Here is a 56,004-nt window from a genome sequence, read left to right on the forward strand (position 1 = left end):
TTTGTTATTCGATTTTTTAGCCCCACTTTGTGAGCACCCAAATTAGTCATGAAAAAATTGTTACGCGTTGTTGTTTTATTGCTGGTTGTGCTGGGCATTGCCACGGGTGTGGGAATGTGGAAAGTTCGCCATCTGGCGGACAGTAAATTATTGATTAAAGATGAAACGATTTTTACGCTGAAAGCGGGCACGGGTCGTCTGGCTCTGGGTGAGCAGCTGTATGCAGATAAGGTGATTAATCGTCCACGCGTATTCCAGTGGTTACTGCGTATTGAACCCGACCTTTCGCATTTTAAAGCCGGGACCTACCGGTTGACGCCTGATATGACTGTACGGGAAATGTTGCAACTGCTGGAAAGCGGAAAAGAAGCACAGTTCCCATTACGTCTGGTTGAGGGCATGCGCCTGAGTGATTACCTTAAACAGCTGCGCGATGCGCCCTATATCAAGCACACATTGAGCGACGACAACTACGCTACCGTTGCCGAGGCGCTGAAGCTGGAGAACCCGGAATGGGTGGAAGGCTGGTTCTGGCCGGATACCTGGATGTATACCGCCAACACCTCGGATGTGGCGCTGCTGAAGCGTGCACACCAGAAAATGGTCAAAGCTGTTGATACTGCCTGGGAAGGGCGTGCCGAAGGTCTACCGTATACCGACAAAAATCAGCTGGTGACCATGGCCTCTATTATTGAAAAAGAAACCGCTGTCGCCAGCGAGCGCGATCAGGTGGCCTCGGTGTTTATAAACCGTTTACGTATTGGCATGCGCTTACAGACCGATCCGACCGTGATTTACGGGATGGGCACACGGTATAATGGTAAATTGTCGCGCGCCGACCTGGAAACGCCGACTGCGTATAACACCTACACCATTACCGGGCTGCCGCCAGGCCCGATTGCTATGCCGGGCGAAGCCTCATTGCAGGCCGCCGCGCATCCGGCAAAAACACCGTATCTCTATTTCGTGGCTGACGGTAAAGGTGGTCACACGTTTAATACCAATCTTGCCAGCCACAACCGATCTGTGCAGGATTATCTGAAAGTGCTTAAGGAAAAAAATGGGCAGTAATTATATCGTCATCGAGGGCCTGGAAGGCGCCGGAAAAACTACCGCGCGGGATGTAGTGGTGGAGACACTTGAGCAACTCGGTATCCGCGACATGGTGTTTACCCGCGAGCCAGGTGGGACCCAGCTGGCAGAGAAATTAAGAAGCCTGGTGCTGGACATCAAGTCGGTCGGTGACGAAGTGATTACCGATAAAGCGGAAGTGCTGATGTTCTACGCCGCACGTGTTCAGCTGGTCGAAACCGTCATTAAGCCTGCGTTGGCAAAAGGTGCCTGGGTGATTGGCGACCGTCACGATCTGTCGACCCAGGCCTATCAGGGCGGTGGCCGTGGCATCGACCAAACGATGCTGGCCACTCTGCGTGATGCGGTACTCGGTGATTTTCGCCCGGACCTGACGCTCTATCTGGATGTGACGCCTGAAGTGGGTTTAAAGCGTGCCCGTGCTCGTGGTGAGCTGGACCGCATTGAACAGGAGTCTTTTGACTTCTTTAATCGCACCCGTGCCCGCTATCTGGAACTGGCGGCGATAGATCCCAGTATCCGTACCATAGATGCCACGCAGCCGCTTGAAGCTGTCATGAATGATATCCGTAGCACCATTACCCACTGGGTACAGGAGCAGGGCGCATGAAATGGTATCCATGGTTACGACCCGATTTTGAAAAACTTGTCGCCAGTTACCAGGCGGGTCGCGGTCACCATGCGTTACTGATTCAGGCGTTACCCGGTATGGGTGACGACGCGCTGATTTACGCCCTTAGCCGCTATCTGATGTGCCAGCAGCCGGAAGGGCATAAAAGCTGCGGACATTGCCGTGGTTGCCAGTTGATGCAGGCAGGAACGCATCCTGACTATTATTCTCTGCTGCCGGAAAAAGGAAAGAGCACGCTGGGTGTTGACGCGGTACGTGAAGTCACTGAAAAGCTGTACGAACATTCGCGTCTGGGCGGTGCCAAAGTGGTGTGGATCCCCGATGCTGCCCAGTTAACGGATGCGGCAGCCAATGCTCTGCTAAAGACGTTAGAAGAGCCGCCGGCGCAAACGTGGTTTTTCCTGGCTACTACCGAGCCGGCACGCTTACTTGCCACATTACGTAGCCGTTGTCGATTGCATCACCTTGCTCCCCCGGAGGAATCGTATGCGGTTTCCTGGTTGGCCCGCGAAGTGACTGCCCCGCAGGATGCACTTCTTAGCGCACTACGCCTGAGCGCCGGGTCTCCTGGGGCGGCACTCATGTTGCTTCAGGCAGAAAGCTGGGCGCACCGTAGCGATTTTTGCGCGGCACTGGCGAACACCTTGCATTCCGGCGACTGGTATCAGCTGCTGGCGGCGCTCAACCATGAACAAGCTGCAGCTCGCTTACACTGGCTGGCAACGCTGTTTACGGATGCGCTCAAACGTCCGTATGGTGCTGCCCATTTAACTAACCCTGATGTACTGGCGTTGATTTCATCCATTGCTGAACGGTTCTCCGTGGCGCAGATTCAGGCGATGCTGGGTGATGTGTGCCACTGCCGTCAGCAACTGCTCAACGTGACGGGCGTAAATCGTGAACTGGTATTAACCGATCTTATCCTGCGTATTGAGCATTACCTGCAACCAGGCACTGTACTGCCTGTTCCCCATCTTTGAGAGAGACATTATGTTTTTAGTCGACTCACACTGCCATCTTGATGGCCTGGATTATCAATCTCTGCATAAGGACGTGGATGACGTGCTGGCGAAAGCGGCAGCGCGTGATGTGAAGTTTTGTCTTGCCGTAGCGACCACCTTACCCGGATACCGCAATATGCGCGACCTGGTCGGCGAGCGCGATAATGTGGTGTTCTCCTGCGGTGTACATCCGTTAAATCAGGATGAAACCTATGATGTAGAAGACCTGCGTCGCTTTGCCGCGGAAGACGGCGTGGTGGCGATGGGGGAAACCGGGCTGGACTATTTCTACACCCCGGAAACCAAAGTGCGTCAGCAGGAGTCGTTCATTCATCACATTCAGATTGGCCGCGAACTGCAAAAACCAGTGATCGTCCATACCCGTGATGCGCGAGCCGATACGCTATCGATTCTGCGAGAAGAAAACGTGACGGATTGTGGCGGCGTACTACACTGTTTTACAGAGGACAGGGAAACTGCGGGCAAATTGCTGGATCTCGGATTCTATATCTCTTTTTCCGGCATCGTCACGTTCCGTAACGCCGAACAGTTACGCGACGCCGCGCGCTATGTTCCTTTGGATCGCTTGTTAGTTGAGACTGACTCTCCGTACCTTGCGCCGGTACCGCATCGTGGTAAAGAGAACCAGCCCGCCATGGTTCGTGATGTCGCAGAGTATATGGCCGTATTGAAAGGTGTTGCCGTTGAAGAACTGGCGCAAATCACCACTGATAACTTTGCCCGCCTGTTTCACATCAACGCTTCTCGCCTGCAATCTATCCGTTAATTGAGTTTTTTTAAAGCTCGTAATTAATAAGTAAACCGAGTAAAGTTCACCGCCATAAAATGGGCGGTGAATAACCAGTTAGACACATTCAGATACTCATTTTATCGGATTGTGCGAATTTTACGGCTATCCACAGCTGAATTGTGATAGCCGTCAAACAAAAATAAGCTGAATTATTTTACTCTGTGTAATAAATAAAGGGTACTTAGATGCCCTGTTCACGGCGAGGTTCTCCCCCCTCGCCAATGCGTGAGAACGTAGAATACGCAAAATCATTCAAGCAGCATCAAGGCGGCAAGTGAGTGAATTGCAGGAGCTTACTTAAGTAAGTGACTGGGATGAACGAGCGCAGCCAACACTGAGGCGGTTTGAAGGATGAAGTGTATAAGCACAAATACTCAGGAGCACTCCTAATTATGTTTAAGAATGCATTTGCTAACCTGCAAAAGGTCGGTAAATCGCTGATGCTGCCGGTATCCGTACTCCCGATCGCAGGTATCCTGCTGGGCGTCGGTTCCGCTAACTTCAGCTGGCTGCCAGCCGTTGTATCGCACGTTATGGCAGAAGCAGGCGGTTCTGTTTTTGCAAACATGCCGTTGATTTTTGCCATCGGTGTCGCGTTAGGCTTCACCAACAATGACGGTGTTTCCGCACTGGCTTCAGTGGTTGCCTACGGCATCATGGTCAAGACCATGGCTGTGGTTGCGCCGCTGGTTCTGCATTTACCTGCTGAAGAGATCGCAGCTAAACACCTTGCTGATACGGGTGTTCTCGGGGGGATTATCTCCGGTGCGATAGCAGCGTATATGTTCAACCGTTTCTACCGTATCAAACTGCCTGAGTATCTTGGCTTCTTTGCCGGTAAGCGCTTCGTTCCAATTATTTCTGGTCTGGCTGCCATCTTTACGGGTGTGGTCCTGTCCTTTATTTGGCCGCCGATCGGTACTGCTATCCAGACATTCTCCCAATGGGCTGCATACCAGAACCCGGTTGTGGCGTTCGGTATCTACGGCTTCATTGAACGCTGCCTGGTACCGTTTGGTCTGCACCATATCTGGAACGTTCCATTCCAGATGCAGATTGGCGAATACACCAACGCTGCGGGCCAGGTGTTCCACGGCGATATCCCTCGCTATATGGCGGGTGACCCGACTGCGGGCATGCTGTCTGGTGGCTTCCTGTTCAAAATGTACGGTCTGCCGGCTGCCGCTATTGCTATCTGGCATTCTGCAAAACCAGAAAACCGCGCGAAAGTGGGCGGTATCATGATCTCCGCGGCGCTGACCTCGTTCCTGACCGGTATTACCGAGCCGATCGAGTTCTCCTTCATGTTCGTGGCGCCGATCCTGTACATCATCCACGCGATTCTGGCAGGCCTGGCATTCCCGATCTGTATCCTGCTGGGTATGCGTGACGGTACGTCGTTCTCTCATGGTCTGATCGACTTTATCGTTCTGTCCGGTAACAGCAGTAAACTGTGGCTGTTCCCAATTGTCGGTGCTGGCTATGCTATCGCCTACTACACCATCTTCCGTGTGCTGATCAAAGCGCTGGACCTGAAAACCCCGGGTCGTGAAGACGCGACTGAAGACAGCAAAGCGGGCGCAACGGGTGAAATGGCTCCGGCCTTGGTTGCTGCTTTCGGCGGAAAAGAAAACATCACTAACCTCGATGCGTGCATTACGCGTCTGCGTGTCAGCGTGGCTGACGTCGCCAAAGTGGATCAGGCTGGCCTGAAGAAACTGGGTGCAGCAGGCGTGGTGGTTGCGGGTTCTGGTGTTCAGGCTATTTTCGGCACCAAGTCCGATAACCTGAAAACTGAAATGGATGAATACATCCGTAACAGTTAAGCCGTAAGATGTTGGGGAGAACTAAGGCAGCCTGCGGGCTGCCTTTTTTAATGCATTAATTGGCCTGAACACGATTCGGCGCGGTGGCAGCAAATAGCCATGGACGAGCATCACTGTTTACGCGCGGTGACAAGGTTTCTCTGACTTGCTGATGGTAATCATCAATCCACTGCTTTTCGCTCTCGCTCAGCAGATGCAACTCAACCAGATTCAAATCAATAGGCACCAGCGTCAACGTGGAGAAGCGGCAAAAGCCAGGGCGACTGTCGATAATTTCCACCTGATTCTCAATGCGGATACCGTATTGTCCGGCCAGATAATATCCTGGTTCGATGGTGATAATGTTGCCCGCAACCAGAGGCCAGGGATTCACTTTCTTCGCAATGCGGTGCGGCTGCTCGTGGATCAACAACTGATGTCCGACACCGTGGCCGGTGCCATGATCGTAATCCAGGCCCAGCGCCCAAAGTGCCCGACGGCTAAACGCATCCAGTTGATGCCCCTGAGTACCGCTCGGGAATTGCAACGTGATCAGCGATAAAAAGCCTTTCAGCACCGCAGTGTAATGCAGTCGACGCTGTGGATCCTGCGGGCCAAAGGCGAGGGTGCGCGTTGTATCCGTAGTGCCGTTCTGATACTGACCACCAGAATCATTTAAATACATCGCCTGAGAGGTGATGGGGGTATTGGTTTTTTCGCTGGAATGATAATGACACATTGCCGCATTGCTGGCTGATGCTGAGATCGTACCAAAACTTTGTTCAATAAACCCAGGCTGCTGCTGGCGAAACGCCAACTGTTTTTCCTGGGCTTCCAGTTCGGTTACCGGATTACCCGCCGCCTCACGTAAGGGGACTTCATGCGCCAGCCAGGCGAGGAAGTTCACCCAAGCGGCACCATCCTGCTCATGACATTCGCGATAACCCGCCAGTTCTGTGTCATTTTTATGTGCTTTGATAAGCGTTATGGGATCGGGTGCCCAGAGGAGTTCGCCGCCGTGCTGTTCAATGGCGAATCGCAGTGCAACTGGTGCATAGTCTTTATCGACCAGGAAGCGTTTCCCGTGGGCAAGTTGCTGGCAGCGAGACAGAAAATCCTCTTGTGGCGAAATCGTTAATGCGTTCAGTAGCGCTTCGGGTAACTGCTGCGTTTTGTTGGCATCCACGAACCACTCCAGTTCACCACTGCGATGCAGCAAGGCAAACGAAAAAGGCACCGGAACCATATTGAGATCTGAACCGCGCACATTGAGCAGCCAGGCGATGTTATCGGGCAGGGTGATTGCCAGAAAGTCAGCCTGATGCTGAGCAAGTTGCTCGACGATCCGTGCGCGTTTCTGCGCACTGCTTTCGCCGCTGATCTCAATGGGCATTTCGCGGATGATGCCGCAGGGGGCAGCCGGACGGTCGAGCCAAACTGTATCGAAGGGGTCGGTTTCCAGCGCGACCAGTTCGCAATGAGTGGCCGAAAGCGCCTCAAACTGGCTGTTGACCATCAGCAGAGGCTCAAAGCCAATGCGGGTACCTGCTGGCACATGCGTCTGCAAATAATCGGCCAGCGGCTCGTCGTGTAAATGATGAATCTCGAAATCGTCCAGGGAGACTTCGTTACGGACCTGGACCTGGTAACGTCCATCGACAAACATCAATGCGCGATCGCGAAGCACCAGTGCCAGACCGGCTGAGCCGCTAAAGCCGGTAAGCCAGGCCAGTTTATTGTCGTGTGGTGTGCAATCCTCACTCTGATGAGCATCGGCGCGTGGAACAATCATACCATCCAGTCCCTGTGCTAACAGGAGATTGCGCAGGGCGGAAAGGGGCGTTGAGTTATGCATAGTTACCTTCAGGCCTTAACGGAACGGCGGTTCGTTGAACGTACGTAGTTTGCGGGAATGCAGGCGATCGCCTTCGGCGCGAAGCCGATCGATTGCCCGAATACCGATTTGCAGATGCTCGGAAATTGCACCTTCATAAAAACGGTTGGCCTGGCCTGGCAGCTTAATCTCTCCGTGCAGCGGTTTATCGGAGACGCAAAGCAGGGTGCCGTAAGGTACGCGGAAACGGTAACCCTGCGCGGCAATCGTGGCGCTCTCCATATCGATAGCGACGGCACGACTGAGGTTAAAACGCAGCGCAGAGGCAGAATAGCGTAGCTCCCAGTTACGGTCGTCAGTGGTGACGACGGTGCCGGTACGCAGTCGCTGTTTGACCTCTTCACCGGGCATGCCGCTGACCTCTTTGGTCGCGTCATACAGCGCGCGCTGGACTTCGGCGATGCTCGGAATCGGAATATCTGGCGGCAGTACGGCATCCAGCACGTGGTCGTCGCGTAGGTAGGCGTGGGCGAGAACGTAATCACCAATGGCCTGGCTCTCACGCAGGCCGCCACAGTGCCCAATCATTAGCCAGACGTCAGGACGCAGGACCGCCAGGTGATCGCAAATGGTTTTGGCGTTTGACGGGCCAACGCCGATATTCACCAGCGTGATCCCCTGACCGTCGGCGGTGATTAAATGCCAGGCGGGCATCTGGTGCTTCTTCCAGGCAAGATCGGAAATAGCCTCTTCCGGTGCCTCAGTTTCTGCGGTAATCCAAATTCCACCTGCGCATGACAGCGCAATATACGGACTGTCCGGGTCGAGGATCTGGCTACAGCCCCAGCGCACAAACTCATCGACATAGCGAGTGTAGTTGGTGAACAGTACGAAGGGCTGAAAATGTTCTACCGGTGTGCCGGTGTAATGGCGCAGGCGTGCAAGTGAAAAATCAACGCGTCGGGCGTCGAAGTGCGACAGGGGAGAAAATTCTGCCGGGTGAAATGTTCCATCCGCGGTTTCATCGCCAATCTGCGACAGTTCGGTAGTGGGGAAATGGCGCGTTAATCCGGCGCTCATGGAGCGGTCGAGCGTCAACTCAGAACCGTCTATCACGTAGGGGTAGGGGATCTCGTGCTGGGACGGTTCGACAGAGATATGCGCATCGTAATCCTGGTACAGCAGGGTGAGCTGTTCTTCAAGATAAGGTCGGAACAGAGACGGGCGAGTAATGGTCGTGGTATAGCAGCCAGCATGGGTAAAACGGCCATAGGCGCGTGTTTTTGGAGGATTCGTTGCGCTGCCATCCCAGGTCACAGAAAGTGAAGGGTAAACAAAAAGACCTTTATCTCGGGCGATGATGTCAGGAAGCGTCCCGGTTTCAATGTACTTGCCAATGGCGCTACGCAGAGCCTTAACCGATTGCTCATACAATGCGTCCAGTTTATCCAGTGCCTGAGCCGGGGTCAGGCTGGAGCCCTTATTGTTCATGTCTGTCTCCTTGTTCCACAGATGTGCTGCTCTCCCGATAGTATGTCACAGGAATGTGAAACAAAAGTCAGACGTTAAGGAAGAATCTGCGAAGGCCGAACGGCCCTCGCAGAACGGCTTAGCCGTGCGGTTTATCTTTCATCAGAATTGCGGTCGCGGCAGAAATAAGACACCCCGCCATCAGGTATATGGCTACGCTGTGCCAGTTTCCGCCCGAGAAGGTCACCAGTGCCGCGGCAATAAACGGGGTAAAGCCGCCGCCAACGACGCTGGCTACCTGATAGCCAACGCCAGCACCGCTGTAACGGTAACTGGCGCCAAACAACCCGGTAAACATTGGCTGTTGCACGCAGACCACCATGTCGTGGGCGATGTTTGCCAGCATAATGGCGAAGAATACAATCCAAAAGATAGACTGTGCCTCAAGGGCCATAAAGAACGGAAAGGCACAGAGCGTGCCGACCAGAGCGCCGGTAATGTAGACCCGTCGGCGGCCGAAGCGGTCAGCAAGCCAGGCGAAACAGGGGATGGTCAGACAGCTCAACCCACCAACTAACAGACCGATATTCAGAAATAGCTCGCGCGGTAGACCCAGATTTTGCGTGGAATAGTTGAGTGCAAACGCGGTGACGATATACATGGTCAGCAGCTCACACAGGCGCAGGGCGATTATCTTTAAAAACGCGCCCGGATGGCGGATTAACGCCTCAACGACCGGCAGCCGCTTTTTCTCGGGCAGAGGTTCCTGTTTTTGCTGCTCGAACTCAGCTGATTCATCCATGCGGTTACGCATCCATAATGCACCAAGTACCAGCACGATGCTGAACAGGAATGGGATGCGCCAGCCCCAACTCAGGAACTGCTCATCGGTTGTTTGCGAACTGATCAGCGAAACCAATCCGGTCGAGAGCAATAGACCAACGCCATAACCCACCTGCACGCCGCTGCTGTAGAAGGCTTTTTTATTTTTTGGCGCGCTTTCGACAGAAAGTAACGCCGCGCCGCCCCATTCACCGCCGACGGCAAATCCCTGAATGGCGCGTAGTGTTACCAGCAGTACTGGAGCCCACCAACCGATAGTGTCAAAAGAGGGGATGATGCCAATCAACGCCGTGGCAATACCCATCACCCAGACGGTAAGCATCAGCATACGTTTGCGGCCAAGACGATCGCCGAAGTGACCGAAGATAACTCCGCCTAATGGGCGGAATAAAAATCCGACACCAAAGGTGGCAAAGGCCGCAAGCGTGCCCATCGCCGGGCTGACTTGCGGGAAAAACTCGCGGTTAAAGACTAACGCGGCGGTGATGCCATACAGCAGAAAATCATACCAATCGACCACGGCACCGGCGAAGCTGCCCAGTGCGGCACGTCGAGCGCGATCGCGATGATGTAAAGAGGAGTCCTCCTGAGGACTCGCGGAGATGAGGGTGGAATCCATAGCTATCCTGTCTGTACTGATTTTTTGTTATTAGTATTGGAATAAGGTTACGCACATTGCAGTCGATATATTAGCGACTGTGATGAGACTACCGCGACAGGCGGGAAGAGAAAACGATTTTATCTGTTACAACGGAGTAAGATGACAAATAGGACGAAAGAGAAAGTAGAAAAACAAAAAGCCTGCTTAGTTTCCTAAGCAGGCTTCTTAAATTTGGCTCCTCTGACTGGACTCGAACCAGTGACATACGGATTAACAGTCCGCCGTTCTACCGACTGAACTACAGAGGAATCGTGTGAACGAGGCGCATATTAGCGAGGGGCGCGGGTGTTGTCAAAGGGGTAAATGCAATTGCGAGTTTGTTTGCTGACAAAACCAACAAAGCGGCGATCTTTCCCGCTTTTTAGATTGTTGCCCTATTCTGGTGCGCCACAGCATGCGGTGGGGCAGAGGAAAAGACTGCTGCCAGGGTAAAGAATATTTATCATTGACCTCCAGGCCTTGTTTTACGGGCACTGAGCGCTTCGGCCCGTACTCACTCGAAACTGGCAAGCATTTTGCAAACCTGATGAACATGACTGCCAGCACGGGTTCTGGTATTCCGACAGGAGGCAAAATGAACTTCAGACGGCTGAAATATTTCGTAAAAATCGTCGATATTGGTAGCCTGACCCAGGCAGCGGAAGTGTTGCATATTGCGCAACCCGCGTTGAGCCAACAGGTTGCTACGCTGGAAGGCGAACTGGATCAACAGTTGCTGATTCGTACTAAGCGCGGAGTGACACCGACTGACGCTGGAAAGGTGCTTTATACCCACGCCCGCACGATTTTGCGGCAGTGCGAGCAGGCGCAGCTTGCCGTCAGTAATATCGGACAGACCTTGAGCGGCCAGGTGTCTATTGGCCTTGCCCCCGGGACGGCAGCGTCATCTATCACCATGCCGTTATTACAGACCGTGCGCGCCGAACTGCCAGAGGTGTTGATCTACCTGCATGAGAACAGTGGAGCGGCGCTAAACGAAAAGTTGCTCAGTGGTCAGCTCGACATGGCCGTACTCTACGAACGTTCTCCGATCGCAGGTATTACTAGCCAGCCATTGCTAAAAGAGGATCTTTTCCTTGTCGGCACACGAGATTGTCCAGGGCAAAGTGTTGATTTAGCCGCTGTAGCCCAGATGAATCTGTTTCTTCCCCGGGATTACAGCGCGGTGCGTTTACGTGTAGATGAAGCATTTTCATTACGCCGTTTAACGGCCAAAGTGATTGGGGAAATTGAGTCTATTTCCACCTTAACCGCAGCAATTGCCAGTGGCATGGGGGTGACTGTTTTACCGGAGTCCGCTGCTCGTTCACTCTGCAATGCGGCAAATGGCTGGATGGCGCGTATTACCACCCCATCGATGAGTTTGCCGTTATCGTTGAACGTGTCGGCCAGGGGGAGTTTATCGCCTCAGGCTCAGGCGGTGAAAGAGATCCTGTTGTCGCTTGTCGGTAGCCCGGCACTGGAAAACCGTGAACTGCAGTTAGTGAGTTAAACCTTATTCCGTGCAGGAATAAGATGCAGGTTTTTATTATTTGTTATGCCGGTCATCAGACTTTAACAATAGCGTAATGTCTGATGTATCCGGAGTGTAGAGTGAATTTCCAGCAACTTAAAATCATCCGTGAAGCGGCACGTCAGGATTACAACCTGACGGAGGTCGCGAATATCCTTTATACCTCGCAATCGGGGGTAAGCCGCCATATTCGCGAGCTTGAAGATGAACTGGGTATCGAAATATTTATCCGCCGTGGTAAACGCCTACTTGGTATGACCGAACCGGGTAAAGCCCTGCTGGTTATCGCTGAACGTATTCTCAATGAAGCCAGCAATGTTCGCCGACTTGCCGATCTGTTTACCAATGACACTTCCGGAGTGCTGACGATTGCCACTACCCATACGCAGGCACGTTATAGCCTGCCTGCGGTGATTAAAGCGTTTCGCGAACTCTTCCCTGAAGTTCGCCTGGAGTTAATTCAGGGCACGCCGCAGGAAATCGACGCACTATTGCAAAATGGTGGGGCAGATATCGGTATTGCCAGCGAGCGGTTAAGCAGCGATCCACTATTGGTGGCTTTTCCATGGTTTCGTTGGCATCACAGCCTGCTCGTACCTCACGATCATCCGTTAGTCCTGACGTCCCCGCTGACGCTGGAGGCCATTGCTCGCTGGCCGCTTATTACTTACCGCCAGGGCATCACCGGGCGTTCACGTATTGATGAGGCATTTGCCCGCAAAGGATTACTGCCAGATATTATCCTCAGCGCGCAGGACTCTGATGTGATCAAGACCTATGTGGCGCTGGGACTGGGCATTGGGCTGGTGGCAGAGCAATCCAGCGGTGAACAGGAAGAGGGGACGCTCACCCGTCTTGATACCCGGCATTTATTCGATGCCAACACTGTCTGGCTTGGCTTGAAACGCGGTCAATTACAACGTAATTACGTTTGGCGATTCATCGAGTTATGCAATGCAGGGTTATCCGTGGAGGAGATCAAGCGACAAGCGATGGAGCCAGATGATGAAGTAATGATTGATTATCAGATATAAAGCAAAAAGCCTGCTTAGAGCCTATTCCATTAGGACTATTTTGCTTGCCATTTCGAACCTGGGCAGTGCTCAGAATCCTCACGTACTACGTGTACGTTCCGGTTCTTCCGCGCTTGAGTCAGTAAAATCAGCCCGGGTAATTTGGAATTGATTAAGTAATAATGTTCTATGGAATAAGACAACAGTTGGTTTTATGGAAAAAACACACTCTGGCTCGTCTGTCACAAAGTGCAAGATTATCGCGACAGGAATTGCCTTACCGTCAACGTGCGTCACCTCTGCCGAACTGGATAGCAGATTCGGCAAAGCGGTGGGTTATATGGAAAAACGTTGTGGTATTGTTCATCGTTATCACGCCTCTTTGCACGACAGCCAGGCGGGACTGGCGGCACAGGCGCTACAACTGGCGCAGGTCGGTGCGCATTTTATCCCGCTGGATCTGACGCAAGCCCGTCAAAATGACTGTATTCGGTTAATGACTGGCTGTCACGCGGTGTGGCACTGCGCCGCCGAATCCTCGCCCTGGGGCAAACAGGCGGAATTTTTCCTCGCCAATGTGCTGGCAACCCGCGTGTTGGCGCAGGCCGCCGGACATGCCCAGATACCGCGCTTTATCCATATTTCGACCCCTGCGGTCTACTTTGATTTTCAGCATCATTACGTTCTGCCGGAAAGCTACCGTGCGCGCGCTTTTTCCAGCCATTACGCCAACAGCAAATTTCAGGCGGAGCAGGAAATTAGCGGTGCCGTCACCCGTTTCCCCGCCACTACCTTTGTGCTACTGCGCCCTCGTGGTTTGTTTGGTCCGCATGATAACACCATCGTTCCACGCATATTGCAGCAACTGCAGCGCGGTGGTGGGGTGTTGCGTTTGCCGCGTGGCGGCGATCTGCATACGGTCATGGTCATGCAGCCCATCCTCAGCGGCGATCCTACACTGGAAAGTGTACTGGCCTCGACGGTGGGGCAGTTGCGTGGTGCGGCATTTCTTTGGCTGATTGACGATGGCGATGACGATGCGGAAGCTGCGCGGGTCACGCAGCGTTTGCAAGTACGCTATCCCCAGCAGCATATTACTGTTCTCTCCTTTCCTCAGGCGCCAGAGGGCGTTAATCCCAAGCTGTTTAAGCTGGAACAGGCGAGGGTGCAGGTAACGCGTGATGTGATTCTGGTGCTGGACGATGATGCAGTATTGAGCGCGGAGTCATTGTGCAACATGCTGGATGCTCTGACGGAGAGCACGCTGGTGATAGCGCTTCCCTGGTATCGTGCGGCGGATAACCTGCCTTCCCGTTTGCTGGCGCAGTTTGTTAACGACAACTCAGCCCTGACCTATTTGCCGCTGTTACCGTTTTCGCCGCCACTGACGCTGAACGGTATGTGTTACGCCATTCACGGTAAAACGCTGGCGAGTGTTGGTGGTTTTGCGCCGGTGTTACGTCATCTGACGGACGATCTGGCGATGGCGAAACTGTTAACTCGCCATGGCGTGCGTATTGTGCAGTCTGCTGCGGCGGTGCGCGTGCAGACCAGCGTTGCCGATGCTAAACGCTATTTCCGCCAAATGCATCGCTGGTTCCTGTTTGCCACGCTACTGATGCATGAAAAAAGTGCGGCAATCAATCTGGCTATTTTTCTGTTGCAGGGGCTACACCCTTTGTTGCTGTGGGCACTGGTGATTCTGGCCTTTGGTGGGGCGACCCAAACGGCTCTGCTTCTGGGGGTATTAGCAATACACCATCTGGCGCTGCGTTACGTTCAGCGTGCGGTCGCGGTGGAGATCCCCTCGCATCCATTGTTGTCGTTGCTCTCTGAGTTACTTCAGCCTTTCCATTTGCTGAATGCGCTGGTGAATCGCACTATTTACTGGCGCTCGCGGCGGTATCGTATTTTCAGCAATGATTGGTTTACGTCGCTATGATAAAGCCGGATTTGCAGATTGCCTTTATTACTGGCCGTAGCCGTGCGGATAACTGCTCGCTCAGTCCCGCACAGGCAACGTTTATACAGCAGGTCGTCGGCCACCATCAGCACGTGGATGTGAATTTTCCGTGGACCGTACAGTCCGTGCCATGGCTGGCAACCGGCCTGCTGCGCGCCAGTGTCAACAATGCGCGGGAATACCTTGGCGCGCAGCACGTCAGCTTTGCCCTGCGCTACCGACAACAGGCGCTGGAGATGCTGGCGTCAGCAAGCCATACGTTGTTGCTTTCCGGCAGTTGCGGACTGGAACTGTTTAACCAACTGCACTTACTGCCAGAGTGGTTGGCGCGCGTCAGTGTTTTTGCTTTTGGACCGGTGGCGGGCCGCCGACCGGACTGCCATCACTTGCTGGTACAAGGCGATCAGGACTGGATTTCTCGTTGCTGGTTTCGCCAGGCAGACCAACGCATTGCCTGCAGCCATATGAATTATCTTGAACAGCCGCAACTGGCGGCGCTGTGTCGGCGGTTTATTGCTGATACAGGCAAACAGGGGGCGTAGATGCAGCGTTTATTTGATCTGATCCCCGCGGGTGTCACCCGCATTGATTTGCTGGCACCGCCGTTTTCCGGTCATTTACATCCGGTGCTGGCGATGGGGCGGGCGCTGTCTGAACGCTATCAGGTGCGGATTATTAGCAAGCACGGCGTGGCTACTTCTGTTGCGGCGGCGGGGCTGATGGGGCTGTCTTTGCATGGTGATTACGATACGCCGCTGTTGGAGGTGGTGAATCCGAAATATGCGGTTGGCTCCCATCCGCTGCGGCTGTATCGGCAGTTTCGCCACGTGGTGGGGTTATTGAAAAATTTTGCCGATGAACTGGAACATCTGTGGCTGCGCGAAGGTACGCCGGATCTGGCGATAGCGGACTTTACACTGCCCATTGTCGGCGAAGTTTGTCGCAGGTTGGATATCCCCTGGTGGAGTAGTCTGCCGTCACCCTGTGTGCTGGAAACCTCCGATGGCGCTCCTGCGTATTGCGGCGGGTTAATGCCCGCGCAGAACGCGATTCAGCATGGGGGGCACGCGCTCCAGCGTAAAAAGGTGCGACTGTTCAAACTGGCCGTGTTCTGGCTATTTCGCGACGTTATTCGCCAGACCGGTATCACGCGCCTGTACCGGCAGGATGGCAGCGAAAGTACTTACTCGCCGCTGCGTATACTGGCACTAAGCGAAGAAACATTCGAATTCCCGCGTCGCTGGCCCGCTGCGGTTAGTTTTATCGGCCCGGCGCTCTACACGCCGCCATCGCAAGGCGTTGCACCGCCCTTTGAAGTAAATAAACGCCATGTGCTGGTGACGCTCGGTACACATCTGGACTGGCATAAAGATGCGGTAATGCAAGCTGTTATCGCGCTAGCAAGTACGTTGCCCGAGTGGGTTTTTCATTTCACTGATGGACATCATTGTGCAGCGGAATCGCAGCGGCAGGACAATGTCTACCGTGTATCCTGGGTGAACTACGATGACTGGCTAACGCACTATGATGCGGTCATTCACCATGGTGGTGCAGGAATAATGTGGCATTGCTTGCAAAAGAATATTCCGGCGCTGGTGTATCCGGTGGACTATGACCAGTTTGATCATGCTGCGCGGTTGGCCTGGCGTGGGAAAGGGGTCTGGATTAAGGATGGATTAAAAGGACTGGAAAAGGCGGGACCGTTGTTAATGGCGTTGGTTGATGCGCGTTATTCAGAATCGCGACAATAAATTCAACGAGATTGACCTGAATTACGATTGACTAAAGTGTGTGAACGTCTGCGATTATTAGCCCCTGATAAGGAATTTTATGCTGAACTGGATTTTTAAGGATAGTAAACTCACGCTACGGCAAATTTGCTTAGACAGCAAACTATCCACCTCTAAAAAAATACAAAAAATTGAAACGTACCTTGCTAATGGAGGGGATATCAATTTTATTGATCCCGATATTTCCCCTTGTAACGTTCTGGTTCCTCTCTCACGCAGTCCCGAGTCAGATATCTCCCTAGTACAATACTTATTCGATAAAGGGGCGAAAATTGAGTGCAATGGTTTTAGCGCCTTTCATTCAGCTATTGAGTTTAATAATACGGCGTTGGTGAGGCTTTACCTCACTTTAGGTGCCGATCTTTATTATCAAAATCGCTACAATAATTGTTGGCTTAATTACCTTTATCACCCCGAGCCACAGTATACCTACCAGGATTATCAACGCAGAGACATGATTGACCTTCTGCTTGACGCTCATTTAGATATCAATAAGCCTGTGAGTTTTTGGACCAATGGTGAACTTAATCTTCCGCTGGAAATATTATATTCTGAAAGAAGTAAAGACCTTTTTATACATATCATAAATAAAGATATTGCGCTGGATATCGAAGCGTCTGCGCTAATCGAAAATATTATTTTTGCGAGTGAGTTTTGGGGGCTTGAAACCTTTGCGCCGTTGGTGAAACGGTTTCCTGACTTTAAAAAAGAACGCTACATTATGGCCAATGATAGCAGTTTTTGGGATGACGCCAATTTGTTGGAATTGTGCGTTTATGCCAACGCACAGGACTTCTGCGAATATTTACTCGACAATTTGCCACAACTGAAAGCCGATTCACGCGCCAAAAGTCTGGTCTATGCGGCACTGAAATCTAAGTTTGATTTGAGAATTGTCGAGAAACTGCTTAAGGTGACCGTCGATATCAATCGCATCTATAAGATGACGCCACCAGAATCTTACCAGGCACCGTTGATCAGCCAGTACCTGGACAATGACAAATATACTGACCCCGATCAACGTGACTACATCTATCAGGCTCTTGAGCTGTTACTTAAATATGGCGCTGACCCCAATAGTGAATTTGTCAATACAGGTGAATCCTATAAGATGTTGATTTGGTCAAATTTACGATTACTGGTCTTCCCCATGGTAAAAAACAGAACGTTTTTACCCCAGTTTCTCGATCTCTTTTTACAGTATGGTCTCGATATCAATAAGAAATTTGGTGCTGTGGAAGAACCGACCTTACTGACCATCACCCAGCGTGGTTCATGGAAAGAAGATCAAGAAACGATCATTCAGGTGATGGAGTATTTGCTACCTAAGGGACTCGATTTAAACCTGACCAATATTTACGATACTAACTTTGTCTCAGCCGCGGCTATTTCTTGCCGCAGTCAACTCCTTGAATGGCTGATTAACCAAGGAGGCGATATTCATACCCATTGTGGTTTCGATAACTCGCCGATATTACATAAAGCGATTTCTACCTACTCTATAGACGCAATAACCGGCCCAATACGGCGTCAAACCGTTCAGTTGCTGTTACAACATGGCGCAAAACTCGAAGAGTTTTCAGTCGATGAACGATTTACACCGTTGATGTGCGCCTGTTACTACGGTGCTCAATCCTGTGTCGAACTGCTCCTGGAGCAAGGGGCAAACCCGCATGTGAAGAATGGTGAGGGTTTCACTCCTGCCCTGTGCGCCGTCACCGGCGGTGTCTCAAATGAATTTCCCCGTTTTGAATCCACGGCTGTGCGGATCCTGAAGTTATTACAGCAGTATGGTGCTGACCTGGCCGTAAAGAATTGCCGTGGTAACAGTCCACTCGTGGCGGCAATCGAATTGGATCATAAAGAGATATTTGAAGCACTTCTCCAGATGGTGCCGTATAGCCAGGCACAACGTGAACACGCGCTTGTCTTTGCAGAGCCGGAGAGCTATTTCCACCGTCGTCTACGCCAACATATCAACGGCGAAACGGCGCAAGAGGTTACGCCACTCCCAACTGAAGAAGAAAGCGAAGTAGTCGAGCCAGCCTTACCCCATACCGAAGTTAAAGCTGGCGTCGGGGCAGGAGAACCACAGCCGTTCGTAACAAAAACCGGACCAGAGGCCAGCAGTGCGGCATCGGATAAACTTCATCTTCCGACGATTATCGAACTTAAAGCCAAAGTGCAGAGCTTTTTTACACTGATCGCCCGTGATCCTGACGTCACGCCTGCGCAGTTAAACGGTATTGAAGAACAACTCGATCTGTTAATTGAAAAACTGGATACCTTCAGCTTTTTTCGCAATCAAGCGACCAAAGAGGAATTTGAAGAGAGTATTCAGGAATATCTTGATGAATCCGTTGAGCAAATCAACACCATCATTAATGATGATTATCCGGCGTTGACCGAGGCGTTGGTCGATGCCGTGTGGGTGATTTTGCAGTTCTACTGCGTTGATATCGAGATTGAAACCGCACTCAGAAAACGTTTCTGGTAACGTTTCATTTTCGAATAGAGCTGTCTGGCTGTGGCTGTGGCGGTGGCTGGGTCTGCTTGTTAAATCTCGTGAGAGACTGCCGAAAAGCGGTCCGGCGATTGTGAGCACTGATCACAATCGCCGCATGGATCTCTTCGCACTGCTTTTTCTCTTTTCACTTTGCCGTCACTACGATACTTGAGATACCAGTGACGTGAGTCGGCCCGGTTTAATCAGAAGATACAGATCGTGAGAGTCAGAAATCTTAAAGGGTTTATCAGATGGTTTGAGACTGCGGATTTTGGTTTCGGTAAGAGACATATGGGGTCACTCCATAATAGAACGAACCGGACCCCAGATTTGACCACCAATTTTTCCCGATGCGGAGGATAAAATCAAAATGCATCAGGAGAAGTTTTCACGCTAAGCTGTTGTATTAAAACCATACAGGTATTAATGAAGCTGCACGAAAACAAGAATTTGGCTCCTCTGACTGGACTCGAACCAGTGACATACGGATTAACAGTCCGCCGTTCTACCGACTGAACTACAGAGGAATCGTGTGAACGAGGCGCATATTACTGACCTCACCATGACGTGTCAACAGTAAAATTAGCACGTCATTTCAATTGGTTAATTAATCCTCAAAATGCAGTATTAATGCACATTCGATGAGCGATTATTCTCATCTTCCCGGTTATCGCGTAGTCGTTGCAGGGGATTCTGCCGATAAAACTGGGAAAAACGCTGCCATAGTGCAGGAAAACGAGGCGCAAATAACTCGGGTGCGCTGAAGTAATATTCAGATAACACGGCAAAACATTCGGCAGGATCGGTCGCAGCATAGGCGTCTATACTGCAAGCGGTTTCACCCACCAGGTCAACTTCATCCTGAATATTATTCATTGCTGCATGCAAATCGTGTTCCCAGCCAGCGATATCCCGCAGCGGGATCGCCGGAATACCGCTGGCCCGATCGCCATTACGCATATCCAGCTTGTGCGCCACTTCATGGATAATCAGATTAAAACCCGAGGCATCGAAGGAGTCCTGAATATCGAGCCAGTTCAGGATAATTGGACCCTGCTGCCAGCTTTGCCCGGACTGAACAACGCGTTGATTATGCACCAATCCAATGTCATCCTCCCATTCATCATCCACGACAAACGGGGCAGGGTAGATCAGAACTTCATGAAAACCATCAAGCCACTCGATACCCAATTCCAGAATGGGCAAACAGAAAAGCAGAGCAATACGCGCACTTTTTAGCGGATCCAGTTCAAGTCCCTGCAGTGCAACTAACCTTTTTTGCTGTAAAAAACGCTCAGCCAGCGCGATAAGTCTGGCTTGTTCTTGCTCAGTGAGATTCACCAGAAGAGGAATTGCCAGGGCGTCATCCCACGGCCAGTCATCATTCCGGGTTGTTTCTTGCTCTTTCCAGGGCCACTTAATCATCGTTTTGCTCGCAAACTCGTCACTTGAACGAAATTGACGGAACGGGGTCTGTTAAAATGCCAAATTACCTGGCATCATGGCAACCGCCAGAACGGAGAGATGCCAGAGCGGCTGAATGGACCGGTCTCGAAAACCGGAGTAGGGGCAACTCTACCGGGGGTTCAAATCCCCCTCTCTCCGCCACTATTCAAGCACTTGCAGGCCTTGCTTTCAACGACAGTTCTCACCGATGTTTTTTTCTTTGAATATCCTCACAAGTTTGTCGCTGTATTGCCTGCCTGGCGCGAAAATACGCTTCGTATAAAAAAAAGCCCGCTTCATATGAAGCGGGCTTGCTGCGTATTGAGCAGAATTAGAACTGGTAGACCATACCAATACCTACGACATCGTCAGTTGAAATACCAACTGCTTCATAGAATTCGTCATCACCGTCTAGTAGGTTGATTTTATAATCAACGTAGGTAGAGAAGTTTTTATTGAAGTAGTAGTTAGCACCAATAGATACGTATTTAACCAGATCTTGGTTGTCATACTTATTGGTAATGAATCCCATGTCTTCAGTCAGGTCCTTACCTTTAGACTGCAGGTAAGAAATTTCTGGACGCAGACCGAAATCAAACTGATATTGGGCTGTTACTTCAAAGTTCTGGGTTTTATTGGCAAAACAATTACTACATTTGCCACTACTTCCCACAGGAGTCATATTGCGGGTTTCTGCATACATGGTTGCAAGATAGATGTCGTTAGCATCGTATTTCAGACCAACAGTCCAGGCTTCTGCCTTTTCTCCATTAGCAGTGGTGCCATACTGTTGTTCATTAGTGCGGTCAGAAGATGCGAATGCAGCACCGGCACTGATGCCCATGCCGAAGTCGTAAGTTGTGGACATACCGAAACCATCACCGTTCTGTTTACGGACATCACGGCCATTATTGGTTCCTTCCTGACCAAAGAAGGCACTCTCGCTCTCATTTGCACCTTGATATTGCAGTGCAAAATTTAAACCTTCAACCAGCCCAAAGAAATCAGTGTTGCGATAAGTTGCTACACCATTGGTACGACCTGTCATAAAGTTATCAGTGTAGGTGTATGAATCGCCGCCCCATACTGGCAGCATGTCAGTCCATGCTTCGATGTCATATAACACGCCATAATTACGGCCATAGTCGAAGGAGCCATAATCACTGAATTTCAGACCAGCAAAGCCCAGACGAGTTGCAGTATTTGCAGCGCCATCTTCAGCTTCATTTGCCTGAATGTTGTATTCCCACTGACCAAATCCGATCAGATCAGAATTAATCTGAGTTTCACCTTTGAAGCCCAGTCGTACATAAGTAGCGTCCCCGTCCTGAGAGGCGTCTTCAGAAAAGACATGACGTGCATCGACTTTGCCGTACAGATCCAGTTTGTTGCCATCTTTATTATAGATTTCTGCCGCATTTGCTGCGCCTGCAGCTAATAATGCCGGGAGAAGAAGTGCCAGAGCTTTTCTTTTCATTATGTATTCCCTTATGATAATAATTGATGTGAATATGTAGTTCTATCCAAAAGACTACGTTTTGATACTATTCTATGAAGTTCATTTATTTTAAAATATAACGTGTAACAAATCTATTTAAAAGATTTCAAAATATTTCTGTTTGGATTTTTGTTATTTATTTAATATGTTTACGTGTTTCACATTTACCATGTAAATGATTTATTTATCATTAGGTTATGAGTTTGATGTTGATTATATTGAATTTTGATTTTATATAAATTTAGTATGTTTATGTTGATTGTATTTATAATTTGTAGATTCTGGCCCTGGCCCATAATGATTAATCATTTGATGTTGTAAAATAGGTGGGTTAATTTATGCGGTGTATATATGGCCGTAGCGCTCGCGAGGAATAGCATGGATTTACAGTACTGGCAGTCGCAATTTGAAGCATGGTTACGTGAAAATCACCTCGGGCAGGATGCAGCCCATGACATCTTTCATTTTCGTCGTGTGTGGATGACGTCACAACAGTTGGGTGCTGATGCAACCATCGACTGGCTGGTGGTGCTGACAGCCTGCTATTTTCATGACCTTATCAGCTTGCCGAAAAACCATCCTGACCGACATCGCTCGTCGGTACTGGCGGCGCAGGAAACCTGCCGCGTATTGACGCAGTTTTTCCCCACATTTCCAGAAGACCGGCTGCCGGCGGTAAGTCATGCCATTGAAGCACACAGTTTTAGCGCAAAAATTTCGCCAACCACGATCGAGGCCAAAATTGTTCAGGATGCTGACAGACTTGAGGCGTTGGGGGCCATTGGCTTAGCCCGCGTATTTGCGGTTTCTGGTGCACTGGGGGTGGCATTGTTTGATGCGGAAGACCCTTTTGCACAACGGCGCGAGCTCAACGACAAGCAGTATGCACTCGATCATTTCCAGACCAAATTATTGCAACTGCCGATGACGATGCAAACGGCACAGGGACGGTATTTAGCGCAGCATAACGCTGATTTTTTGCTGACCTATATGGCGAAATTAAGCGCCGAGTTAAAAGGGGAGTATGAGGAGCTGGATCTCACCGCGATTCAGCCCTTTAAGGCGCATCGGTAGCCTGCACAGCTGAAACGTAAACACCTCTGTTTTATGTTAACCTGTCGCTAATCCATTTCGGCCGGTTAAATGTATGCAGGAAAATTTTTCAGTAACAGGCACCATAAACCTGATGACAGAGGATACCGGGATCGCCGTGCAGGTGATGTTGGCTAAGCTGCTTGAGATTTACGACGTGAAAACGCTGGTGGCTCACCTTAATGGCGTCGGTGAGCATCACTGGAGCCCGGCCATCTTTAAACGTGTGGTGGCGAACGAGACATGGCACCGCCTGAGCGATCGTGAATATTCCCACCTGAAGACCTTGCTACCGACACCGCCGGTGCATCATCCGCAGTATGCTTTTCGTTTTATCGATCTTTTCGCCGGAATTGGCGGTATTCGCCGCGGCTTCGAAGCGATCGGTGGACAGTGCGTGTTTACCAGCGAGTGGAACAAGCATGCGGTGCGTACTTACAAAGCGAATTACTATTGCGATCCTGACCAGCACTATTTTAATGAAGATATTCGCGATATTACGTTAAGCCATCGTGCCGGGGTGAGCGATGAGGAGGCGGCTGAACATATCCGCCAGCATGTCCCTCAGCATGATGTGCTGCTGGCTGGCTTTCCCTGCCAGCCGTTTTCGCTGGCAGGCGTCTCCAAGAAAAATGCCTTAGGTCGTGCGCACGGTTTTGCCTGTGATACGCAAGGTACGCTATTTTTCGACGTGGTCAGAATCATTGATGCCCGCCGTCCGGCAATCTTTGTGCTGGAAAACGTCAAAAATCTGAAGAGCCATGACCAGGGGAAAACGTTTCGCATCATTATGCAAACGCTGGATGAGTTAGGGTATGACGTGGCGGATGCGGCGGAAAACGGGCCGGACGATCCTAAAATTATCGATGGAAAACACTTTTTACCGCAGCATCGCGAACGTATTGTCCTCGTGGGCTTTCGACGCGATCTGAATCTGAAAAATGACTTTACGCTACGGGATATTGTCACCCGCTACCCGCAGCGGCGTATTACGCTGGCCGAGCTGCTTGAACCGACCGTTGACGTGAAATACATCCTGACGCCGGTGTTGTGGAAATATTTATATCGCTACGCGAAAAAGCATCAGGCGCGGGGGAACGGCTTTGGCTACGGCATGGTATATCCTGGCAATCCGCACAGCGTAACGCGCACGTTATCTGCGCGCTATTACAAGGACGGGGCAGAAATATTAATCGACCGTGGCTGGGATATGGCACTGGGTGAACAGGATTTTGACGATCCGCACAACCAGTTGCACCGACCACGTAGACTTACACCCCGAGAGTGCGCGCGCCTGATGGGATTTGAGTCGCCTCAGGGTTATCAGTTCCGTATTCCGGTGTCAGATACCCAGGCCTATCGCCAGTTCGGCAATTCGGTGGTGGTCCCGGCATTTGCCGCGGTAGCCCGACTGCTGGAGCCAAAAATCAAACAGGCCGTCGCGCTGCGTGAGAAAGAGAGTCTGCATGGCAGACGTTCACGATAAGGCCACGCGCAGTAAAAATATGCGGGCAATCGCGACCCGCGATACGGCGATTGAGAAACGTCTGTCCAACGTATTAACAGAGCAGGGGGTAACGTTTCGCGTGCAGGATGCGGCGTTACCTGGCCGCCCTGATTTTGTGGTGGATGACTATCAGTGTGTTATTTTTACCCATGGCTGTTTCTGGCATCACCACGAGTGTTATTTATTCAAGACCCCCGCGACGCGCACGCAATTCTGGCTGGCTAAAATAGGCAAAAACGTTGAACGCGATGCGCGGGATCGCGAGAGACTGCAGGCACTTGGCTGGCGGGTACTCATTATCTGGGAGTGCGCCATACGAGGGCGAAAAAAACTCAGCGATGAGGCGCTGTCCGAGCGCGTGGTCGAGTGGATCTGCAGCGGTGGCGCTACCGCGCAGATCGACACCCAGGGTATTCATTTACTGTAACGATTTTTCCGACGGTGCGGCGACCGCGTCTGCTTTGACCGGGAACAGGTATTTACCCAGCGTCACCAGCACCACGGCAAAAACAATCACTCCGAGTGCCAGCCACTCGATGAACGCCAGGCTTTCACCTCCCAGACCGGTACCTAATAAGACGGCAACAACCGGGTTGACGTAGGCATAGCTGGTTGCCAGCGCCGGACTCACGTTACGGATCAGGTACATATATGCGTTGATGGCGATAATGGAGCCGAACAGCGCCAGGTAAGCGACCGCCATAAACCCAGAAAAAGATGGCATTGTAGTCAGCTTTTCCCCGGAGATAAGCGAGGCCCCCATCAGCACGATACCGGCGGCGAGCATTTCAATTGCACCGGCCATCATACCCACGGGTAAGGTAATGCGGGAACCGTACACGGAACCGAATGCCCAGCTCATTGAGCCAATCAGGATCAACACTGCACCCCAGGGGTTACCACTCAAATTCCCGCCGCTGTTAAGCATAATGATCCCGGCCAGTCCGATAGCGATGCCCATCCACTCCAGCTTGCGGGTTTTAATGCCAAAGAAATAGCTGAAGCACAGCGTAAACAGTGGGACGGTAGCGACCACCACGGCAGCGATGCCGGAAGGGACGTTCTGGTGTTCGGCGACGGTGACCAACCCATTTCCCACTGCCAGCAGCAGAATACCGATCAGTGCGGCATTGAGCAGCGGGCGTAATGGCGGCAGTTTGTGGCCGCGCAGAAGTAAAAATGCGGTTAACAAAATCCCCGCAGACAGAAAACGCACGCCGGCCATCATGAGCGGCGGCCAGCTCTCAACGCCAATGCGGATAACGAAGTAGGTGGAACCCCAAATGATGTATAGCGCGAACAGCGCACTGAAAAGCGGTAACAATTGCCTGAAACGCATAATCCCTCACGGTGGAAATAAAAAGGCGCAACATAGTAAACGTCAAAACTATCGTGCTGGCGAGATTTATAATTGCCCGTTGTTGTTAAAAATTTGTTGACCATAAAGGTGAGTTTCAGCATCACGTTTTTTACTTCATACTAATGACGGAAAAAAATAATATTGAGGGTGAAAATTTTGGCAGGAAGTAGCTTACTGACCTTACTCGATGACATCGCCACGCTGCTTGACGATGTCTCCATGATGGGAAAATTGGCCGCAAAAAAAACCGCGGGCGTTCTGGGAGATGACCTGTCGCTTAACGCGCAGCAGGTATCGGGCGTACGGGCAAACCGTGAACTTCCGGTCGTCTGGAGCGTGGCAAAAGGATCTTTCGTCAACAAAGTTATTCTTGTGCCGTTGGCGTTACTGATCAGTGCCTTTATTCCCTGGGCGATTACCCCGTTATTAATGATTGGTGGGGCGTTCCTCTGTTTTGAAGGCGTGGAAAAAGTCCTGCATACGCTGCAGGCGCGCAAACATCAGGAAACGCCGGAAGAACGCCAGCAGCGTCTGGCAGAGCTGGCGGCGCAGGACCCACTGACCTTTGAGAAAGATAAAATCAAAGGGGCCGTACGTACCGATTTTATTTTATCTGCGGAGATTGTGGCGATTACGCTGGGAATTGTGGCCGATGCGCCGTTGCTCAATCAGGTTCTGGTGCTGTCAGGGATCGCTTTAGCGGTGACCGTTGGCGTATACGGCCTGGTTGGCATTATCGTCAAGTTGGACGACATCGGCTTCTGGCTGGCTGAAAAGCGCAGCGCGGTCGCTCAGGCGCTGGGTAAAGGCTTGCTGGTGGTGGCGCCCTGGCTGATGAAAACGCTGTCGGTGGTAGGAACTCTGGCGATGTTTTTGGTAGGGGGCGGCATTGTCGTCCATGGGATCGCGCCGTTGCATCATGCGATCGAGCAGTTCGCCCAGCAACAGAATTCATTCATTTCAATGATGATTCCGACCCTGTTAAACCTTGTATTGGGCTTTATCATTGGTGGCATTGTGGTACTGCTGGTGAAAATGGTCGCAAAACTGCGCGGTGTTTCACACTAATTTTTGTTTACCTGATTATGCAAAAAGGCTGCTTGTCGTCTAAGGTGAAAAGGTTTCTCTTGATACAGGAGGCAGGTATGGTCTTTTCTGTCAGTGAGGAAGTCACCGTGAAACAGGGTGGCCCACGCATGATTGTCACCGGATACGCTAGCGGCATGGTCGAGTGTCGCTGGTACGATGGCTTTGGCGTCAAGCGGGAAGCATTCCGTGAAGATGAACTGACGTCCGGTAAAGGGCAACAACGGCAGGATGCCTGAACATTACGTTCAGGCGTAAGTGAGTGATCTCTCAACCATTAGTTATATTTATCATTTTGGTGAGAATTATTTACTTGTCAGGCAAAAAAATTGTAGATAAGGTTGGCCTCACATCAGATTTCCTGGTGTAACGAATTTTCAAGTGCTTCTTGCATAAGCAAGCTTGATCCCGACCCACTGAGGGCCGGGATTTTTTTCGCCTGAAGTCAGCGATTGATTTCCGTCACGCTAAAATCGTGGATATCTAACTCAAACGCTTCGGCTAACTCATGCCATGTATGGTAATCACGACCGTCAACACTGACGCGATCCGGGTCATCGCGGCTGCGATGAATCTCGCTCTCGCAGATTTCGTTGATTGCCTCCAGCAGCGCGTCTACATCAACGCTGACCTCACGTTTGGCCGTCTCGCTGTACTCTTTCGCGGTTTTCATTCACCTACCTCTCAACCGTTACGGATACCGGGTGTATGCAGCAAAATCGCTAACGCACACTTTCTAAGTATAGACCGTCGAGAAAACCCGCAATCGCGCACGCCAGGCGCTGCCAGAAAATAGAATTTGTTCTACACTGGCACAAAGCCACAGGAGGAAAATGATGAAGGTGAATGATCGGGTTACAGTCAAAACGGACGGCGGTCCTCGTCGGCCTGGCCGGGTACTGGCAATCGAGGAGTTTAGTGAAGGCACCATGTACCTGGTTTCGCTGGAAGACTACCCGCTCGGTATCTGGTTCTTTAACGAGTCAGGTCATCAGGATGGTATTTTTGTGGAGAAGGTAGACTAATCATACCGCTTGTGTCTTGATGCTGACTGGTGACATTCCCACCAGTCAGCACATACTAGCGCATATTCACAAAGATACCGTTGGTGACGTTATCGGTGAGTCGAACGACGTGATAGATCACCTGTTTATTATGCGTTTTGATCTTTCGTTTTATATTCCCCTTATGGGATGAGACGGTTTTTGCTTTGATATTCATTTGATCGGAAATCTGAATGGTTCCCTGACCCTCCATCCACATGCGTAACATGCTGGACTCGGTGCGGCTTAATGACAGTGTCGGCAGATTGACATCGACAACAATATCCGCATCCTTTTTAAGAATATCGCCAAGCAATTCGTCCAGTGAATCCGGTTTAATCGACTTTGAACTGATTAATAAATTTTTTCTGACCAGGAGATATTCATCAAAATGGACGTTGGCAATAGCCATAAATACGATAAATAATGTACTGGGATGCTGATTAATGATTTGCTTTATTTGCTGACTGTTAGCCGGATCGTGGATGAAACAGTCTTCATTAATAAACACCACAGCAGGTTGATGTACGTCACAGGCGATACTGAGTTCGTCAACGGTTGAAATACCGTTGATTTCCTTTTTTTTCACCCCCCGGCTTACCAGATACCCGGTCAACCCTAACCGGGTGTAACTGCATAAATCCATAATAATCGTTGACATGGCATACCCTCACTCAATGCGTAACGATAATTCCCCTTACCTGATTATTTCTGCACAACTAAACGGAATAATAACAACCCAAGATGACGCTTTTACTGCTTGTTTTCAGGCGGATTTACTATCCCGTAAAGTTGCGTATAATTTGCCAGGAAACTTCTTAAAGTAAAGTAAATGTTGCGTTCTGTGAGTAAGGCAAAAACAAATAAGCCGCGGCAGCGTTATCCTGGTAGATGTGGTCTATTTTTTAATTTCGGACAATCCTTAGTAAAACAGGATAAATACTATGGGTTATTATTTGTGGGCATTTCACTGATGATATCGGCAAGTAAATTAAAAATTTCGCTGAATAATCGTTCGCAGAATGGGGCAATTAATGGCATTAATGCGGCCATTAAAGAAATACCTACCGTCAGGGTCAGCGGAAAGCCAATGACAAAAACGGAGAGCTGGGGAGCCATACGATTTAACAATCCGAGCGCGAGGTTGAGCGTGAGCAGCAGCGTCATCACCGGCAGCGCCAGCATCAGCCCGTTGAGAAATATTAAGCTGCCCGCGCGCGCGAGGGCGAGGAAGGCATTACTGTTTACCGGGTGACCGCCGATCGGCAGGGTATGAAACGTGTCTACCAGCAGTGAGATCAACCATAGGTGACCGTTAAAGGTCAAAAACAGCAGCATGGCAAGTAAATCCATCAGTCGTGCCAGCACGGGCATGTTCAGTCGACTGCCGGGGTCAAAGAATGTGGCGAAAGAAAGCCCCATTTGCAGGCCAATTAACTCACCGGCCGTACGCACAGCAGCAAATGCAAATTGCATGGTGAAGCCTAACGCAATACCGATCAGGATTTGCTGCATCGCCAACCATAAAGCCGCGATGGAGAAAATTGGCACGTCATTGGCAGGTAGGGACGGGGCGATAACCACCGTTATCATCAGGCCCAACCCCAGCTTTACCCGCTTAGGTATCGCACGCTCACTGAGGATGGGTGCCGTAGAAATGAGAGCCAATACACGCAGCAGTGGCCAGAAATACAGGTTCAACCAGTAAAGCCATTGATCGCTCGTCACCTGCAGCATGGCGGCGTCTACCCGATGATATAGGGGATATTGCTGAACAGCGTACGCACATAGTCCAGCAACAGGTTAAGCATCCACGGCCCGGCCACAATAATAGCGACAAAGACCGCGACAATTTTCGGAATGAACGACAGCGTCATTTCGTTAATTTGGGTTGCCGCCTGCAGGATGCTAATAATCAGCCCCGTCACCAGTGCAACCAGTAACAACGGTGCGGCGAGGGCAAGAGCGACTTTCATCGCCTCGGTGCCCATCATCATGACCGATTCAGGTGTCATTTCGCGCCTCTAACTGTAAAAACTTTGCGCCAGCGAACCGACAAGCAGTTGCCAGCCGTCAACCAGCACAAACAGCATAAGCTTAAACGGCAGCGCGATGGTGGCGGGCGGTACCATCATCATCCCGAGTGCCATCAATACGCTGGCGATCACCAGGTCGATTATCAGGAAAGGAATGAAAATCGTAAAACCTATCTGGAAGGCGGTTTTCAGTTCGCTGGTGACATAGGCTGGCAGCAGAATTCGCATCGGCACTGCTTCCGGTCCCTGCAACGGTCCGCTGTTTGCCAGACGCGCAAACAGTGCCAGATCGGCTTCGCGGGTCTGGCGCAACATAAACTCACGCAGCGGCTGTGCGCCTTTCTCTATCGCTTCCTGCATGGAGATCTTCTCTTCGCTGAACGGCTGATATGCGTCAACGTAGATTTTGTCGATCACCGGGGACATGATGAAAAAAGTCAAAAATAGCGCCAGTCCAAGTAACACCTGGTTTGGCGGGGCGGATGGTGTTCCCAGCGCGTTACGTAACAAACCGAAAACGATGATGATGCGGGTGAAGCTGGTCATCATCAGCAAAATGGCGGGCAGGAACGTCAGCGAGGTGATAAACACCAGCGTTTGTACCGGTAACGTCCAGCTTTGTCCGCCGCCGGGCAGTGGCTGGCTAACCAGACCGGGAAGCTGGGCCGCGGCCACTGGGCTAAACAGCCACAAGCCGAGCAGCGTGAGGGATAACAAACGGCGCATCAGGATCTCCCAGGACGCTTAAGCAAACTCTTCATCATGGACTGGAAATCCGCCGGGGGGGCCGGGTTCTCGTCGGGCACCACGGACGTAGGGGGCAGGGTATGCAGCACGTTAATCTGCGATGCGGTCACACCCAGCACCAGACGTGCGTCCTCAACCTCAACAATTACCACCCGTTCGCGCGGTCCCAATGAGGTGCTGGCCGTGACTTTCAGTCCGCGTGTACCGGCCCCTTTGGATGCAAAACCCAGGCGTTTAATGACCCAGGCCGCGGCGAGGATCAACAGGATTATGCCCAGCAGCGCGCCGCTGACCTGCACCAGCGGTGAGCCGGGAACGGCGGCGGGCTGAGAGACGGTAGCCTGGGTGTTCATCATTAACGGCTCAGGCGGCGCATACGTTCAGACGGCGTAATAATGTCAGTGATACGCACGCCGTATTTATCTGCGACGACAACCACTTCGCCCTGAGCAATCAGGTAACCGTTGATCAGAATATCCAGCGGCTCGCCCGCCAGACCGTCCAGTGCGACGACGGAGCCTTGCGTCAGGCGCAACAGCTCTTTGATGGTCATGCGAGTGCGGCCCAGTTCGACGGTCAGCTTGACCGGAATGTCCATGATCAGGTCAATGTCCTGCAGTGTACCGCTGACGTCCCCGCCGCCTAACTGCTGGAATACCGCATCTACCGAACTTTTAGCCGTGGTCGTTGTTTGCTCGTTTAACGCGTCAGCCCACAGATCGTCCAATGCACCAGTGTTCTCATCGGACGGATTATTCATGTCACTCATTTGGGCTGTTCCTCATTCAGCGAATTCAAAATCGGGTTGATCAAATGTTCTACGCGTAACGCATACTGACCGTTTACGGTGCCATATTGGCTGGTCAGCACAGGCACGCCGTCCACATGAGCAATAATGCGGTCGGGTTTTTCAATCGGCAGCACATCGCCGGGTTTGAGCTTTAAAATCTGCGACAGACGCAGCGGAATGTCGGCAAAGTTCGCCACTAGCTCCAGCTCTGAATGCTGAACCTGACGCACCAGGTTATTACGCCAGTTCTGATCCTCATTGCGCGAGTTTTCCAGCGGCGGGTTAACCAGCAGCTCGCGCAACGGTTCAATCATGCTGAAGGGCAGACAGATGTTAAATTCACCGGTCAGGTTGCCAATTTCAACGTGGAACGGCGTGTTCACCACAATGTCGTTTGGTGAGGTGGTGATATTGGTAAATTTCACCTGCATTTCCGAGCGCACGTACTCCACTTCCAGCGGATTGATCGCTTTCCAGGCGTCGCTGTAGCTTTCCAGCGCCAGCTTCAGCATGCGGTTGATCACGCGCTGCTCGGTATGCGTAAATTCGCGACCTTCCACCTTCGTCGGGAAGCGTCCATCACCGCCAAACAGGTTATCGACGGCGATAAACACCAGACTCGGCGAGAACACCACCAGACCCGTACCGCGGAGCGGTTTCAGGTGGATCAAGTTTAGGTTGGTTGGTACCGGTAAGTTACGCGCAAACTCGTGATACGGCTGGATGCGGATCGCACCCACGGTAATATCCGGGCTACGGCGCAACAGGTTAAATAATCCCATCCGGAACTGGCGCGCGAAGCGTTCGTTGATGATCTCCAGCGCCTGCAAACGCTCGCGAACAACGCGGCGTTGGGTGTTGGGATCGTACGGACGAATATTGCTTTCGTTTGCAATACCGGAAATAGGTTCGTCTTTGGTGTCGCTATCGCCGTTAAGCAATGCGTCAATTTCAGCCTGAGAAAGAATACTGTCGCCCATGTCTTTACCGCAGAATAAAAGCTGTATAAAGAACGTCGGTGACAACCTGTTTCGGCTGCCCGACAACGAGCGGAGTCGCGAGCGTCTCTTTGATGGCGGCGATCAACTGCTGTTTACCTTGCTCGGTGGCGAGCGTGGCGGCATCCTGACGCGAAAACAGCAGCAGCAGACGGCTGCGTACTTCCGGCAGATATTCGCTCAGACGCGCGCGCGTCGCTTCGTCTTTCATACGCAGCGTGACCCCGATATACAGCACGCGATCCGCATCACCCAGATTGACGGTAAATGTATCCAGCGCAAAAAACACCGGGGCTGGCGGTGGGGCCGGTTCCGCGCTAACGCTGGCGGACGGCTGCTGCTGCATACGCCAGTAGCTATATCCCGCAGTTGCGCAGGCGGCGAGGGTAATTAACACCAGCAGAGGGATCCAAATAGCGCGTTTACTCTTTTTGTTAATCGCGGAGTCAGTCATCAGATACGGGCTTCCTGTTTCGGTACAGCTTATGGGCTGATTATCCCGTGTCCTGTCCCCGACAAAGCGTGGAAAAGACGCGGATAATCATGCTACCTCTGGCGTTAGGCGAAGATGTCTACTGCGCCGTCACCGCGCGCGGCGGCTTGCAGCGAGGCCGGGGCGGCCAGAGCGGCGTCATCTTCGCTGGCAAAAATGTCTTGTCCCTGAGTGCGCCCCGCCTGTTGCTGCTGAGCAGAAGACTGCTGCTGGCCAGCGAAGCTTTCGCTGCTGATGCTGCTTTGCCCCAGTTGGATCCCACTTTCAGCCAGCTGAGTCCGCAGCATCGGCAACGCTGCTTCCAGCGCGGCACGCACGTGGCTATGTGGTGACACCATTTGCAATTGCGCCTGGTTGTCATCCAGCTTGAGGGAGATTTGCACCTGGCCCAGGTCCTGTGGATGTAAGCGCAGTTCCGCGCTTTGTTGGCCCTGACGGGTGAACAGCGTGACGTGCTGACTTAGCGATTGCTGCCATTCGTGGCTACCCAGCGGGGCGCTCAGCACCGGTGCGGCTGCAGGGAGCGGCTGCGCGTGCGTTTGCGCCCCAGCCGGTGGCGTAATTGCCGCGCCAACGCTTACCGGGGACGGAGTGCTTTCCATCTCCGCGTGGGCGGTTGCCGCCGCCGTCAGTGGGGTTAAAGTAGGATTACGTGTCTGGTCAACGCCAGCGGCGTGCATCGCGCCATCCGCTTTACCTTTTTTCACCTCACCCGAAGTCAGTTCGACGCGGTTATCCGCCGTCCCGCCGGACGAATTGCCGCGCAACAGTGTGGCCAGGGTGGAGTCTGCCGGGGCGGATGCGGTTTCACCGACGGGCGTGGTGATGGGCTGGCCCGGCAGCATCGCAAATAGTGCGCTCAGGTTCGCCAGATCCTCATCGCTGAGCGTGGTGGTCTTATCATCGTGTGGCGCGGCTTTGCCTGTCGCTGTCAGGGCATTCACCTTCAGCGACGGCGTGAGTGCCGACAGCAATTGCTGGGCATCGGTCAGGTCGGCAAGTGTCGCGTCCGTGATCCCGCCTTTTTGTGCCAGCAGATCCGTAATTTTCGCCGCCTGGCCGTTATCGCCCTGTGCTTGCAGCAACCCTTTTTGCAGTTTGCCACCCGCAGCCTGAAGATCGGCCAGCGACAGCGGGGCATCTTTTCCCTGTGCGTCGCCTGCGCCTAATGCGCCAGCCAGTAGGGCTAAAAAGTTCTCGGGTGAATCAACCGCCTTTCCTGATTGAAGCCCTGCGGTGACGTCGGTGTCGGTAGTAATCAGTTGGGGTAACGTAATCATTCGGGTTTCCTCATAGCTGCGCGCTGAGCAAATTCATCCATTTTTTTCTGATCCAGGCGGTTTTCAGCCAGTAAAGCCGCCGTGGTCTGTCGGTCCTGTAGAGTTTTCCAGGCCTGCAGTCGTTGTTTTTTATCGCGCCAGCTGCTCAGAGCCAGGTCAACTTTCTGCGTCCACTGATTCAGCTGTTGGCGATGCTGGTCTATTGCTTTTTCCAGCGTCTGAATAAATTGCTGGTAGTTGATCCAGCGGTTACTGGTGATCCCCTGACCCATATCGCTATTAAGATTGGTGCGATACTCGTGCTGGTAGTCGATCAGCATCTTTAACTGTTCTTCTGCCTGCTGACAGCCGCGCCGCATTTCGCCTAATAAGATAGCGGCGTCATCGACCTCTTTTTCAGCCAGATCTTTTAGTGTTGCCAGTGCACCATGTTGTGCCATGACCTATGCTCTCCTGCTTAATCACACCCCAGGGAAAATCAGATCCAGCGCCTGCAGGGAATCTTCCCAGTCGGCCCGTTCAAAGATCCCTTGCTGTAAAAATGCCTCCAGCTGCGGCCATAAGGTGATGGCTTTATCCAGCATCGGGTCGCTGCCTTTGGCATATGCACCCACGCTGACTAAATCGCGGTTACGCTGGAAACTGGACAGCAGCTGTTTAAAATTACGCACCCGCGCATAGTGTTTTTCGCTGATGAGCGAGGTCATTGCACGGCTGATTGAGGCTTCGATATCAATGGCCGGATAATGACCCGCCTCCGCCAGGTGACGGGACAGCACGATGTGTCCGTCGAGGATCGCACGCGCGGAATCGGCAATCGGATCCTGCTGGTCATCGCCCTCGGTCAGCACGGTATAAAATGCGGTAACCGAACCGCCGCCGTGAATACCGTTCCCGGCACGTTCCACCAGCGCCGGTAATTTGGCGAACACCGAGGGCGGATAGCCTTTGGTGGCGGGCGGTTCACCGATAGCCAGCGCGATTTCACGCTGTGCCATCGCGTAGCGGGTGAGGGAGTCCATAATCAGCAGGACGTGCTGCCCGCGATCGCGAAAATCTTCGGCAATACGCGTGGCATAGGCGGCGCCCTGCATACGTAATAATGGGGAGACGTCCGCAGGGGCGGCAATCACCACCGAGCGTGCGCGACCGTCGGCACCGAGAATATTTTCGATAAAATCTTTTACTTCACGACCACGTTCGCCAATCAGCCCAACGACAATGACATCGGCTTGGGTATAGCGCGCCATCATGCCGAGCAGGACGCTTTTACCCACACCGGAACCGGCGAACAGGCCCATACGCTGGCCGCGACCGACGGTTAGCAACGCATTGATGGGCCGCACACCGGTATCCAGCACGTGCTCAATGGCGGTACGTTGTAGCGGGTTAAACGGTGGTGTAATTAACGCCCCGGTTTCCGTGGTGTCGGGCGCAGGCAGACCGTCGAGGGGTTTTCCGCTGCCGTCGAGCACGCGCCCAAGCAGGGCGGGACCCAGCGGCAACTGCTTGCCACTTTGCAGGCCTTCACCGGCAATGTTTTTCGCGTAAACACGTGCGCCAGGCAGAACGCCTTCGACTTCTTCGAGCGGCATCAAAAACAGACGCTGGCCGTTAAAACCGACCACTTCGCTTTCGACTTCCTGAGTGTCGTTGCCGTTTTGACGCTCAATCACGCAGGTGGCGCCCAGCGGCAGCTGTAAGCCCGTGGCTTCCAGCACCAGGCCGGTGGCGCGGGTCAAACGCCCGTAGCGTCGTACCGACGGCAGCAGCGACATTTTCTCTTCGAAGTTATCCAGCGAGGTGAGCCAGCGGGTCAGACGGGTGGTCATTACACGACTCCCGGTGCGGCCAGACGGCAGAGTTCCTGCCAGCGCGTAGCGACGCTGGCATCCAAATCGCCTTCGTCGGCCGAGACTTTACACCCGCCATGATGCAGAGTTGGGTCGCCGCGCAGTCGCCAGCCGTGCAGGCTGAGGGTGGCGCCGAGCATCTCTTCCACGCGTTGGAGATCGTCCGGATGCACACGCAGTTGGGGTTTGCCGCTAAACAGTGGTTCCTGCTGCAGCAGCTGTTGGATTTGTTTAATCAGCGCGGCGTTATCGACGATCGGCGTCTGGCCAATCACCTGACGTGCGGCTTCCAGCGCCATTTGCATCAGACGCGAGGCAATCACGCTGTCCAGCGCATCCAGCGTATTTTGAAACTCGCTCACCAGTTGCTGCATGCGGGCGTGAATCGGCGCATGCTGCGCCCGGGCCTGCGTCTGACCTTGCTCCAGCCCCTGCGCTAACCCATCCTGATAACCCTGCTCATGGCCTTTTTGCCGACCTTCAGCCAGGCCGGCGTTATAGCCTTGTTCATGCGCCTGCAACTGCAACTGTGCCAACTGTTGTTCAAGCTGTTGTTCAGCAGACAGTTGCGGTTCTTCTGCGTCGTCCGTCGGCAAGGGGCTGCTGTCATCGGCCAGCACGAACGCCGCCATCGGTGGCGCGAGGTCGTCCGGGGTCCAGACTTTCCACGGCAGGTCGTTAGACATAGGTATCCTCGCCGCTGCCGATCACCATCTCGCCGGTTTCCGCCAGGCGACGCACAATCAGCAGAATCGCTTTCTGTTCGTTTTCTACCTGCGACAGACGTACCGGGCCACGGTTGGCGAGGTCGTCGCGCAGAATATCGGCGGCACGTTGCGACATATTGCGCAGGAACTTCTCGCGCAGCGGCTGTTCGGCACCTTTCAGGGCGATCAGCAGCGACTCGGAATCCACTTCCTGCAGCAGGCGCTGGATACTGCGGTCGTCGACGTCCACCAGGTTTTCGAACAGGAACATCTCGTCGATAATTTTCTGTGCCAGTTCGCCGTCGAATTCGCGCACGGCGGTAATGACCGCTTCTTCCTGCTGCGTTTTCATCAGGTTGATAATCTCTGCTGCCGTTCTCACGCCGCCCATTTTGCTGCGCTTCAGGTTCTGGCCGTCGAGCAGGCCGTTCAGCACTTCGGTCAGCTCCGCCAGCGCGGCCGGCTGCACGCCGCCGAAGGTGGCAATACGTAACATCACATCGTGGCGTAAACGCTCGTCGAACAGCGCCAGAATATCGGCCGCCTGGCCCCGTTTGAGGTGTACCAGAATCGTGGCGATGATCTGCGGATGCTCGTCGCGAATAAGGTCGGCGGCGCTTTGCGGCTCCATAAAGTTGAGCGTTTCGATGCCGCTGGTGGTATCGCGGGTTTCCAGAATATCTTCCAGCAGGCTGGAGGCGCGCTCTTCACCCAGCGCTTTCACCAGCACCGAGCGCAGATATTCGTTGGCGTTAATGTTCAGCGCCGCAAACTGCTCGGCTTCTTGTTCAAACTCGGCCAGCACCTCGGTGAGTTGCTTGTTGGAAATCTGGCGCACGTTGGCCATCGCCGTACTGAGGGCCTGCACTTCACGCGTGGAAAGATGTTTAAACACCTCCGCCGCGCGATCTTCGCCAATGGTCATCAGTAAAATGACGCTTTTATCGGTGCCGCTAAGATTACTCATGTTCGTTATTCATCCACTGGCGGATGACCAGCGCCACAACGCGCGGATCGTTATCTGACATTTCACGAATACGCTGGCTCATGACTTCTGCGCCCAAGCGCTGGTTCGTACGACGCTGCTGGGTCTGCTCGTCTTTGCTGAGACGAACTTCTACCGCTTCTTCGGTTTCCTGACGAACGCGCGTTTGTTCCTGCGCGACTTTCGCCTCTTCGCTACGGCGGACCAGTTGCGGACGAACGGCTTTACGCCACAGTATCCAGGCCACCAGCAGTACCAGTAACCAGCGTCCGGCAATCATCAACTGCTCAATAAAGGACTGCTGTTGCCAGAATGGCAGCTCGCCGCCCGCGTCGTCGGTTGCCGTGAAGGGTGAGTTCACCACGTTCAGGGTATCGCCGCGCTTGTCGGAGAAGCCCATGGCTTCGCGGGTCAGATCCTCAATTTGCTTCATCTGATCGGCGCTCAGCGGCAGCGGTTTACCGTCCGGCAAGGTTTTATAATTGATCACCACCGCCACGGAGAGACGCTGCACGTCGCCGACGTTCATTTTGGTATGACGAATGGTGCGGTCGACTTCATAGTTGCTGGTTTCATTGCGCTGAGTACTACGTGGGCCGGTATTCGCGTTATTGGCTGTCTGCGTGGTTTGCGCATTTTGCTGATTAGCCGGTGGTGTATTGATAGGCGCAGTATTCGCCGGCGCAGGCTGATTCGACAGGGCGCCCGGTACGCCGCCCGGTGCGCCGCTTCCTATCTGCTCGCTGACGTTGAGCTGGCGCGAACGCAGTACAGCCTGCGATTCATCACCATTCGGGCTGTACTGTTCTTCGGTTTGCTCTTTATTGGCAAAATCCAGCTGTGCGGTGACCTGCGCGTGGACGTTACCGTTACCGACGATCGGTGACAGGATCGATTCGATACGACGCTGAACGCGGCCTTCGACGTCGCTGGCGTATTTCAGCTGCGCATCGTTCAGGTCACGACTGCTGGTGTTCGACTGGGTTAACAGATGACCGGCCTGATCGACCAGCGTGACGTTACCCGGCGGTAAACCGGCCACGGCGCTGGAGACCAGATGGGTAACCGCGCTAATTTGACCTTCATCCAGCGCCCGACCCGGTTCCAGATTTACGGTAACGGAGGCGGAAGGGGATTTTTGCTCACGGACAAATAATGAAGGTTTCGGCATGGCCAGATGGACGCGGGCGCGTTTAACCGGTCCGAGCGTTTCAATGGTGCGGGCCAGTTCGCCTTCCAGTGCACGCTGGTAATTCACCTGTTCGCTAAACTGGCTGATACCAAACTTTTCCTGGTCCAGCAGTTCAAAGCCCACCGCGCCGCCTTTCGGCAGACCTTGCTGGGCCAGACGCAAACGCAGTTCATGTACTTTATCCGCGGGAACTTCGATGGCGCCGCTTCCCTCGGTGAAACGATAGGGCACGTTCATCTGCGTCAGTTGGGTGACGATGGCGCCCCCGTCCTGATCGGAGAGGTTGCTGAACAGCGTGCGGTAATCTGGCGCTTTGGCCCACAGGACCATCGCTACGACGATCGCGACGGCAGCCGCGCCCGCCACAATCAGAGGGATTCTGGGATTCGCACGCAGGCGATTTAACCACTCGAGAGGTTTCAGTGGGGTTGCAGTCGATGCTGTCGCACTCATCTCGCACCTCGTGGATTATCGTGGACGGCGTTTTTTGCAAAGTGGAACAAGACTCACTCCCGGGTCAGCAAACTCGAAAAATTGACCGTCACATTATTTGCGGTTTTAAATTTTTCTATGCGCCAAAAACCGGGGGTTTTTATCGTTATTTAGCGCCTTTATCTTATTGACGAACTGGTAATCTCTGCTACGTAAAAAATCATCCAGGGGATCAGAATGTCGGCAATACAGGGGATTGAAGGGGTCATCAGCCAGCTACAGGCCACGGCGACGTCAGCAAAGATGCAGGATATGCAGCCACAACCGACCGTGAGCTTTGCCGGTCAGCTGCATGCGGCGTTGGACCGCATCAGTGATGTGCAAACCGCATCTCGCGTGCAGGCAGAAAAATTTACCCTGGGTGAGCCGGGCATTGCGCTGAATGATGTGATGACCGATATGCAAAAAGCCTCGGTCTCTATGCAGATGGGGATTCAGGTGCGTAACAAGCTGGTGTCGGCGTATCAGGAAGTGATGTCGATGCAGGTGTAGGGACAACGTGCAGAAAATGTAGGCCGGATAAGCGCAACGCTATCCGGCAAACACTTACTTCTGAATCAAATAACGAATGGTTGGCCCATCTTGCTGAATATCCAGCACCGTATAGCCGTGATTACGCGCATCCAGTGGAATATTATTGATCGACTGCGGGCAGTCACTCACCACTTCCAGAATTTCACCTTTCTTCAGCTGCGGCATCGCTTCCAGCGTGGCGACAGCCGGGTAGGGACACGGTTCACCCACCATGTCCAGACGGTAATCAGGGACGATATTTTTCATGCGGATTCCTTAGCAGGCGTTAGCCCTGCACGGCGGAAGAAACGTTTTTCCCAGCCAATGATGAGCATCAGTGCGGCAAACAACAGCAGATAGGTCACCAGCAGGCCGCCGAGCGGACCGAAGGTGTTGAGCAGGTTCACTTTATCCCAGCTGGTGGCAAGCGCCGGGGCGAAGTCATCCCAGTAGTAGGCCAGAATAGTCGAGCCGATTACGTTGCCCAGACCGACCCACCAGTAATGCACCTGACCTTCGACCGCGCGGTACATCCAGCCGGTTTCACACCCGCCCGCCAGCACGATGCCGAAGCCAAACAGCAAGCCGCCGATCACCGCGTTGGGACCGGCCCACATGATCTTCGCCTCCACGCCCAGTTGCACGTAGCTGAAGATACCGATAGCGCTGACCGCCATGCCGAAGATAATGGCTTTTGCCATATGGGTGCGCCCGGAAATCCACAGGTCGCGAAATGCCGAGGTGAAACAGATTTGCGCCCGTTCAATCAACAGACCGAATCCCACGCCGAACAGCATGGCTAACCCGAGCTTGGGTTTATCCATGGCGGTGAGCAGCGCCCAGCCGATCATGCCGATAAACACCAGCATTCCGAGGCGAAAACGCCGACGCGCCTGCTCCGGTTTTTGCGTCAGCGGCGAGGCGGCAGAGACTTTCTGCATTTTGACCGGAATACGGAAAATCGGCAGCAGGGTGAAGCGTGCGCCAAACCATGAGCCAATCGCCGTGGCCAGCGCAAAGAACCACGCATGCAGGGAGAATTGTGGGATCCCGGTGAAGAACGCCGCGAGGTTACAGCCCATCGCCAGACGCGCGCCGAAACCGGCGATCATCCCGCCGATTATGGCCTGCATAATGCGCACCCGACTGCGCGGCATGCGTAATTTCACGTTGTTGGCCCACAGCGCCGCCGCAAAGCAGCCGCCGAACATGCCGAGGATCATCATGCCGTCGATGCGGGTCAGCGGTGAGCCTTCGAGGTGGATCAGTTTGTAGTAACCCCACTCTTCGGCGTGAACGCCAAACAACTGAAGGACTTGACCGCCCCAGCGAGTAAATTCGCCGGTTACCGCCCAGAAGGTTCCCGTAATGCCGAAATAGTAAGTGGAGAGAATACCCGCCGCGATGACCGCGGGGGCAGGGGCCCAAAATTTAATTAACCAGGCCTGTTTGAAGTGTTGCCATGACATGCGTTGTGCCTCTGAACTCAGAAGGTATGTAACAAGAAGTGTGGATATTACACCGATCCACATTTTTGCCTATCAGTAATAAGAAGTAATCCCGACGGGATCAATCTTTATCCGCCGCCGCGAAAGGCTGGCGACATCAGGGGTTTAATGCCACAATCCCCTTTTCTTCGCATGCAGGATGAATGATGAAAAAATTAGCAATCGTTGGTGCATTTCTGCTTCTTAGCGGATGCGCCGAAGTTGAAAATTATAACGAAGTGGTAAAAACGCCCGCGCCCGCCGGTCTGGAAGGCTACTGGCAGTCGAAAGGTCCGCAGCGCAAGCTGGTGAGTCCGGAAGCTATCGCCTCGCTGGTGGTGACCAAAGAGGGCGATACGCTGGATTGTCGCCAGTGGCAGCGGGTGATTGCGCTACCGGGGAAACTGACGATGCTCTCCGGCGATCTCACCAACGTGACGGTGAAGCGTGAGCTGTATGAGATTGAGCGCGAAGGTAATACGCTGGAATATGACGGGATGACGCTGCAACGGGTCGATCGCCCAACGCAGGAATGCGCCGAAGTGTTACAGAAAACGCCGTTGGCCACGCCGCTGCCGTAAGCGTTAAACCCCGGTAGCCCGCTGCTACCGGGGAAGTCCATTACAACACCTCTTCAATCACCCACACGCTGACGCTGCCGCCGTTGCAGAAAAACGTCGCTTCGCCGTGTTCATCGGTGACCACGCTTTCCTCGCGGTTTCCCAGATAGTCACGCCAGGTTTTATTGCCATAGTTCGCGCCAAGCATAATGCTCTTCTCGCCGTCGTCACCGTTGGACAGCACCACCACGCAGCCGGGGTCGTCGTCGGTGCCGCTGCGGCTAAAGGCGATACAATTCGGATGATCAAAATACAGCGTTTGTACGCCGTGGGCGAAACGCTGACGGGCCAGAATCAGTTCATCAAGCTGTTCAATAATCGGCATGTCGATGGGATAGGTTTGTCCATCCCTGCCGGTATCTTCATAGTGCGCGCCGTACAGATCGGGGTAGAACACCGACGGCACGCCGTTTTCGCGCAGCAGGATCAGCGCGTAGGCCAGCGGCTTAAACCACGGCTCGACTGGGGCCTCCAGCGCCTGTAGCGGTTGGGTGTCGTGATTGGCGACCAGCGTCACCGCATGGAACGGATCGGCTTCCACCAGCGTATCGGTGAAGATTTGGCTCATGTCATAATCGCGACCCTGACGTGAAGCCTCGTGAAATTTCATCTGCAGGGGGGCGTCGAACAGCATGGTTTTCCCCTCCACCTGGTTGATGTAGTTTTGCAGTTTGTCGACTTCGTGGGACCAGTATTCAGCGACGATAAACAGCGGTTTGGGTGCCACCTCCTGCACGTGTTCGATCCACTCTTTATAAAACCAGGCCGGAATATGCTTGACGGCATCGAGGCGAAAGCCGTCACACTGGGTTTGATCCATTACCCAGCGCGCCCAGTATTTGAGCTCTTCGGTGACGGCGTGGTTACGAAAATCGATATTTTCGCCCATCAGGTAGTCAAAGTTGCCGAGCTCGTCATCTACCTGATCGTTCCAGCCTTCGCCGGTGTAATCGTTGACGATTTTGAAAATGCCGTCCTCGGTCGGGTTCTCAATATGGTCAATGCCGCTGAAGCATTTGAAGTCCCAGACAAACTGCGAGTACTGACCCGCGCGGGCCGGGAAGGTGTAGCGCGTCCAGGCCTCGCATTCGACAATCTCATCGTCAATCTGCGTGCGGTCATCGGCGTTTACGCGCTGGACGCGAATGCATTCTTTCTCATCGGCCCCCATTTTGTGATTGACCACCACGTCCAGCAGTACCGCAATGTCGTTGTGTTTTAGCGCATCAATGGCGGCCAGCAGCTGGTTTTTATCACCGTACTTGGTGGCGACGGCGCCTTTTTGGTCGAATTCGCCGAGGTCAAACAGATCGTAGGAGTCGTAGCCAACCGAGTAGCCGCCGGACGCGCCTTTATAGGCAGGAGGCAGCCACACCATATTAATGCCGATATCGTTGAGGCCGCCTGCGCGTGCGGCAAGTTCGGGCCACAGCTGACCGCCCTCAGGGTAATACCAGTGGAAGTACTGCAATAACGTAGGATTTTTCATCTTCCGTGCTCCAGAAGTCGTTTGGCCGACCTCTGGAGTATGGAAGATTATTCAGGCGAGGCGGGAAATTATTACGGTACGGTGGGGGCGTCGGGTACCAGTAGCATGCCGGAAAGACGACCATAGGCGTTATTCAGCGTCTTCTGACGAGTCGACTGACCGATCAGCCCGCTGAGCTCATCCAGCCGCTGTTGCAGCAACGCCTTGAGTAATTGTTCGTTATCCAGCGTCTGTTTAATATACCCGGCCACGATGTCCTGAACGCTTCGCGTAATGCCCGGTGGAGTTTCGTCTTCCATGACCACTTCAATACTTTGCAGATAGCTAACTTCCTGTTCCAGTAAAAGGTCCCATTCACCGCGCTGCGCCAGTTCCAGCAGCGAGTGACTGAGTAGCGCGATGCGCTGCCAACGGTTGACGAACTCCACGGCTGAGGTCATTAACGAGACTCCTGGGACGATGCTTTGGGTGAGATCTGTTTCCAGGCATCCGCAATGTTGCTGAGCAACCCTTCGACTTCTTCAATGGCCTGACTGTCATTGCGCAAATTCGCTTGCAGCAGACGGCGGACCATATAGTCATAAAGCGCTGACAGATTGGTGGCGATTTCGCCGCCATTGTCCTGATCCAGACCCGCCTTCAGGCCATTATCGATGATATTAATGGCCTTGCTTAAGGCCTCGCCTTTGGCGACGATATCACCCTGTTGCATAAACAGGCGAGCGCGCACAAGGGCGCTGTGTGCGCCATCAAACAACATTTCGATCAGCTGATGCGGACTGGCGCTCATCACGCCACTCTCTATGCCGACCTGTGCATAGGCTTTGGTACCGCTCGCGGTATACATGCTTACCTCGTGTTATCAGGATTTATTCATCGCTGTAAATTGTTGGCCCAGATAGGTACTGGTGTTATTCAATTTGCTCATCATGCTATCAAGCTGGGTAAACTGTGCCGTGTAGCGCGCAACCATGTCATCAATACTGGCGCTGACGGAGAGATATTGCTTGGTCAGTTTTTTCAGCGTTGAGTTAATGCTGTCCTGCGCACTGTCGATAATGCCATCATCGGCCAGATAGCTTTTTACTTCTGCGGCAATCTTGGTGGTGATCCCGGTTTCTTTACCATCGCCTGCCAGCAGTTCACGTACTGAAGCGGTGTTTTCGTCCAGCGCTTTTTTCAGCTTGGTATCATCGATGGACATCTTGCCGGTTTTGCCATCTTGCTTAATGCCGATTTCATTCAGTGTTTTAAACGCACCTTCGCTGCCCGAGTTGGCAAACTGTGCGCGAATACCGGTCTGAATTGTACGTACTACGCTATCACCCACCAGTGCGCCGTTGTCTTTATCCTGACCTTCAGCGCCTTGATCGACTTCTTTATACTTGGTCAACGTATTAAAGGTGTCGATCAGTGAGTTATAGGCATCGACCCAACCTTTAATCGCTTCCGTCGCTTTTTCATTGCTTTTTGTTACCGTTACGCGTGCATCGGTGACTTTTTTGGTCAGTTCCAGCGTCACGCCCTGCGGGGCATCGGTCACTTTGTTGCTCTGACGCTCAATATCGATGCCGTTCATCGTGAGCTTGGCGTTTTGTGCTTCAACCAGTTCATTCATTTTGCCGGTACCGGTTTTGCTGTCGTAGGCCAGCAGATCGTTCAGCTTACTGTCGCCGTCAACGGAGATAGTCATCTTGCTGTCCATACCTTCGGCGGCGGTCAGTACCAGTTTGAACTCACCGTCTTTCACCTTCACGATGCTGGCGGAGATACCGCTGTCGGTATCGTTAATCGCCTTGCTGATATCGTCCAGCGAGGTTTTATCCTGCGACAGTTTAATTTCCAGCGGCTCTTTACGACCCGGCTGTTCAATCTTAATGGTGCGTGTGGCAGAGCCGTCACCCAGTGCATCTTTGCTGGAGGCTACCGTTTTGGTACTCAGGGACTGCGCCTGTGCCAGCTGCGTTACGCTGATGGTATAAATCCCCGGCGCCGCGCCAGCCTCGGTGGTCACTTTTAGGTCTTCAGTGCTGCTGGTGACATTACTGCTTCTGAACAGTTCGGGTTTATTTAACGCCGTGTTTGCCGTCTGAAATTTTTCCAGCGCGCTTTTTAGCGTACCGTAGGCCGTCAGGCGTGCAGTATTGTCGGTTTGTTGCTGAGTAATAGGATTTAAACGTTTTTTCTCAGCAATCGTCAGGTTGTTTAGCAACGTATCCAGTGGTAAGCCTGAGCCTACGCCCAGTGATGTAAAAGAAGCCATGCCCGATTCCTTGTGATTGCAAACAATTGTTCTGCGGGTTATCGGCAATTTGCGCGCAAAGTTTAATGATAGTTTTATGAAAATAATGCGCGGAATAGTGGGGCATATAGAGGGTATTTCAGGAGCTAAGAAAAAAAACGGCAGAAAGTGAAAATTTTCTAAAGTTCGAAATTAACGTGCCGATACATGGGTTACGGTCAGAAACCGTGGGCAACAGCCCAATAACATCGAGTTGTAATTGATAAGGAAAAGATCATGGCACAAGTCATCAATACAAACAGCCTGTCGCTGTTGACCCAGAACAACCTGAACAAATCTCAGTCCGCACTGGGCTCCGCTATCGAGCGTCTGTCTTCTGGTCTGCGTATCAACAGCGCCAAAGATGATGCTGCTGGCCAGGCGATTGCTAACCGTTTCACCTCTAACATCAAAGGTCTGACTCAGGCTTCCCGTAACGCCAACGACGGTATCTCTGTTGCCCAGACCACGGAAGGCGCGCTGTCTGAAATCAACAACAACCTGCAGCGTGTGCGTGAACTGTCCGTCCAGGCCGCTAACGGTTCTAACTCTGAGTCTGACCTGACTTCTATCCAGGACGAAATTAACCAGCGTCTGGCAGAAATCAACCGCGTTTCCGAGCAGACCGACTTCAACGGTAAAAAAGTTCTGAACCAGGACGGTCAGCTGACTATTCAGGTCGGTGCAAAAGATGGTGAAACCATCACTATTGATCTGCAGAAAATTGATAAAACCACATTGGGCTTGGATAAATTTGATGTTACCAATATGGCTCAAACCGTTAAAGATGGTACCAACGTTAAGATGGATACTTCTCTTGCGACGAAAGGTGGTGCAACGGCAGTAGCGAATGCCAAATTAGTTTCTGATGGTACGACGAACTACGTAACAGATGGCACCGAATTTTATGCTGCGACTGATAAAGGGGCTGGCGTATTCGAATATGATCCTGCCACCAAAATTGCAGCTGGTGCCAGACCAACAGGTACGTTGACAGATGTTAAACAAGTATCTGTAGATCTGACTAAAGGAACTGGTTTGACTGCTAATGACTCTATTATTCAGTACAAAGAAAATGGTACTACTAAATTTGGAGTTTCAACAGTCGACCCAACGACTAAAGCAGTCAGCTATACTCAGGCAACGATTGCTGCAGATGGTAAAGTTACTAAAGGTACTGCGATCACCAACCCAACATTTACAGTTGATCCGCTGGCTAAAGTTGACGATGCTCTGAAGAAAGTTGATGGATTCCGTAGCTCCTTGGGTGCTGTGCAGAACCGTTTTGAATCTGCCGTAACCAACCTTGGTAACACCGTGAACAACCTGTCCTCTGCCCGTAGCCGTATCGAAGACTCCGACTACGCGACCGAAGTGTCTAACATGTCTCGTGCGCAGATCCTGCAGCAGGCGGGCACCTCTGTTCTGGCACAGGCTAACCAGACCACGCAAAACGTACTCTCTTTACTGCGTTAATCCATCGATTGGGTTACTCAGTCATTAGAGACAATAAAGGCAGCGAAAGCTGCCTTTTTTCTATATTGGAGCCTGCAACATGCAAGAAATTACCGTTACTGAACCAGTTTTTGTGACTTCTTTTCAGTGCTCAGGCACACAATGCAGAGATCATTGTTGTAAAAGCTGGAATATATATCTGGACAAGGCAACGGTGAATAAGTACCTCTCCAGCAAAGATGGTTATATAAAAAAGATCGCCAAAGAGAATATTATTTTTCTTAAAAAAGATGTGACTACCTGGGGAATGATGAAACTAGTCGATAATACTAGAACTTGTCCATATCTGACCGAGGAAAGTCTCTGTCAGGTACAGAAAACGCTGGGGGCCAAGGCGTTAAGTACGACCTGTCAGACATTCCCGCGTGTTGAGCGTGTTTATAAAAATGATGTGAGAAAATCGCTGAGTTTGTCGTGCCCGGAAGTGGCCGGTATGATACTTACCGATCCCAATTCAATGATTCTAAATGAAAAAAGAATTATTAAGTCTAAGACTTATTCTATGCCTGCGCTTTCTCAACAACAGAAGTTGCTTAATCTTTATTGCTTAAGCCTTATCGATCAGGCCGATCGTGATGTTAACGTTGGTTTTTATGCATTGATTAAGTTTACTTTGTTTATTGAGAAATTTAAGCTAGTTGATAATGCCGCGTTGTCAGAGATTGAACCCGTTTATCACGCTCTTTTGACTCAGCTCCAGTCGGGCGAGTTAAGAGAAGAAATGTCAACATATGCTACAGACAGAAATATAAAATTATCCCTGGTGCTTTTACTCCAGGATTATTTTCGCAGTCTCCCGGTAAGTCGGTCTAGTGGGGTGTTGAAATATTATATTGAGTGCTTACTGAGAACGTTGACTCAGGATGGTACCCATTCTGTCGATGAGGGTGTTGCGAAACTTGAAGCTACATGGCAGCAGGTTTATGAAGAGCAGCATGCAACGGGTTTCGATCTTAAAAATTTTATGTTGTACAAAGTATGGGAAAACAATTTCCCAAATCAAAAAAACGCTGATCCATTACGTACGCTCTACATGATCAGCGTTGAATACTACTTTATCAAAATGCTGATCGCCGCGAGCGCCCACGAAAGAACATACCTGGAGAAGGAAGATGCGATCAATATCGTCTACAGCTTCCATTCGCTAAGCCAGCATAATCCGACGATACATGAAAACTTCCACAAGCACATCGAGACCGTGCGTACAGGCGATGACCTGTCGATGATTCATCTCTTGACATAATTCTAACGGGGATGCGCCAAAACGCATCCCTCGCAAGCTAACTATTTGATTTATTTTTGATTATTAGTGATGAAAAATAACGTCATCAGCTACATAAGTGAAATAACCCTTCTTTTATAGCCTTATTCCCCCGATAGAACCCCCTGCAGAAACGGATAATCATGCCGATAACTCATTTAACGCAGGGCTGTTTATCGTGAATTCACTGTATACCGCTGAAGGTGTAATGGATAAACACTCGCTGTGGCAGCGTTATGTACCGTTGGTGCGTCACGAAGCATTGCGCCTTCAGGTGCGCTTGCCGGCGAGCGTAGAACTGGATGACCTGCTACAAGCGGGCGGCATCGGGTTATTGAATGCAGTTGACCGATATGACGCTTTGCAAGGAACGGCATTTACCACTTACGCAGTGCAGCGTATTCGTGGGGCTATGCTGGATGAACTACGCAGCCGGGATTGGGTGCCGCGTAGCGTTCGGCGCAATGCCCGCGAAGTGGCACAGGCGATGGGACAACTGGAGCAGGAACTCGGGCGCAACGCGACGGAAACCGAAGTGGCGGAGCGTCTGGCTATTCCTGTGCAAGAGTATCGTCAGATGTTGCTTGATACCAATAACAGCCAACTCTTCTCCTACGACGAGTGGCGGGAAGAGCATGGCGATAGTATTGAGCTGGTGACGGAAGAAAATCAGCAAGAAAACCCGTTACAGCAGCTGCTTGATGGCAATTTACGCCAGCGCGTGATGGATGCGATTGACGCATTGCCGGAGCGTGAAAAGCTGGTGCTGACGCTGTATTACCAAGAAGAGCTGAATCTGAAAGAGATTGGTGCTGTTCTGGAAGTCGGTGAATCACGGGTTAGCCAGTTGCACAGTCAGGCCATCAAACGTCTACGCACCAAGCTGGGTAAGCTATAGGGGGTAATCATTGCCCCTGAACAATGCCGCATAACGAATTGACTACCAGGAGTTCTCATGACGGTGCAGCAATCAAAAAGACGGCCTCTAAGCCGCTACCTCAAAGATTTCAAACACAGCCAGACGCATTGCGCCCATTGCTATAAGTTGCTCGACAGGATCACGCTGGTCCGCCGCGGCCAGATTGTGAATAAAATCGCTATTGCCCGGCTCGATATGTTGCTGGACGCCGCTGCCTGGGAGCAGGAGAAAAAAGAGTGGGTGGCGTTATGCCGTTTTTGCGGTGATTTACACTGCAAGGAACAGAGCGACTTTTTTGACATTATCGGGTTTAAACAGTTTTTGTTTGAACAAACCGAAATGAGCCACGGCACGGTGCGCGAATATGTGGTTCGCCTGCGCCGTCTCGGTAATCATCTGACCGAACAGAACATTTCTCATGACCTGCTGCAGGAAGGCTTCCTCGACGAAAACCTCGCCCCGTGGCTGCCGGAGACCAGCACCAATAATTACCGCATTGCGCTGCGTAAGTATGAGCAGTTTAAAGCGCATGCACCTGTCGGCCAGATGCAGAAATCCTCCTGGACAGCCAGTTCTGATATATATTAAAAACGAATAAGGTGTAACGGAGTCGTGTTTGTAAATAGCGGTAAACGCTCTACACTACTGTCATAAATGATAGTCACTAATGACAATATTCGGGGTAACTATGAAATTAGCACGTCTGGGACGTCAGGCTCTGATGGGTGTAATGGCTGTGGCACTTGTCGCCGGTATGAGCGCCAAAACATTTGCCGACGAAGGTCTGTTAAATAAAGTGAAAGAGCGCGGTACGCTGTTGGTGGGCCTGGAAGGGACCTATCCCCCGTTTAGTTTTCAGGGTGATGACGGCAAGCTGACCGGTTTTGAAGTCGAATTTGCCGAAGAACTGGCCAAACATCTTGGGGTGAAAGCGACGCTGAAGCCGACCAAGTGGGATGGCATGCTGGCCTCTTTAGACTCCAAACGTATCGATGTGGTGATTAACCAGGTAACCATCTCTGACGAACGTCAGAAAAAATACGATTTCTCTACCCCGTATACGGTCTCTGGTATCCAGGCGCTGGTGAAAAAAGGCAACGAAGGCGTGATTAAAACCGCGGCTGACCTGAAAGGCAAAAAAGTCGGCGTCGGTCTGGGTACCAACTACGAAGAGTGGCTGCGCCAGAACGTGCAGGGCGTTGATATTCGTACCTATGATGATGACCCGACCAAATATCAGGATCTGCGCGTCGGTCGTATCGATGCGATTCTGGTTGACCGTCTGGCCGCGTTGGATCTGGTGAAGAAAACCAAAGACACGCTGGCAGTGACCGGTGAAGCGTTCTCCCGCCAGGCATCCGGCGTGGCATTGCGTAAAGGTAATGACGATCTGCTGAAAGCGGTCGATGCTGCCATTGCAGAGATGCAGAAAGACGGTACCCTGAAAGCCCTGTCTGAAAAATGGTTTGGGGCGGATGTGACGAAATAATCGTCATCCGGATAAAAAAGGCGCCTTTAACAGCGCCTTTTTTTATTTCATTGCGCCTGAACGTGCATAATAAAAAGAACATCACAACAACGAATACCGGAGGCTGTATGCCGCTGCATAATTTAACGCGCTTTCCACGTCTGGAATTTATTGGCGCGCCAACGCCGCTCGAATATCTCCCGCGCTTCTCTGATTATCTCGGACGCGATATTTTTATTAAACGCGATGATGTCACGCCAATGGCGATGGGCGGCAATAAGCTGCGCAAGCTGGAGTTTCTGGCGGCAGATGCGCTGCGCGAAGGGGCCGATACGCTGATTACCGCCGGGGCCATTCAGTCGAACCACGTGCGCCAGACGGCGGCGGTGGCGGCAAAGCTCGGGCTGCACTGCGTGGCGCTGCTGGAAAACCCGATTGGCACCACGGCGGAAAACTATCTCAGCAACGGTAACCGTCTGTTGTTAGATCTGTTTAATACCCAGGTTGAAATGTGCGACGCGCTGACCGACCCGAATGCACAACTTCAGGCGCTGGCTACGCGGATTGAAGCGCAAGGGTTCCGACCGTATGTGATCCCGGTCGGCGGGTCGAATGTGTTGGGTGCGTTGGGCTATGTTGAAAGTGCGCTGGAAATTGCCCAGCAGTGCGAGGGCGCGGTAGCGCTGTCCTCTGTGGTGGTTGCTTCAGGCAGCGCGGGCACCCATGCGGGTCTGGCGGTGGGGCTGGAACAGCTGATGCCCAACGTCGAGCTGATTGGGGTGACCGTTTCGCGCAGCGTCGCCGATCAAAAGCCAAAAGTGGTGACCCTGCAGCAGGACGTGGCTCGTGAACTGGAACTGACCGCGTCGGCGGATATTCTGTTATGGGATGACTATTATGCACCGGGTTACGGCACGCCAAATGAAGAGGGCATGGAAGCGGTGAAACTGCTGGCGCGTCTGGAAGGCATCTTGCTGGATCCGGTGTATACCGGCAAAGCGATGGCGGGCCTGATTGACGGTATCAGCCAGAAGCGCTTTAAGGATGAAGGTCCGGTCCTGTTTATTCATACCGGTGGGGCACCTGCGCTGTTTGCCTACCATCCTCACGTGTAATGGCAAGGTAGAAAAACGCTAATGCAAGAAAGTATCCAACTGGTGATTGATTCACTGCCCTTCCTGCTTAAAGGCGCGGTATTTACGCTGCAGCTGAGTATCGGTGGGATGTTCTTTGGTCTGGTGCTGGGGTTTATCCTCGCTCTGATGCGCCTGTCGCCGCTGCTGCCAGTGCGCTGGCTGGCGCGCGTCTATATTTCTATTTTTCGCGGCACACCGCTTATCGCCCAACTGTTTATGATCTACTACGGTCTGCCGCAGTTTGGCATTGAGCTGGATCCGATCCCGGCGGCGATGATTGGTTTGTCGCTGAACACCGCAGCGTATGCGGCTGAAACGCTGCGTGCGGCTATCTCCTCGATTGATAAAGGTCAGTGGGAGGCGGGCGCCAGTATTGGTATGACGCGCTGGCAGACCATGCGCCGGGCGATCCTACCGCAGGCGGCGCGCGTGGCTTTGCCGCCGTTGAGCAACAGCTTTATCAGCCTGGTGAAAGACACCTCGCTGGCGGCGACAATCCAGGTACCGGAACTGTTCCGTCAGGCGCAGCTGATCACCTCACGCACGCTGGAAGTGTTCACCATGTATCTGGCGGCCTCGCTGATTTACTGGGTAATGGCGACAGTGCTGTCCGCACTGCAGAACTATTTTGAAGAACAACTGAACCGCCAGGAGAGAGAGCCGAAATGAGTGCGATCGAAGTCAGAAACCTGGTGAAAAAATTTCACGGGCAAACGGTGCTGCACGGTATCGATCTTGAGGTAAAACCCGGTGAAGTTGTGGCGATTATCGGGCCTAGCGGCTCAGGGAAAACCACGTTGTTGCGCAGTATTAATCTGCTGGAACAGCCTGAGGCGGGCACGATTAAAGTCGGTGACATTACCATTGATACGGCGCGTTCACTCAATCAGCAGAAAGGGTTGATTCGTCAGCTGCGCCAGCATGTGGGGTTTGTGTTCCAGAACTTTAATTTGTTTCCTCACCGTACGGTGCTGGAAAACATTATAGAAGGTCCGGTGATTGTGAAGGGAGAGCCGAAAGCTGAAGCAACGGCGCGCGCACGTGAGTTGCTGGCAAAGGTGGGCCTGGCGGGTAAAGAGACCAGCTATCCGCGTCGGTTATCCGGTGGACAGCAGCAGCGCGTGGCAATTGCCCGGGCGTTGGCCATGCGCCCGGAGGTGATCCTGTTTGATGAACCAACGTCGGCGCTCGATCCTGAACTGGTTGGCGAGGTGCTGAATACCATTCGTCAACTGGCACAGGAAAAACGCACCATGGTGATTGTGACGCATGAAATGAGCTTTGCGCGCGACGTTGCTGACCGGGCGATATTTATGGATCAGGGGCGCATTGTCGAGCAGGGACCCGCAAAATCGCTGTTTACCGCGCCCCAACAACCGCGAACGCGTCAATTTCTGGAAAAATTCTTAATGCAATAATAACCCTACGGTGCTCACCGAAATAGATTTTTGGTGAGCACAAGCCGCATAACTATTTATTATTACTGCTTTATTATTAACGCTGCGTCGCATCAACCTGCTCTGATTATGCGTAATACTCAAGTAAATCCATTCTTGTCCGATAATCTGCATATATAAAATACATTTATGTGTTAGTTTGTTTCATTCTCATTTGTGATGATTATCAATCTCAGGGACATGACCACTTAGTATGCAGGATCACGATTTCTTCACCTGGCGACGGAGCATGCTGTTACGCTTTCAGGAAATGGCGACGGCAGATGACGTCTATAACGAACTACAACATCAGACGCAGCATCTGGAGTTCGATTTTTACGCTCTCTGTGTTCGTCACCCCGTGCCGTTTACCCGACCTAAGACGGCGCTTCATACAACCTACCCCAAAGCGTGGGTGGCACATTATCAGTCCGAAAATTATCTCGCGATTGACCCCGTGCTTAAACCAGAAAACTTCAGGCAGGGCCATCTTCCCTGGGACGATACCTTATTTCGCGATGCACAACCGCTTTGGGATGCGGCGCGTAATCACGGTTTACGCAAGGGGATGACGCAATGCTTAATGCTGCCGAACCGGGCGCAGGGCTTTCTTTCTGTCTCGTGTGCGAGCGTGCGTAATGGCCGCTTTGCGCAGGATGAAGTGGAACTCAGAATGCAATTGTTGGTGAGGGAGAGTTTGTCCGTTCTGACGCGTCTGGAAGATGATATGGTGATGGCGCCAGAGATGCGGTTTAGTAAACGGGAGAAAGAAATACTGAAATGGACCGCAGAGGGAAAAACGTCGGCAGAAATAGCGATGATCCTGTCGATTTCTGAAAATACCGTGAACTTCCATCAGAAGAATATGCAGAAGAAGTTTAACGCACCAAACAAAACGCAGATTGCCTGCTATGCTGCAGCGACCGGGCTTATCTGAATAAGTTGTCGTTCTGAGTGTCAGACGCAAAACCGGCTGATTGCAATGCTATCAGCCGGTTTCTTATTACTGGCGGTAGGCCTGTTTAATTTGTTTAACAGTGTTGGAAAATACCGCAGCCTGGGATTGATCTTCAATCTGCGCGATCTGTTTTTCCATCTTAAGAATCACGCGGCCTGCATCGGCTTGTCCCATTGCCTGCAGCATCAGCGTTAACATGGCTTTCAGGCAGGTGACTTCGTTAGCCAGTTCTTGATTATTCTCAGCAGTGGAAAAATCAGGCGTACTCATTTATTTTCCTCGTTATGTCTCTATGAAAAAGTGCGATGGCAAATGTTAAGGCGGCGGAGTATACCATAAGCGCGGCTAAAAATATCAGTGGCTGTTTTTCGCACAAACATTAACCGCGACATTAAAATAAACAAGATGTTGCAGTGCATATATTTTCTCCATTCTTTGTATATTTCGAGTTTTTTACTCGTTAATTGTTGTTACAACTTTGCCCGCCTATTTAGCATTCAACTGAAGAATATGATTTTTTTGTCACCATTTTGAAACAGCGATTCGTATATAACCCCGGCAGAACGCCGTCAGCAGTGAATGTTTCCACGCGGCGTACAATCTAATTTCCAAAAACGAGAGCAAAATCGGAAGACGGATGTTTTTTACATTTCAAAGTTGAGATAAAACCCGTTAACATAGGACCGATTAACTATCGGTAGCGTTATCCCTATTCTGGAGATATTCCTTTGATCAACGTTTTTCTTGTTGATGACCATGAACTGGTGCGCGCAGGGATACGACGCATTCTTGAAGATATAAAAGGCATTAAAGTTGTCGGCGAAGCGTGCTGCGGCGAAGATGCTGTGAAATGGTGTCGCTCAAATTCCGCCGACGTCGTGCTGATGGACATGAATATGCCCGGTATTGGTGGGCTTGAAGCAACACGTAAAATTGCGCGTTCTACGGCTGACATAAAAGTGATCATGTTGACCGTTCATACTGAAAACCCATTGCCCGCAAAAGTCATGCAGGCCGGGGCCGCAGGTTATCTGAGCAAGGGCGCTGCACCTCAGGAAGTGGTTAGCGCCATTCGCTCCGTCTATTCCGGACAGCGCTATATTGCTTCTGATATCGCTCAACAGATGGCGCTCAGCCAAATTGAGCCGGAGAAAACGGAAACACCGTTTGCCAGTTTGTCTGAACGCGAGTTGCAGATTATGCTGATGATCACCAAAGGCCAGAAGGTCAATGAGATCTCGGAGCAGCTGAATCTCAGTCCGAAAACGGTGAACAGCTATCGCTATCGAATGTTCAGTAAATTAAACATTCACGGCGACGTAGAGCTGACTCACCTGGCAATTCGCCATGGCCTGTGTAATGCGGAGACGTTAACAAGCCAGT

Annotated in this window: 58 protein-coding genes, 3 tRNA genes and 4 pseudogenes (3 of these 65 cut by a window edge); 33 read left to right on the forward strand and 32 right to left on the reverse strand. The window is 52.1% G+C overall.

The window, feature by feature from the left end; all coding sequences use genetic code 11:
* The 6 genes from pabC to ptsG all read left to right on the forward strand — a co-directional run.
* Positions 1–46: the 3' end of an aminodeoxychorismate lyase gene (gene pabC / locus M2374_RS02730; protein WP_135912251.1), read on the forward strand. The gene continues 764 nt to the left of window position 1, outside the view; the window shows 46 of its 810 coding nt (coding positions 765–810); the start codon falls outside the window, past its left edge; its stop codon occupies positions 44–46.
* A 2-nt stretch (positions 47–48) separates the two neighbouring features.
* A complete protein-coding gene (gene yceG / locus M2374_RS02735) occupies positions 49–1,071 on the forward strand; it encodes a cell division protein YceG (RefSeq protein WP_115258857.1) in 1,023 nt (340 codons plus the stop codon).
* On the forward strand, positions 1,061–1,702 hold the full coding sequence (gene tmk / locus M2374_RS02740; protein WP_115258856.1) for a dTMP kinase: 642 nt from the start codon (positions 1,061–1,063) through the stop codon (positions 1,700–1,702). Before yceG ends, tmk begins: the two co-directional genes overlap by 11 nt.
* Complete coding sequence (gene holB, locus M2374_RS02745) at positions 1,699–2,703, forward strand: DNA polymerase III subunit delta' (protein ID WP_181595604.1); 1,005 nt, start codon at positions 1,699–1,701, stop codon at positions 2,701–2,703. The genes tmk and holB overlap by 4 nt, the downstream gene beginning before the upstream one ends.
* A gap of 10 nt (positions 2,704–2,713) precedes the next feature.
* Positions 2,714–3,511 carry a metal-dependent hydrolase gene (locus tag M2374_RS02750; protein ID WP_135912250.1) on the forward strand — a complete coding sequence of 266 codons (798 nt, stop codon included), beginning with the start codon at positions 2,714–2,716 and terminating at the stop codon, positions 3,509–3,511.
* Positions 3,512–3,927: 416 nt separating this feature from the next.
* Positions 3,928–5,361, forward strand: coding sequence for a PTS glucose transporter subunit IIBC (gene ptsG, locus M2374_RS02755; RefSeq protein WP_096757538.1), 1,434 nt, complete (start codon positions 3,928–3,930; stop codon positions 5,359–5,361).
* Between the two features lie 55 nt (positions 5,362–5,416).
* Here ptsG and M2374_RS02760 read toward each other — a convergent pair whose 3' ends face one another.
* The 4 genes from M2374_RS02760 to M2374_RS02775 all read right to left on the reverse strand — a co-directional run bounded on the left by M2374_RS02760 (position 5,417) and on the right by M2374_RS02775 (position 10,396).
* A complete protein-coding gene (locus M2374_RS02760; RefSeq protein ID WP_181688276.1) occupies positions 5,417–7,195 on the reverse strand; it encodes an aminopeptidase P family protein in 1,779 nt (592 codons plus the stop codon).
* A gap of 15 nt (positions 7,196–7,210) precedes the next feature.
* Complete coding sequence (locus M2374_RS02765; RefSeq protein ID WP_115258852.1) at positions 7,211–8,665, reverse strand: AMP nucleosidase; 1,455 nt, start codon at positions 8,663–8,665, stop codon at positions 7,211–7,213.
* A 118-nt stretch (positions 8,666–8,783) separates the two neighbouring features.
* Positions 8,784–10,106 (reverse strand): shikimate transporter, encoded by a 1,323-nt coding sequence (gene shiA / locus M2374_RS02770; RefSeq protein ID WP_096757535.1) that lies wholly within the window; start codon positions 10,104–10,106, stop codon positions 8,784–8,786.
* A gap of 214 nt (positions 10,107–10,320) precedes the next feature.
* Positions 10,321–10,396: transfer RNA gene (locus tag M2374_RS02775), tRNA-Asn, on the reverse strand.
* 326 nt (positions 10,397–10,722) lie between these two features.
* Here M2374_RS02775 and nac point away from each other — a divergent pair.
* From nac to M2374_RS02805, 7 genes and pseudogenes are all read left to right on the forward strand, one after another.
* Positions 10,723–11,640, forward strand: a complete 918-nt coding sequence (gene nac / locus M2374_RS02780) for a nitrogen assimilation transcriptional regulator NAC (protein ID WP_115258850.1) — start codon at positions 10,723–10,725, stop codon at positions 11,638–11,640.
* 101 nt (positions 11,641–11,741) lie between these two features.
* On the forward strand, positions 11,742–12,695 hold the full coding sequence (gene cbl / locus M2374_RS02785; protein WP_115258849.1) for an HTH-type transcriptional regulator Cbl: 954 nt from the start codon (positions 11,742–11,744) through the stop codon (positions 12,693–12,695).
* Positions 12,696–13,014: 319 nt separating this feature from the next.
* A pseudogene (locus M2374_RS22275) lies at positions 13,015–13,584 on the forward strand (NAD-dependent epimerase/dehydratase family protein); the annotation flags it as partial.
* Between the two features lie 6 nt (positions 13,585–13,590).
* Positions 13,591–14,616, forward strand: a pseudogene (locus M2374_RS22280) (glycosyltransferase); the annotation flags it as partial.
* Positions 14,613–15,179 carry a hypothetical protein gene (locus M2374_RS02795; protein WP_117341827.1) on the forward strand — a complete coding sequence of 189 codons (567 nt, stop codon included), beginning with the start codon at positions 14,613–14,615 and terminating at the stop codon, positions 15,177–15,179. The pseudogene M2374_RS22280 and the gene M2374_RS02795, both read left to right, overlap by 4 nt.
* Positions 15,180–16,388, forward strand: a complete 1,209-nt coding sequence (locus M2374_RS02800) for a glycosyltransferase (RefSeq protein WP_181688275.1) — start codon at positions 15,180–15,182, stop codon at positions 16,386–16,388.
* A gap of 79 nt (positions 16,389–16,467) precedes the next feature.
* Positions 16,468–18,924: an ankyrin repeat domain-containing protein gene (locus M2374_RS02805; protein ID WP_181688274.1), complete on the forward strand. Its 2,457-nt coding sequence runs from the start codon at positions 16,468–16,470 to the stop codon at positions 18,922–18,924.
* A gap of 149 nt (positions 18,925–19,073) precedes the next feature.
* On the opposite strand, the pseudogene M2374_RS02810 reads toward M2374_RS02805, so the two are convergent.
* The 3 genes and pseudogenes from M2374_RS02810 to mtfA form a co-directional block, all read right to left on the reverse strand.
* Positions 19,074–19,224 (reverse strand): annotated as a pseudogene (locus tag M2374_RS02810) (Arm DNA-binding domain-containing protein); the annotation flags it as partial.
* Positions 19,225–19,384: 160 nt separating this feature from the next.
* Positions 19,385–19,460 (reverse strand) — tRNA-Asn (locus M2374_RS02815).
* Positions 19,461–19,560: 100 nt separating this feature from the next.
* Entirely contained in the window at positions 19,561–20,358 is a 798-nt protein-coding gene (mtfA, locus tag M2374_RS02820; RefSeq protein ID WP_135912245.1) for a DgsA anti-repressor MtfA, read from the reverse strand.
* A 93-nt stretch (positions 20,359–20,451) separates the two neighbouring features.
* Here mtfA and M2374_RS02825 point away from each other — a divergent pair.
* Positions 20,452–20,541: transfer RNA gene (locus M2374_RS02825), tRNA-Ser, on the forward strand.
* A gap of 169 nt (positions 20,542–20,710) precedes the next feature.
* Here the strand turns inward: M2374_RS02825 and ompC are convergent.
* On the reverse strand, positions 20,711–21,856 hold the full coding sequence (ompC, locus tag M2374_RS02830; RefSeq protein ID WP_181688269.1) for a porin OmpC: 1,146 nt from the start codon (positions 21,854–21,856) through the stop codon (positions 20,711–20,713).
* Between the two features lie 399 nt (positions 21,857–22,255).
* On the opposite strand from ompC, the gene M2374_RS02835 reads away from it, so the two are divergent.
* From M2374_RS02835 to M2374_RS02845, 3 genes are all read left to right on the forward strand, one after another.
* Complete coding sequence (locus tag M2374_RS02835) at positions 22,256–22,951, forward strand: phosphohydrolase (RefSeq protein ID WP_115258839.1); 696 nt, start codon at positions 22,256–22,258, stop codon at positions 22,949–22,951.
* A gap of 73 nt (positions 22,952–23,024) precedes the next feature.
* Positions 23,025–24,455, forward strand: a complete 1,431-nt coding sequence (locus M2374_RS02840) for a DNA cytosine methyltransferase (protein ID WP_115258838.1) — start codon at positions 23,025–23,027, stop codon at positions 24,453–24,455.
* Positions 24,436–24,903 (forward strand): very short patch repair endonuclease, encoded by a 468-nt coding sequence (locus M2374_RS02845; protein WP_174360985.1) that lies wholly within the window; start codon positions 24,436–24,438, stop codon positions 24,901–24,903. The genes M2374_RS02840 and M2374_RS02845 overlap by 20 nt, the downstream gene beginning before the upstream one ends.
* Here the strand turns inward: M2374_RS02845 and yedA are convergent.
* Positions 24,895–25,815 carry a drug/metabolite exporter YedA gene (gene yedA, locus M2374_RS02850; RefSeq protein ID WP_096757525.1) on the reverse strand — a complete coding sequence of 307 codons (921 nt, stop codon included), beginning with the start codon at positions 25,813–25,815 and terminating at the stop codon, positions 24,895–24,897. The two genes, M2374_RS02845 and yedA, sit on opposite strands and share 9 nt — an antisense overlap.
* 177 nt (positions 25,816–25,992) lie before the next feature.
* On the opposite strand from yedA, the gene M2374_RS02855 reads away from it, so the two are divergent.
* On the forward strand, positions 25,993–26,904 hold the full coding sequence (locus M2374_RS02855; protein ID WP_115259966.1) for a DUF808 domain-containing protein: 912 nt from the start codon (positions 25,993–25,995) through the stop codon (positions 26,902–26,904).
* A 77-nt stretch (positions 26,905–26,981) separates the two neighbouring features.
* The gene (locus M2374_RS02860) at positions 26,982–27,161 is read left to right on the forward strand and encodes a YodC family protein (protein ID WP_170973029.1); all 180 of its coding nucleotides are present in this window, start codon (positions 26,982–26,984) and stop codon (positions 27,159–27,161) included.
* Between the two features lie 206 nt (positions 27,162–27,367).
* On the opposite strand, the gene yodD is transcribed toward M2374_RS02860, so the two are convergent.
* Positions 27,368–27,595 carry a YodD family peroxide/acid resistance protein gene (gene yodD / locus M2374_RS02865; RefSeq protein WP_096757522.1) on the reverse strand — a complete coding sequence of 76 codons (228 nt, stop codon included), beginning with the start codon at positions 27,593–27,595 and terminating at the stop codon, positions 27,368–27,370.
* A gap of 163 nt (positions 27,596–27,758) precedes the next feature.
* On the opposite strand from yodD, the gene dsrB reads away from it, so the two are divergent.
* Positions 27,759–27,947, forward strand: coding sequence for a protein DsrB (gene dsrB / locus M2374_RS02870; RefSeq protein WP_170974186.1), 189 nt, complete (start codon positions 27,759–27,761; stop codon positions 27,945–27,947).
* Positions 27,948–28,002: 55 nt separating this feature from the next.
* Here dsrB and rcsA read toward each other — a convergent pair whose 3' ends face one another.
* From rcsA to fliF, 14 genes are all read right to left on the reverse strand, one after another.
* Positions 28,003–28,626 (reverse strand): transcriptional regulator RcsA, encoded by a 624-nt coding sequence (gene rcsA, locus M2374_RS02875; protein WP_181219414.1) that lies wholly within the window; start codon positions 28,624–28,626, stop codon positions 28,003–28,005.
* Positions 28,627–28,907: 281 nt separating this feature from the next.
* On the reverse strand, positions 28,908–29,702 hold the full coding sequence (gene fliR, locus M2374_RS02880) for a flagellar biosynthetic protein FliR (RefSeq protein ID WP_115258834.1): 795 nt from the start codon (positions 29,700–29,702) through the stop codon (positions 28,908–28,910).
* A gap of 8 nt (positions 29,703–29,710) precedes the next feature.
* Positions 29,711–29,980: a flagellar biosynthesis protein FliQ gene (gene fliQ / locus M2374_RS02885; RefSeq protein WP_115258833.1), complete on the reverse strand. Its 270-nt coding sequence runs from the start codon at positions 29,978–29,980 to the stop codon at positions 29,711–29,713.
* 9 nt (positions 29,981–29,989) lie between these two features.
* On the reverse strand, positions 29,990–30,727 hold the full coding sequence (gene fliP, locus M2374_RS02890) for a flagellar type III secretion system pore protein FliP (RefSeq protein WP_115258832.1): 738 nt from the start codon (positions 30,725–30,727) through the stop codon (positions 29,990–29,992).
* On the reverse strand, positions 30,727–31,104 hold the full coding sequence (fliO, locus tag M2374_RS02895) for a flagellar biosynthetic protein FliO (RefSeq protein WP_135912238.1): 378 nt from the start codon (positions 31,102–31,104) through the stop codon (positions 30,727–30,729). Before fliO ends, fliP begins: the two co-directional genes overlap by 1 nt.
* A complete protein-coding gene (fliN, locus tag M2374_RS02900) occupies positions 31,104–31,517 on the reverse strand; it encodes a flagellar motor switch protein FliN (protein ID WP_096757515.1) in 414 nt (137 codons plus the stop codon). The genes fliO and fliN overlap by 1 nt, the downstream gene beginning before the upstream one ends.
* Positions 31,514–32,518 carry a flagellar motor switch protein FliM gene (gene fliM, locus M2374_RS02905; protein ID WP_115258830.1) on the reverse strand — a complete coding sequence of 335 codons (1,005 nt, stop codon included), beginning with the start codon at positions 32,516–32,518 and terminating at the stop codon, positions 31,514–31,516. Before fliM ends, fliN begins: the two co-directional genes overlap by 4 nt.
* A gap of 4 nt (positions 32,519–32,522) precedes the next feature.
* A complete protein-coding gene (gene fliL, locus M2374_RS02910) occupies positions 32,523–32,990 on the reverse strand; it encodes a flagellar basal body-associated protein FliL (RefSeq protein WP_181688268.1) in 468 nt (155 codons plus the stop codon).
* A gap of 104 nt (positions 32,991–33,094) precedes the next feature.
* The gene (fliK, locus tag M2374_RS02915; protein WP_146717317.1) at positions 33,095–34,309 is read right to left on the reverse strand and encodes a flagellar hook length control protein FliK; all 1,215 of its coding nucleotides are present in this window, start codon (positions 34,307–34,309) and stop codon (positions 33,095–33,097) included.
* Complete coding sequence (fliJ, locus tag M2374_RS02920) at positions 34,306–34,749, reverse strand: flagellar export protein FliJ (RefSeq protein WP_115258827.1); 444 nt, start codon at positions 34,747–34,749, stop codon at positions 34,306–34,308. The genes fliK and fliJ overlap by 4 nt, the downstream gene beginning before the upstream one ends.
* Before the next feature lie 21 nt (positions 34,750–34,770).
* Positions 34,771–36,141, reverse strand: coding sequence for a flagellar protein export ATPase FliI (fliI, locus tag M2374_RS02925; RefSeq protein WP_115258826.1), 1,371 nt, complete (start codon positions 36,139–36,141; stop codon positions 34,771–34,773).
* Entirely contained in the window at positions 36,141–36,848 is a 708-nt protein-coding gene (gene fliH, locus M2374_RS02930; RefSeq protein WP_153879686.1) for a flagellar assembly protein FliH, read from the reverse strand. The genes fliI and fliH overlap by 1 nt, the downstream gene beginning before the upstream one ends.
* Positions 36,841–37,836 carry a flagellar motor switch protein FliG gene (gene fliG / locus M2374_RS02935; protein ID WP_048211311.1) on the reverse strand — a complete coding sequence of 332 codons (996 nt, stop codon included), beginning with the start codon at positions 37,834–37,836 and terminating at the stop codon, positions 36,841–36,843. The genes fliH and fliG overlap by 8 nt, the downstream gene beginning before the upstream one ends.
* Positions 37,829–39,499, reverse strand: a complete 1,671-nt coding sequence (gene fliF / locus M2374_RS02940; protein ID WP_115258824.1) for a flagellar basal-body MS-ring/collar protein FliF — start codon at positions 39,497–39,499, stop codon at positions 37,829–37,831. The genes fliG and fliF overlap by 8 nt, the downstream gene beginning before the upstream one ends.
* Before the next feature lie 216 nt (positions 39,500–39,715).
* Here fliF and fliE point away from each other — a divergent pair, with 216 nt between their 5' ends.
* Entirely contained in the window at positions 39,716–40,030 is a 315-nt protein-coding gene (fliE, locus tag M2374_RS02945) for a flagellar hook-basal body complex protein FliE (RefSeq protein ID WP_045444321.1), read from the forward strand.
* Between the two features lie 54 nt (positions 40,031–40,084).
* Here fliE and yedF read toward each other — a convergent pair whose 3' ends face one another.
* Together yedF and yedE are read right to left on the reverse strand one after the other, a co-directional pair.
* Complete coding sequence (yedF, locus tag M2374_RS02950) at positions 40,085–40,318, reverse strand: sulfurtransferase-like selenium metabolism protein YedF (RefSeq protein WP_000790504.1); 234 nt, start codon at positions 40,316–40,318, stop codon at positions 40,085–40,087.
* Positions 40,315–41,583, reverse strand: coding sequence for a selenium metabolism membrane protein YedE/FdhT (gene yedE, locus M2374_RS02955; RefSeq protein ID WP_346284008.1), 1,269 nt, complete (start codon positions 41,581–41,583; stop codon positions 40,315–40,317). The genes yedF and yedE overlap by 4 nt, the downstream gene beginning before the upstream one ends.
* 122 nt (positions 41,584–41,705) lie before the next feature.
* On the opposite strand from yedE, the gene yedD reads away from it, so the two are divergent.
* Positions 41,706–42,119, forward strand: coding sequence for a lipoprotein YedD (yedD, locus tag M2374_RS02960; protein ID WP_096757505.1), 414 nt, complete (start codon positions 41,706–41,708; stop codon positions 42,117–42,119).
* Positions 42,120–42,159: 40 nt separating this feature from the next.
* On the opposite strand, the gene amyA is transcribed toward yedD, so the two are convergent.
* The 4 genes from amyA to fliD all read right to left on the reverse strand — a co-directional run bounded on the left by amyA (position 42,160) and on the right by fliD (position 45,910).
* Entirely contained in the window at positions 42,160–43,647 is a 1,488-nt protein-coding gene (gene amyA / locus M2374_RS02965; RefSeq protein WP_181688267.1) for an alpha-amylase, read from the reverse strand.
* Between the two features lie 71 nt (positions 43,648–43,718).
* Positions 43,719–44,087: a flagella biosynthesis regulatory protein FliT gene (gene fliT / locus M2374_RS02970; RefSeq protein ID WP_181490339.1), complete on the reverse strand. Its 369-nt coding sequence runs from the start codon at positions 44,085–44,087 to the stop codon at positions 43,719–43,721.
* Positions 44,087–44,494, reverse strand: coding sequence for a flagellar export chaperone FliS (gene fliS / locus M2374_RS02975; RefSeq protein ID WP_181688266.1), 408 nt, complete (start codon positions 44,492–44,494; stop codon positions 44,087–44,089). The genes fliT and fliS overlap by 1 nt, the downstream gene beginning before the upstream one ends.
* Positions 44,495–44,509: 15 nt before the next feature.
* Entirely contained in the window at positions 44,510–45,910 is a 1,401-nt protein-coding gene (fliD, locus tag M2374_RS02980) for a flagellar filament capping protein FliD (RefSeq protein WP_181595591.1), read from the reverse strand.
* A gap of 255 nt (positions 45,911–46,165) precedes the next feature.
* Here fliD and M2374_RS02985 point away from each other — a divergent pair, with 255 nt between their 5' ends.
* The 9 genes from M2374_RS02985 to sdiA all read left to right on the forward strand — a co-directional run bounded on the left by M2374_RS02985 (position 46,166) and on the right by sdiA (position 54,600).
* Positions 46,166–47,404, forward strand: coding sequence for a FliC/FljB family flagellin (locus tag M2374_RS02985; RefSeq protein WP_259153880.1), 1,239 nt, complete (start codon positions 46,166–46,168; stop codon positions 47,402–47,404).
* Positions 47,405–47,483: 79 nt separating this feature from the next.
* A complete protein-coding gene (gene fliB / locus M2374_RS02990; protein ID WP_181688264.1) occupies positions 47,484–48,686 on the forward strand; it encodes a flagellin lysine-N-methylase in 1,203 nt (400 codons plus the stop codon).
* Between the two features lie 196 nt (positions 48,687–48,882).
* Positions 48,883–49,602 (forward strand): RNA polymerase sigma factor FliA, encoded by a 720-nt coding sequence (locus M2374_RS02995; protein ID WP_096757498.1) that lies wholly within the window; start codon positions 48,883–48,885, stop codon positions 49,600–49,602.
* Between the two features lie 57 nt (positions 49,603–49,659).
* Entirely contained in the window at positions 49,660–50,211 is a 552-nt protein-coding gene (fliZ, locus tag M2374_RS03000) for a flagella biosynthesis regulatory protein FliZ (RefSeq protein ID WP_096757497.1), read from the forward strand.
* A gap of 100 nt (positions 50,212–50,311) precedes the next feature.
* Positions 50,312–51,112, forward strand: coding sequence for a cystine ABC transporter substrate-binding protein (tcyJ, locus tag M2374_RS03005; RefSeq protein WP_096757496.1), 801 nt, complete (start codon positions 50,312–50,314; stop codon positions 51,110–51,112).
* A gap of 107 nt (positions 51,113–51,219) precedes the next feature.
* Positions 51,220–52,206 carry a D-cysteine desulfhydrase gene (dcyD, locus tag M2374_RS03010; protein WP_115258813.1) on the forward strand — a complete coding sequence of 329 codons (987 nt, stop codon included), beginning with the start codon at positions 51,220–51,222 and terminating at the stop codon, positions 52,204–52,206.
* Between the two features lie 21 nt (positions 52,207–52,227).
* Positions 52,228–52,896 carry a cystine ABC transporter permease gene (gene tcyL, locus M2374_RS03015; RefSeq protein ID WP_115258812.1) on the forward strand — a complete coding sequence of 223 codons (669 nt, stop codon included), beginning with the start codon at positions 52,228–52,230 and terminating at the stop codon, positions 52,894–52,896.
* Positions 52,893–53,645: an L-cystine ABC transporter ATP-binding protein TcyN gene (gene tcyN / locus M2374_RS03020; RefSeq protein ID WP_096757493.1), complete on the forward strand. Its 753-nt coding sequence runs from the start codon at positions 52,893–52,895 to the stop codon at positions 53,643–53,645. The genes tcyL and tcyN overlap by 4 nt, the downstream gene beginning before the upstream one ends.
* Before the next feature lie 232 nt (positions 53,646–53,877).
* Positions 53,878–54,600 carry a transcriptional regulator SdiA gene (gene sdiA / locus M2374_RS03025; protein ID WP_146717326.1) on the forward strand — a complete coding sequence of 241 codons (723 nt, stop codon included), beginning with the start codon at positions 53,878–53,880 and terminating at the stop codon, positions 54,598–54,600.
* 66 nt (positions 54,601–54,666) lie between these two features.
* On the opposite strand, the gene M2374_RS03030 is transcribed toward sdiA, so the two are convergent.
* On the reverse strand, positions 54,667–54,891 hold the full coding sequence (locus M2374_RS03030; protein WP_096757491.1) for a DUF2594 family protein: 225 nt from the start codon (positions 54,889–54,891) through the stop codon (positions 54,667–54,669).
* Positions 54,878–54,991: pseudogene (locus tag M2374_RS22310) on the reverse strand (hypothetical protein); the annotation flags it as partial. The gene M2374_RS03030 and the pseudogene M2374_RS22310, both read right to left, overlap by 14 nt.
* Before the next feature lie 358 nt (positions 54,992–55,349).
* On the opposite strand from M2374_RS22310, the gene uvrY reads away from it, so the two are divergent.
* Positions 55,350–56,004, forward strand: the 5' portion of a protein-coding gene (gene uvrY / locus M2374_RS03035) for a UvrY/SirA/GacA family response regulator transcription factor (protein WP_096757490.1). 2 nt of this gene lie beyond the right edge of the window; 655 of the gene's 657 nt are visible here — the first part of the coding sequence; its start codon is at positions 55,350–55,352; its stop codon straddles the right edge of the window (only 1 of its three bases is visible, at position 56,004).
* Positions 56,003–56,004: a 2-nt sliver of an excinuclease ABC subunit UvrC gene (gene uvrC / locus M2374_RS03040; RefSeq protein WP_096757489.1), read on the forward strand. 1,831 nt of this gene lie beyond the right edge of the window; a 2-nt sliver of its 1,833-nt coding sequence is all that appears in the window; the start codon is cut by the window's right edge — 2 of its three bases fall inside, at positions 56,003–56,004; its stop codon lies beyond the right edge, outside the window. Before uvrY ends, uvrC begins: the two co-directional genes overlap by 4 nt.

Source organism: Citrobacter sp. JUb117, assembly GCF_024809055.1.
In the GTDB taxonomy this organism is placed as follows: Bacteria; Pseudomonadota; Gammaproteobacteria; order Enterobacterales; family Enterobacteriaceae; genus Citrobacter; species Citrobacter gillenii.

What these genes read in the sequence shown, in the direction of transcription:
- yceG (WP_115258857.1), top strand. Translation starts at nt 49, where the DNA reads ATGAAAAAATTGTTACGCGTTGTTGTTTTATTGCTGGTTGTGCTGGGC.
- tmk (WP_115258856.1), top strand. Translation starts at nt 1,061, where the DNA reads ATGGGCAGTAATTATATCGTCATCGAGGGCCTGGAAGGCGCCGGAAAA.
- holB (WP_181595604.1), top strand. Translation starts at nt 1,699, where the DNA reads ATGAAATGGTATCCATGGTTACGACCCGATTTTGAAAAACTTGTCGCC.
- M2374_RS02750 (WP_135912250.1), top strand. Translation starts at nt 2,714, where the DNA reads ATGTTTTTAGTCGACTCACACTGCCATCTTGATGGCCTGGATTATCAA.
- ptsG (WP_096757538.1), top strand. Translation starts at nt 3,928, where the DNA reads ATGTTTAAGAATGCATTTGCTAACCTGCAAAAGGTCGGTAAATCGCTG.
- M2374_RS02760 (WP_181688276.1), bottom strand. Translation starts at nt 7,195, where the DNA reads ATGCATAACTCAACGCCCCTTTCCGCCCTGCGCAATCTCCTGTTAGCA.
- M2374_RS02765 (WP_115258852.1), bottom strand. Translation starts at nt 8,665, where the DNA reads ATGAACAATAAGGGCTCCAGCCTGACCCCGGCTCAGGCACTGGATAAA.
- shiA (WP_096757535.1), bottom strand. Translation starts at nt 10,106, where the DNA reads ATGGATTCCACCCTCATCTCCGCGAGTCCTCAGGAGGACTCCTCTTTA.
- nac (WP_115258850.1), top strand. Translation starts at nt 10,723, where the DNA reads ATGAACTTCAGACGGCTGAAATATTTCGTAAAAATCGTCGATATTGGT.
- M2374_RS02795 (WP_117341827.1), top strand. Translation starts at nt 14,613, where the DNA reads ATGATAAAGCCGGATTTGCAGATTGCCTTTATTACTGGCCGTAGCCGT.
- M2374_RS02800 (WP_181688275.1), top strand. Translation starts at nt 15,180, where the DNA reads ATGCAGCGTTTATTTGATCTGATCCCCGCGGGTGTCACCCGCATTGAT.
- M2374_RS02805 (WP_181688274.1), top strand. Translation starts at nt 16,468, where the DNA reads ATGCTGAACTGGATTTTTAAGGATAGTAAACTCACGCTACGGCAAATT.
- mtfA (WP_135912245.1), bottom strand. Translation starts at nt 20,358, where the DNA reads ATGATTAAGTGGCCCTGGAAAGAGCAAGAAACAACCCGGAATGATGAC.
- ompC (WP_181688269.1), bottom strand. Translation starts at nt 21,856, where the DNA reads ATGAAAAGAAAAGCTCTGGCACTTCTTCTCCCGGCATTATTAGCTGCA.
- M2374_RS02835 (WP_115258839.1), top strand. Translation starts at nt 22,256, where the DNA reads ATGGATTTACAGTACTGGCAGTCGCAATTTGAAGCATGGTTACGTGAA.
- M2374_RS02840 (WP_115258838.1), top strand. Translation starts at nt 23,025, where the DNA reads ATGCAGGAAAATTTTTCAGTAACAGGCACCATAAACCTGATGACAGAG.
- M2374_RS02845 (WP_174360985.1), top strand. Translation starts at nt 24,436, where the DNA reads ATGGCAGACGTTCACGATAAGGCCACGCGCAGTAAAAATATGCGGGCA.
- yedA (WP_096757525.1), bottom strand. Translation starts at nt 25,815, where the DNA reads ATGCGTTTCAGGCAATTGTTACCGCTTTTCAGTGCGCTGTTCGCGCTA.
- M2374_RS02860 (WP_170973029.1), top strand. Translation starts at nt 26,982, where the DNA reads ATGGTCTTTTCTGTCAGTGAGGAAGTCACCGTGAAACAGGGTGGCCCA.
- yodD (WP_096757522.1), bottom strand. Translation starts at nt 27,595, where the DNA reads ATGAAAACCGCGAAAGAGTACAGCGAGACGGCCAAACGTGAGGTCAGC.
- dsrB (WP_170974186.1), top strand. Translation starts at nt 27,759, where the DNA reads ATGAAGGTGAATGATCGGGTTACAGTCAAAACGGACGGCGGTCCTCGT.
- rcsA (WP_181219414.1), bottom strand. Translation starts at nt 28,626, where the DNA reads ATGTCAACGATTATTATGGATTTATGCAGTTACACCCGGTTAGGGTTG.
- fliR (WP_115258834.1), bottom strand. Translation starts at nt 29,702, where the DNA reads ATGCTGCAGGTGACGAGCGATCAATGGCTTTACTGGTTGAACCTGTAT.
- fliQ (WP_115258833.1), bottom strand. Translation starts at nt 29,980, where the DNA reads ATGACACCTGAATCGGTCATGATGATGGGCACCGAGGCGATGAAAGTC.
- fliP (WP_115258832.1), bottom strand. Translation starts at nt 30,727, where the DNA reads ATGCGCCGTTTGTTATCCCTCACGCTGCTCGGCTTGTGGCTGTTTAGC.
- fliO (WP_135912238.1), bottom strand. Translation starts at nt 31,104, where the DNA reads ATGATGAACACCCAGGCTACCGTCTCTCAGCCCGCCGCCGTTCCCGGC.
- fliN (WP_096757515.1), bottom strand. Translation starts at nt 31,517, where the DNA reads ATGAGTGACATGAATAATCCGTCCGATGAGAACACTGGTGCATTGGAC.
- fliM (WP_115258830.1), bottom strand. Translation starts at nt 32,518, where the DNA reads ATGGGCGACAGTATTCTTTCTCAGGCTGAAATTGACGCATTGCTTAAC.
- fliL (WP_181688268.1), bottom strand. Translation starts at nt 32,990, where the DNA reads ATGACTGACTCCGCGATTAACAAAAAGAGTAAACGCGCTATTTGGATC.
- fliK (WP_146717317.1), bottom strand. Translation starts at nt 34,309, where the DNA reads ATGATTACGTTACCCCAACTGATTACTACCGACACCGACGTCACCGCA.
- fliJ (WP_115258827.1), bottom strand. Translation starts at nt 34,749, where the DNA reads ATGGCACAACATGGTGCACTGGCAACACTAAAAGATCTGGCTGAAAAA.
- fliI (WP_115258826.1), bottom strand. Translation starts at nt 36,141, where the DNA reads ATGACCACCCGTCTGACCCGCTGGCTCACCTCGCTGGATAACTTCGAA.
- fliH (WP_153879686.1), bottom strand. Translation starts at nt 36,848, where the DNA reads ATGTCTAACGACCTGCCGTGGAAAGTCTGGACCCCGGACGACCTCGCG.
- fliG (WP_048211311.1), bottom strand. Translation starts at nt 37,836, where the DNA reads ATGAGTAATCTTAGCGGCACCGATAAAAGCGTCATTTTACTGATGACC.
- fliF (WP_115258824.1), bottom strand. Translation starts at nt 39,499, where the DNA reads ATGAGTGCGACAGCATCGACTGCAACCCCACTGAAACCTCTCGAGTGG.
- fliE (WP_045444321.1), top strand. Translation starts at nt 39,716, where the DNA reads ATGTCGGCAATACAGGGGATTGAAGGGGTCATCAGCCAGCTACAGGCC.
- yedF (WP_000790504.1), bottom strand. Translation starts at nt 40,318, where the DNA reads ATGAAAAATATCGTCCCTGATTACCGTCTGGACATGGTGGGTGAACCG.
- yedE (WP_346284008.1), bottom strand. Translation starts at nt 41,583, where the DNA reads ATGTGGATCGGTGTAATATCCACACTTCTTGTTACATACCTTCTGAGT.
- yedD (WP_096757505.1), top strand. Translation starts at nt 41,706, where the DNA reads ATGAAAAAATTAGCAATCGTTGGTGCATTTCTGCTTCTTAGCGGATGC.
- amyA (WP_181688267.1), bottom strand. Translation starts at nt 43,647, where the DNA reads ATGAAAAATCCTACGTTATTGCAGTACTTCCACTGGTATTACCCTGAG.
- fliT (WP_181490339.1), bottom strand. Translation starts at nt 44,087, where the DNA reads ATGACCTCAGCCGTGGAGTTCGTCAACCGTTGGCAGCGCATCGCGCTA.
- fliS (WP_181688266.1), bottom strand. Translation starts at nt 44,494, where the DNA reads ATGTATACCGCGAGCGGTACCAAAGCCTATGCACAGGTCGGCATAGAG.
- fliD (WP_181595591.1), bottom strand. Translation starts at nt 45,910, where the DNA reads ATGGCTTCTTTTACATCACTGGGCGTAGGCTCAGGCTTACCACTGGAT.
- M2374_RS02985 (WP_259153880.1), top strand. Translation starts at nt 46,166, where the DNA reads ATGGCACAAGTCATCAATACAAACAGCCTGTCGCTGTTGACCCAGAAC.
- fliB (WP_181688264.1), top strand. Translation starts at nt 47,484, where the DNA reads ATGCAAGAAATTACCGTTACTGAACCAGTTTTTGTGACTTCTTTTCAG.
- fliZ (WP_096757497.1), top strand. Translation starts at nt 49,660, where the DNA reads ATGACGGTGCAGCAATCAAAAAGACGGCCTCTAAGCCGCTACCTCAAA.
- tcyJ (WP_096757496.1), top strand. Translation starts at nt 50,312, where the DNA reads ATGAAATTAGCACGTCTGGGACGTCAGGCTCTGATGGGTGTAATGGCT.
- dcyD (WP_115258813.1), top strand. Translation starts at nt 51,220, where the DNA reads ATGCCGCTGCATAATTTAACGCGCTTTCCACGTCTGGAATTTATTGGC.
- tcyL (WP_115258812.1), top strand. Translation starts at nt 52,228, where the DNA reads ATGCAAGAAAGTATCCAACTGGTGATTGATTCACTGCCCTTCCTGCTT.
- tcyN (WP_096757493.1), top strand. Translation starts at nt 52,893, where the DNA reads ATGAGTGCGATCGAAGTCAGAAACCTGGTGAAAAAATTTCACGGGCAA.
- sdiA (WP_146717326.1), top strand. Translation starts at nt 53,878, where the DNA reads ATGCAGGATCACGATTTCTTCACCTGGCGACGGAGCATGCTGTTACGC.
- M2374_RS03030 (WP_096757491.1), bottom strand. Translation starts at nt 54,891, where the DNA reads ATGAGTACGCCTGATTTTTCCACTGCTGAGAATAATCAAGAACTGGCT.